The following is a 46666-nucleotide window of genomic DNA, read 5'->3' as shown; positions in this document are numbered from 1 at the left end:
CCGGATGCATCGAAACGGTGCACGTCCGGTTCGGGCCGGGGGCCACTGGAAAAGGACCTGCACCAGCAGGCACCTCGCCAGTGGCCTACCGGTACTCCGCTACGCCCGCCCCGGCATCGCGAAACCCTCCCGTACCAGCACGGACCGACCACGTACCGGCGACACGAACGGGACACTCGCCGCCGGTGCCGACGGTTCTGGAGCCGCTGGCACGGACGGTGCGCGTACCGACGGCGCGGACGCCGCTCGCGTCGAGAACACGCTGGTCCTGCGCTTGTCGACGAACGGCGACCGCCTGCGGGTCGAGGTCACGGACTCGGGCCTCACCGCCATGGGCCCGCGCATCAGGACGGGCCCGGCGTTCCTCCTCACCGAGGGCGGCCGGGGCCTGGCCATCGTCGACCTGCTGTCGGACGGCCGCTGGGACGTCCACACCAACCCGGACGGCCCCGGCCACACCGTGTGGTGCGAAATCGCCACCGAACCGGCCGACACCCCGGCGCCCTGCGCCATCCCCTGACTCCCACCACGCCCGTCCCCCTGCCTCAGCCGCCCGACTCCCCTACCTCAGCCGAGAGCCCTCCCACTCCGGGAGTGGGAGCCCTTCGACCACCCCCGGCGGGACGTCGTGGCGCGCGGATTGTTCCCCGCGCTCCGCCGCCACACCGCTCCACGCCCCCCTTGGAGCGCCCCGCCGGGGGTTCATCACCTCACTTGCGGCTCATCTCACCCACCGCTCACCAGCGCGGATCGACGGCGGCGCGTCACTCGGCACGCAGTCGGGCGAAGAGGCGGTCGGACGCCGGGCGGTTCAGTTCGAGCCGGTGCGGGTCGGACGCGCTGCGGCGTACCGGCACGGTGACGGTGTGGACGGCGGGGACCCCCGCGCGCCGTATGCCGTCGGCTATGGCGAGCATCGTCGCGACGTCCAGACCGGCATCGGTGGTTACCGACTCGGTGACCGTTTTGAGGAACGCGAACATGCGCTCCGGTTCGGTGAGCAGCGTGTCGGCCTTCTTCAGCAGGGCTCCCATGAGGTGCTGCTGGCGCTCGATACGCCCCAGATCGGACCCGTCGTCCAGCGCGTACCGCGTCCGCGCGTACGCCAGCGCCTGCTCGCCGTTGACGAGACTGCGTCCCGCCGGCAGCCGCAGGCCGGATTTCGGGTCGTTCACGGCCTTCGGCAGAGTGACCTCGACCCCGCCGAGCGCGTCCACCAGCTTCTTGAATCCGGAGTAGGGGATCTCCACCGTATGGTCGACGCGGACGTCCGCGGACTCCTCCACCGTCTTCGCCAGACACGGCATGCCGCCCGCCATGAACGCCGAGCCGATCACCCCGGCGTGGGCCTTCACCGTCGTTCCCCGTGAGGCCCGGCAGTCGGGGATGCGCACCAGCAGATCCCTCGGCAGGCTGACCACCGTCACATCTTTGCGGTCGGCGGGCAGGTGGAGCAGGACGACGGCATCGGAGACCGGCCCTGAGCCGGCAGGAGCGCCCCCGCGGTCCCCACGGCTCCCCGCCGTCCGATCGTCTGTGCCCAGCAGCAGGATCGTGAGCGCCCTGACGGGCCTCGGAGTCGGGGACGAGCCGACGTCGGTCATGACATTCTCCGCGTTCATGCGCAGGAGCAGGCTCGGGACGGCCAGGACGACCGCCGTGAGCGCGGCGGCCAGGCCGAGCGCCACCCAGCCCGGCATGCGCCGTCGACGGCGGACGCCCGTGGCCGCGTCGAGGAGGCGGCGTCGCTGGCGGACAAGCGTGGCGGGCGGCTCGTGCTCCAGGTCACGACCGAGGTCGCGAAGCATCGTCAGGTCGTCCATGGTCATTCCTCGTCCCGCATCGGGTTGGTGTGGCCGAGTGCTTCGCGCACCTTGCGCCGAGCCCTGTTCAGGCGGGAGCGCACCGTGCCGATCGGTATGCCGAGCGCCCGCGCCACCTCCTCGTACGAGAGATCGCCCCAGGCGATCAGCAGGAGGACGTCGCGGTCCCCCTTGGAGAGCCCCGCGAGCGCGGCGGCGAGCATCGGGCGGGACGCCGTCGCGGTCACCCCGTCGGCCACCCGGTCGGCCGGGCTCTCGGCGACGACCTCCACCGGGCTTCGCGTCAGCGCCCTGTAGCGAGCCGCCTCGGTGCGGTGGTGGCGGGAGACGAGCTTGGTGACGATCCCGAACAGCCAAGGACGGGCGTCCGGGCAGGTCAAGTCGTATCGGTCACGACGCCGGAAGGCGACCAGGAACGTCTCGCCGACCAGATCCTCGGCGACTTCGGGGCCGAGGCGGCGCGACACGTACCGGTACAGCATCGCCGAATAGCGGTCGAACAACGCCGCGAACGCCTCCGGCTCGGCCCGCGAGCCGGAGATCAGCTCGGCGTCGGAGGCCGGGGTGGCGGGCGGTGCGGTCATCGAAAGCACCATGGCATGAAGGCCGGCCTTCCCGTAGAAGACATGTCGGCCATATCTCGCCACAACACCGGGATCAGGTTCACGCCCCAGATGTCGTGCGCCATCTGACTCTGCTGCAGATCGACCCGACCGCCGCCATCGCGCCCAACGCCGACCTCGTGGCGTGGAGCCGGCTCGGGTCTTCTTACACGCCCGACCAGTGAGAAGCGTTCACTGTGCCGAAAACAGCTTGCCCCGGGTCGCGTGCACAGCAGTAGCGATACCCGGGGCGTACATGGGCCAGCATACCGATTTCCAGCCACAGCGGGAGGTCTCACTGGGCTCCTCGGGCGTGATCGGAGCGCGGAAATTGTCGTACCCGGCTGCGATGCTGAGGGCACGATGCGCGAGGGGGGCGCGGTTTTCCGGTGAGACGTTGGCACCGCCGCCCTCCCCCACGCGGAACGCCTGATCCTCGAAGGCCAGACCCACATGGCCAACCCGAAGGCCCCCCGCCCCGTCCTGGAACGGTTCTTCACACAATGATCACTTCGCCGCAATTGGACGACCTCGACGTACGCGCCCCGCATGGGGCCGAGCGTTGGAGCCTGATGATCTGGGACTGGTCCCGGGAGGCCATCGAGGATCCCTTGATCAGCGACGCCTGCCGCCTGTTGCTCTCGGCGGGAACGTGCCAATCCCCCGAAAACGCCACAATCAGCGGCACAAACCACAGCTCGAAAGACGACCTCTCCGTGAAGTTCGGCGAGGTCATCCTCCCCCAGGAGTGGACGACCGGCCCCGCCCGACCCGACCGCGTTCCCGTGACGTCGTAGAACCACAGCGGAGCCCACATCCTCGCCTGCGGCAAGGCGGACGGCCGGTTCTTGGTCCGGCTCGGTTACTTGCCGACGTCACCAGGGCGATCAGATTCTCTGCGAATCCGAACGGTGACGGAAAGTGAGACAGTATGCTGGCATACGTGAAGCGGACCACGATAAAGCTTTCGGATGATCTTGCCGCACGCGTGCTGCATGAGTCCGTGCGACGCGGCATGACCGTGTCCGAGTGGACGCGAGAGGCGATCGAGGCACATCTACCCGGCAACAGCCAGCGGCGATTGCTCGCGGCCGGGGCAGGCCACAGCGGCGAAGACGACATCTCCGAACGCATTCACGAGATCCTCGACCGGGAATGGGCCCGCCGTCACCGGGAGGCGTCATAGGCGCTCTCGTCGTAGACGCCGGCCCTCTGTACGCGTACGTCGATGCCGATGACAAGCATCACAAAGAGTGCCTGACGCTGCTCGAAGCCCACCCCGGACCACTGATCGTCCCGACGCTGGTGGTTGCGGAGGCCGCGTATCTCATCGCGACGCGTCTCGGCGCCGAGGCAGAGGTCAAGTTCCTCGGAGACTTCGCCCGCGGGGTATTTGCCGTACAACCGGTGCACCCGTCGGATTGGCTACGGATGGCGGAGTTGGTCTCCACATATCGCGATCTGCCTCTCGGGACCGCGGATGCTTCCGTTCTTTCGTGCGCGGAGCGGCTGAACATCACTCACATCGCCACGCTGGATCGTCGCCATTTCACCGTCGTGCGTCCACGTCACGCCGCGGCGATGACCCTTTTGCCCTGAGAAGTTCCTGCCACACACGACCAGCGGTCGGGCCAGGACTCCGGTGAGGGGGCGTCCTGGCCGATCGCTACAGCGTCAAAAGATCGTCCGAGGCGGTCGCGGGTCAGCGGGCGTCGACGATCATGCCGGCGCCTACGGTACCGTTGGTGGATTCGTCGATCAGGATGAAACCGCCGGTCAGGCGGTTTCTGGCGTAGTCGTCGACGAACAGCGGTTGGGTGACGCGCAGGGAGACGCGGCCGATCTCGTTGAGGCCGAGGGACGTTGCGGACTCGTCGCGGTGCAAGGTGTTGACGTCCAGGCGGTAGTGCAGGTCGCGGACCATCGCGCGGGCCGTGCGGGTGGTGTGCTTGATGACGAGCTTGGAGCGCGGGCCGAGCTTGAGCCCGTCGGTCATCCAGCAGACCATGGCCTGGATGTCCTGGGCGACGTGCGGCCGGTTGTTGGGACGGCAGATCATGTCGCCGCGCGAGATGTCGATGTCGTCCTCCAGGCGGAGGGTGACCGACATCGGCGGGAACGCCTCGTCCACGGGCCCGTCGAAGGTCTCGATGGCCGCCACGCGGGTCGTCAGGCCGGACGGGAGGTGCATGACCTCGTCGCCCGGCTTGAGCACGCCGCCCGCGACCTGCCCGGCGTACCCGCGGTAGTCGTGGAAGTCGTGGTCGTTGGCCCGCTGGGGACGGATCACGTACTGGACGGGGAACCGCACGTCGACCAGGTTGCGGTCGGAGGCGATGTGCAGGTTCTCCAGGTGGTGGAGCAGGGAGGTGCCCTGGTACCACGGCATGTTCTCGGACCGGGACACCACGTTGTCGCCGTGCAGCGCCGAGATCGGGATGAAGGTCAGGTCGCCGACGTTGAGCTTCGCCGCGAACGCCGTGAACTCCTCGCGGATCTCTTCGAAGCGGTCGCGCGAGTAGTCGACCAGGTCCATCTTGTTCACGGCGAGCACGAGGTGGGGCACCCGCAGCAGGGTGGTGAGGAACGCGTGGCGGCGGGACTGCTCGATCACGCCCTTGCGCGCGTCGATCAACACGATCGCCAGGTCGGCGGTGGACGCGCCGGTGACCATGTTGCGCGTGTACTGGATGTGGCCGGGGGTGTCGGCGATGATGAACTTCCGCTTCGGCGTGGCGAAGTAGCGGTAGGCCACGTCGATGGTGATGCCCTGCTCGCGCTCGGCCCGCAGGCCGTCGGTGAGCAGGGACAGGTCGGTGTACTCGGTGCCCCGGTCGCGGCTCGTGCGCTCGACGGCCTCGAGCTGGTCCTCGAAGATCGCCTTGGAGTCGAAGAGCAGGCGCCCGATGAGCGTGGACTTACCGTCGTCGACGGAACCCGCCGTGGCGAAACGAAGGATGTCCATCAGAGCTGATCTCCATCGGTAGCGGCGAGGCGAGGAAGCGCGGGGCGAGAGGCGGCAAGGGCATGGGACCGGAGGGAACCAGCGGCCAGGCGCGCGACGCGCGCCTCGGATCGAAGCGCGCCGCCGGGGTGGGCCAAGAAGGGGGAACGCATCAGAAGTAGCCCTCCTTCTTGCGGTCCTCCATGGCGGCCTCGGATGCGCGGTCGTCGGCACGCGTCGCGCCGCGCTCGGTGATGCGGGTGGCGGCGATCTCGGCGATGATCTGCTCGACCGTGGCGGCGGCGGACTGGACGGCTCCGGTGCAGGTCATGTCGCCGACCGTCCGGTAGCGCACGACGGCCTCGAAGGTCGGCTCGTCCTCGCCTCGGTTGACGACGTCGGAGTCGGCGAGCAGCATGCCGTCGCGCTCGAAGACCGTGCGGGTGTGCGAGAAGTAGATGGACGGGATCTCGATGCCCTCGCGCCGGATGTAGTCCCAGATGTCGAGCTCTGTCCAGTTGGACAGGGGGAAGACGCGGATGTGCTCGCCCTTGCGGATGCGCGCGTTGTAGAGGTTCCACAGCTCGGGCCGCTGGTTCTTCGGGTCCCACTGGCCGAAGTCGTCGCGGAAGGAGAACACGCGCTCCTTGGCGCGGGCCTTCTCTTCGTCGCGGCGGGCCCCGCCGAAGACGGCGTCGAACTCGTGCTCCTCGATCGCGTCGAGCAGCGTCGTGGTCTGCAGCCGGTTGCGGCTGGCCCGCCGCCCGGTCTCCTCGACGACCCGCCCGGCGTCGATGGACGCCTGGACGAACGCGACGACGAGGCGGGCGCCCAGCTCGGCGACCCGCCGGTCGCGGAACTCGATCACCTCGGAGAAGTTGTGCCCGGTGTCGACGTGCATGAGCGGGAACGGGATGGGGGCGGGCCAGAACGCCTTCTCCGCGATCCGCAGCATGACGATGGAGTCTTTGCCGCCGGAGAAGAGGAGACACGGACGCTCGAACTCGGCCGCGACCTCACGCATGATGTGGATCGCCTCAGCCTCGAGGACGTCGAGCTGTGATGTCGTGTAGTCCCTTGCAAGCATCTGCTCTTCCTCCGGGCTAGCCCTGACGGTGCGCGTCGCGGATGCCGGCGAGCAACGTTGGCGCCAGATCCGGTAGGGAGACCAGAATATCCGGCAGCGAGGGGTTCTCTTGGTTGTAGACCAAGGGACTCCCGTCGATGCGGCTCGTGTGGGCTCCCGCGGCGCGGGCGACCGCCACGGGGGCGGCCGAGTCCCATTCGTACTGGCCACCCGCGTGGACGTACGCCTCCACCTCGCCGGTGACCACCGCGACGATCTTCGCGCCGGCCGAGCCCATGGGTACGAGATCGGCACCCACGAGATAGGCCAGCTTCTTGACGAACTCGGGCGGCCGCGTGCGGCTGACGGCGATGCGGATTCTGCCCGGGCGGGACCTGGGCAGCTCGGACGGCTCGGCCGTGCTGAGCGTCACGCCCTGGGCGGGCAGCGCGACGGCCCCCGCCACCAGCTCGCCCTGGGCCCCCGCGCTCTGGGCGGCTCCGCGCTGCCACAGGGCGACGTGGACGGCCCAGTCGGCGCGCCCCGACTCGCCGAACTCGCGCGTGCCGTCGAGCGGGTCGATGATCCACACGCGGTCGGCGACCCGGCGGCGCGGGTGCAGCCGCTCTTCGCGGGTGCCCTCCTCGGACAGGACGTAGTCGCTCGGCCGCAACCGCGACAGCGCTTCGTTGAGGTGGACATGGGACTCACGGTCGCCCGCCTGGCGCAGCGCGGCGGGGTCGCCGAAGCCCTGGCCGGCGCGCAGCGCCAGGAGCCTCTCACCCGCCTCGGCGGCGAGATCTCTCGCGAGCGCGTGGTCGTCGCGTATCGTCACGGTGCCCTTCCTCATGCATGCCGCCCCGAGTTCCGAGGCCACGGGGGCGGTACGCACCCGGGCCGCTTGCCGCCTCGGGCTAGTACGCACCCGAGCCGCGCGCCACGGCGGACCACGTCTTCCACAGGATCTGAAGATCCAAAGTGAGAGACCAGTTCTCGACATAACGCAGGTCCAACCGTACCGATTCCTCCCACGAGAGGTCGGACCTGCCGTTCACCTGCCACAGGCCGGTCATGCCGGGGCGGACGACCAGCCGCCGCCGCACGTCGTCCCCGTACCCGGCGACCTCCTCGGGCAGCGGCGGCCGGGGCCCGACCAGCGACATGTGGCCGACCAGCACGTTGACGAGCTGCGGCAGCTCGTCCAGCGAGTGGCGGCGTAACCAGGCGCCGATCGGGGTGACCCTCGGGTCGTCCCTGATCTTGAACAGCAGGCCGTCGCCGTCGCTGACGAGGTCGATCTTGCGGTGTTCGGCGTCCGTGCCCATCGTGCGCAGCTTGAGGATGGTGAACTCGGCGCCGTCCCTGCCCACCCGCGTCTGGCGGAACAGGGCCGGGCCAGGGCTGGTGGCGCGCACGGCGAGCGCCAGGGCGGCCAGGAGGGGGAACAGGACGGCGAGGGCGACGGCGGCGACCGTGCGGTCGAAGAGGTTCTTCAGGAGCCTGCGGGTGCCGGCCAGCTCGGGGTGCTCGACGTGCAGAAGCGGCAGCCCGGCGACCGGCCGGATCGTCGTGCGCGGCCCGGCGACCTCCATGAGCGCCGGGGCGACGACGAGGTCGGTGCGGGTCTTCTCCAGCCGCCAGGCCAGGCGGCGCAGGGCGGTGCCGTCGAGCTCGGGACAGGCGAGGACGGCGACGGTGTCGGCCTCGGCCTGGCAGACCGCCAGGGGGACGTCGGTGAAGTCGCCGAGGACCGGCACGCCCTCGACCTCGCCGAGGGAGTCCTCACGCGGGAGGCACACGCCGACGACGTCCATGCCGTGGTAGGGCTCGGCGCGGAAGCGGCGGATCAGGTCGGCGAGCGCGGCGCGGTGGCCGGCGGCGATCACGCGGCGCATGCACCGCCCCCGGGCCCGCATGGCGTGGAGCCTGCGGCGCAGCCCGTAGCGGCAGCACAGTGTGAGCAATGTCATGAGCGGGAGTGCCAGGACGACGTACCCCCGGGCCAGGTCGGTCTTGGTGACGTAGGCGGAGATCGCGACGCCGGCGGTGAGGAGGAACCCGCACTGCGAGATGCGCCGGAACTCCTCGGACCCGACCCCGACCAGCCGCGACTCGTACGCGCGGTTGAGGCCGAGCAGGCACACCCACAGGACGGGCAGCACGAGGCTGAGCACAAGGTAGGGGGTGACGTACGGCGTGACCTGGCCGAACCGGACGTTGACGGCGGCCGCCCCGGCGAGGAGCCCGCAGACGAGGTCGATCGCCACGGCGCGGACGCGGTAGCGCCGGACCCACCGCGGCAGCCACGGCCGCCCGTACGGCCCCGCGAAGCCCTCGAACGGCGCCGCGGGCCCGCGCGGCGGCTTCCGCACCGAGACCTCAGGCCTCTCGGCCACGCCCACCATGCCTCCCCGCTACCGTCCGGACACTTTCCGTGAGGATGCTAGCGGGCCGGTCCGACAATCTTGACCGATTCATGGAACTCCCCTGACCGCCGACGTGGATTCCTGGCCCACCGACGGCGGTCCAACCGCCGTCCGGCCGGGCCTCTCTCGCTTTGCAAGTGACCCGTAAGAAGCCGTCAAACAATCACACATACCAACATGTCAGGAATCCAGTCATTTACCGGGGAGGTCACCAGATGACCGATTCGACGTCGGGCTCTGTTCGTCCGGGATCGTCGGCCGCACGCCCGCCGAAGGCCGTGGTGCGTCTTCTCGGCCCGCTGGAGGTGCTCGGCCCCGCGGGCCGGGTCCAACTGGTCGGCGTGCGGCAGCGCACGCTGATCGCGCTGCTGGCGTTGCGGGTCGGCGAGATCGTGACCTACGAGCGGCTGGTGGACGGCCTGTGGGGGGAAGATCCGCCCGTGACGGCGCTGGCCAGCCTTCGCAGCCACGTCGCCCGGGTGCGACGGGCCCTGGCCGACGCCGACCTGCCGGACGTGCTCGCCACCAGAGGCCGGGGATATTCGCTCGGCCTCGACCCGAGGTCCGTGGACGCCTGGCGTTTCGCGTGGCATGTCAGTGTGGCGAGGCGTGCATCGGCCCGCGAGGAGCCCGCGCGCGTGGCCGAGGAGCTGAGCCGAGGGCTGGACCTGTGGCGGGCCGACGTACTCGTGGACTGTCAGGTGTGGGGGTGGGCGGACGGGGAGGCCGCGCGGCTGCGCGAGCTGCGCCTGTCGGCGACCGAGGATCGCTGGGCGGCGGGTCTTCGTTCGGCCGACCCGGTGGAGGCGATCGGCGAACTGGAGCGTCTGGTCGGTGCCCATCCCCTGCGGGAGCGGCTGTGGGAACTGCTGCTGGAGGCGCTGCGCCTGGCCGGACGGCTGGGCGAGGCGCTCGCCGTCTACCAGCGGGCGCGGGCCGTGCTCGCGGCCGACCTGGGGGTCGAACCGGGGACGGCGATGCGCAGCCTGCACGCCGGAATCCTCGCCGACAACGCCAGGGAGGTAGGACCCCCGGTCGCTCTGGACGTTCTGCGCCGCCCCCCTACGGCGTCCGGCCTGCCCGTGCCGCTCACCGAGTTGATCGGCCGGGATCCGGAGCTCGACGCCATCATCGACCTCATCGGTTCGCACCGGCTGATCACCCTGACCGGTGCGGGCGGATGCGGAAAGACCCGCCTGGGCATCGCCGTCGCCTCCCACGTGGCCGGCGACCTCGCCGACGGCGCCTGCTTCGTCGACCTTTCTCCCGTCAAGGAACCACACATGGTCGCCGCCACGGTCGCCGCCTCGCTGGGGCTGCGGGAGCGGCCGGGATCGGATCCCGAGCGGACGCTCACCGCCGGTCTTCGAGACCGCGAGCTGCTGCTGGTCCTGGACAATTGTGAACATGTGAGGGAAGGGTGCCGCTCCCTGGTGAGACGGCTGCTGGGCGCGTGTCCGAAGGCCCGTGTGCTCGCCACCACGCGTATCCGGCTCGCCGTCCCCGGCGAACTCGTGCGGCACATCCCGCCGTTACCGGTTCCCGACCCCTCCCGGCACGGCACCCTGGCAGAGGTGATGGCCTTCCCGTCCGCGCAACTGTTCCAGGCCCGCGTGTGGGAGCGTACCGGAGCACGGATCGCCGAAGCGGACGCACGCGCTGGCGCGCGTCTGCGTCGAACTGGACGGCCTGCCCCTCGCCCTCGAACTCGCCGCCGCGCGCAAACCCATGCTGACCATGTCGGAGATCGCCGACCGGCTGGGCGACCGCCTGCACGTGTTCAGCGACAGCGCCACCATGCCCAGTCACCGCAGCTTGAACGCGACATTGGATTGGAATTACGAACTGCTCAGCGCCTCCGAACAGGCGCTGTTCCGTCGCCTGGCCGTCTTCGCCGGGGGCTTCACCCTCGACGCCGCCCAGGCGCTGTGGCCGGAGGAGACGCTCACGGTGCTCGGGGCCCTGGTGGACAAATCGGTGGTCATGGCCGAGCAGTACGGCGCCGGCTCGCGCTACCGCCTTCTGGAGACGGTACGGGCCTATGCCGCGGAGCGGCTCGCCCGCACCGTCCCAGAAGAGGAGGCCCAGGCCCGCGACGCCCACGCCGCATACTTCCTCCGCCTCGTGCGGGCGGGGGATCGGCATGAGGACGGGCCCGAAGATCAGGACCGGTTCGACCGGTTCGCCGGCGAACACGACAACCTGCGGGCGGCGATGTCGTGGGTGTCCGCGCGGCCGTCCGGTGACACCGATCCGAGGTTCGTCCTCGCTCTGCGGAGGTACTTCGATCGGCGCGACCACCATCAGGGGTCGCGCGGCGCCTGAGCGGTCCGCCGGGCGCCGGAGGTGGGCCCCGGCGTCGCGACGCCCGCCGCCACAACGGCATCGACGTCGCCGGGGCCCACCCCGCGGGTCTCAGGGGCCGATGACGACCTGGTGCTTGAGTTCCTGGTACGCCTCGTCGAACTCCGCCACCGCCACGTCCCGCCAGGGATCCGGCAAGGGGCCGCCGTTGGCCTTCTGCAGCGCGGTCAGCCCGTCGGCGATGTCGACACCGGCGGCGCTCAGCCACGGAATGGCGGCGGGCCTGATAACACCGGCGTAAATGTCGATGTACCCGACCTGCGCCACGCTCACGGTCGTGTTCCTCCCGAGCGTCCCGGCGGCGGAGGTGAACGAATTCAGCGCCTCTGCACGAAGCTGCTGCCGAACCGTGGGGTTGGTGGTCAGCGCCGCCTGGTCGAGCGACCTCAGCCCCCTGGTCAGCGCTGTGACGTACTGGATCTTGATCGTCTCGGGAAGCACCGTGTACTCACGGAAGTCGAGCGCGAACTCGGGCGGGCACGTCGGGCACCGGTAGTCCACCAGCACCGGAATCGGGATGCAGTCCACGACCCTTCCGTTCCGGATGATCGGGATGCAGTTCGAATACCCGTCGGCCGAGGCCGGTGTGCTCACCGCCACCTGTCCTAGCAGCACCGAGACGATAAGAGCGAGCAGAGCGGCCGCCCATCGGCTGCGTTTCACTGGTCCTCCTTGGGGGGTGCCGGGTGCGCTGTCACGACGCGCGCCGGCCTGCGGCCAGCCGGCCTCGACCGGAGCATCACCGGTTTATCCCGCCGACCTTGTGGCGGCGTTGTGCCAGCGTTGTGGCGGCATTGCCGCGGCTCCGCGCGGGCTGGAGGAGACGCCCGCGTGCCCGCCACGTCAGCGTGGCGGCTTCGCCGGCTTCAGGTCGCTCGGGTGGAAGGTGTTCTGCGTGGCCTCCAGGCCGCTGGTGATCAGCGACTCGGCGACGTCGGCGGCGCGGTCGACCAGGAAGGGAAGGTCCTTACGCTCGGCGGTGGCGAAGTCACGCAGGACGAAGTCGGCGGCGTCCATGCGGCCCGGCGGGCGGCCCACGCCGAAGCGGACGCGCAGGTAGTCCTTGGTGGCGAGGGACTTGGTGATCGAACGCAGGCCGTTGTGCCCGTTGTCGCCGCCGCCGAGCTTGACGCGCAGCGCGCCGTACGGGATGTCCAGCTCGTCGTGGACGACGATGATGTTCGCCGGGACGACCTTGAAGAAGTCGGCCAGAGACTTGACCGGCCCGCCCGAGAGGTTCATGTACGACCGCGGCTTGGCCAGCACGACGGAGGCGCCCGCGAGACGCCCCTCGACGACCTCGGCGTGCGCCTTGTGCGTCTTGAAGCGGCCGCCGACGCGCGCGGCGAGCTCGTCCAGCACCATGAACCCGGCGTTGTGCCGGTTACCGGCGTACTCGGGGCCGGGATTGCCCAGGCCGACGATCAACCAGCGGTCCACGACATATCTCTCCGTTCACTTGGCGCCCGGCGGATGGCCGCGGACATCGAACAGGGCAGCCCGCCGCGCGTGGCTGCCCTGACGACGATACGGGAGATTACTCCGCGGCGGCCTCGCCGGACGCGGCCTCGGCCTCGCCCTCCGCGGCCTCCTCGGTCGCGGCCGTCGGGAGGACCGCGACCTGCAGCACGACGGTCTCGGCGTCGGCGGCGAGGCTGGAGCCCTGCGGGAGCTTCAGGTCGCCGGCGGTGATGACGGCGCCGACCTCCAGGCCCTCGATGTCGACCTCGACACCGGTCGGGATGTGGGTGGCCTCGGCCTCGACGGCGACGGTGAGGGTCTGGTGGTCGAGCAGGCCGCCCGGGGCGATGTCGCCGATGGTGGTGACCGGGATCTCGACGGTGACCTTCTCGCCGCGCTTCACGAGCAGCAGGTCGACGTGCTCCAGGAAGCCCTTGATCGGGTCGCGCTGGACGCCCTTGGGCAGCGCGATCTCGTTGACGCCGTCACCCTGGAGGCGGATGAGCACGTTCGGCGTGCGCAGGGCGAGCAGCAGCTCGTGGCCGGGCAGTGTGAGGTGCTTGGGCTCGATGCCGTGTCCGTAGAGAACGGCGGGGACCTTGTCGGCGCGGCGGATCTTGCGCGCGGCGCCCTTGCCGAACTCGGTGCGCGGCTCGGCGGCGATACGTACCTCGGACACGGTGATCTCCTAGGGAGTCTGGGATTCCAAGCGCTCACCCTCACCCGCCCTAGCGGTAGGCGTTACGAGCGCGGACAACCCTCTAAGACTACCGTGCCCTGCCTATTGCCTCGCTCCGCTCGGCGGTTCGGGGCGCCCCTTTAGGCGATGTTCTTCCGTCCTCAGGCGCAAGGGATCGTCCCTCACCCTTGCGCCTGAGGACTCCAGAACACCGCCGCGCCCCGAACGGGCTTATGGCCGCGCCTCCGGCACGGCGGGTTCGGGGCGCTTTGGGGTCGGCGCCCCGAACGGGGTCAGGCGTCGCCCTCGAAGAGGCTGGTCACCGAGCCGTCGTTGAAGACCTCGCTGATGGCGCGGGCGATCAGCGGGGCGATCGACAGGACGGTGAGCTTGTCGAAGCGCTTCTCTTCGGGGATGGGCAGTGTGTTGGTGACGACGACCTCGGAGATGCGCGAGTTCTTCAGCCGGTCCACGGCAGGGTTGGAGAAGATCGCGTGGGTGGCGGCGACGATGATGTTGGTGGCGCCCTGCTCGTACAGGGCGTCGGCCGCCTTGGTGATCGAGCCGCCGGTGTCGATCATGTCGTCGATCAGCACACAGGTGCGGTCTCTGACCTGGCCGACGACCTCGTGGACCTTCACCTCGTTGGCGACGTCCAGATCGCGCCGCTTGTGGATGAACGCGACGGCGGTGCCGAGCTGGTCGGCCCAGCGCTCGGCGAGGCGGACGCGGCCGGTGTCGGGCGAGACGATGGTCGTGGTCGCCGGGTCGAGCTTGTCGCTGAGGTAGCGGTGGAGCACGGGCAAGGCGAACAGGTGGTCCACCGGGCCGTCGAAGAAGCCCTGGATCTGCGGGGTGTGCAGGTCGACCGACATGAGCCGGTCGGCGCCCGCGGTCCTGAACAGGTCGGCCATGAGCCGGGCCGTGATCGGCTCGCGGCCGCGGCCCTTCTTGTCCTGCCGGGAGTAGCCGAAGAAGGGCAGGACCACGGTGATGCGCTTGGCCGACGCCCGCTTGAGGGCGTCCACCATGATCAGCTGCTCCATGACCCACTTGTTGATGGGCTCGGTGTGGCTCTGGATGACGAACGCGTCGCTGCCCCGCACGGATTCGAGGTAGCGGGCGTAGATCTCGCCGTTGGCGAAGTCGTGGAGCCTGGTCGGGGTGACGTCGATGCCGAGGTCCTTGGCCACTTCCTCGGCCAGCTCCGGGTAGGCCCGGCCGGAGAAGAACATCAAGTGCTTCTCACCGGTCGTCTTCTTGCCGGTCGTCTTCTTGTCGCTCACGCTGCCCTCCTCTCCTTACGGCCCGCCGGACGTCTCCGCGACGCGACGCCGCAGTTCTCGGCTCGCTCGCCGCGTTGTTTCATTTGGTGCTCTCCCGATGTTGTTCCCCGGCGGGCCCGTCTTGATCACCCGCCGGTCGGGCGGCTTCGGCCGGTTGCGTGGCCGAGCCGTCCAGGGCGCGCTGCGCCGCCTCGGCCGAAGCCGTGCCGGCGCGCCGGCGCGCGACCCACCCTTCGATGGTGCGCTGACGCGCGCGGCCCACCGCCATCGCCCCCGGCGGAACGTCGTTGGTGATGACGGAGCCGGCCGCGGTGTAGGAGCCGTCGCCGATGGTGACCGGGGCGACGAGCATGTTGTCGCTGCCGACCCGGACGTGGTCGCCGACGGTCGTGTGATGCTTCCGCACGCCGTCGTAGTTCACGAAGACGCTGGACGCGCCGATGTTGGAGCCCTCGCCGATGGTGGCGTCGCCGACGTAGGTGAGGTGCGGGACCTTGGACCTGGCGCCGACGCGGGCGTTCTTCATCTCGACGTAGGTGCCGGCCTTGGAGCCCGGGCCAAGGATCGTTCCGGGCCGCAGGTAGGCGTACGGGCCGACCGACGCGCCGGGGCCGATCTCGGCGCCCTCGCAGACGGCGTTGCGCACGACGGCGCCCTCGCCGACGGTGGTGTCGGTGAGGGTGGTGGCGGGCCCGACCTCGGCGCCGGAGGCGACGGCCGTGCGGCCGTGGAGCTGGGTGCCGGGGTGGACGACGACGTCCCGGTCGATCGCGACGTCCACGTCCACCCAGGTGGAGGCGGGGTCGACGATGGTGACGCCGGCGCGCATGTGGGCGTGGAGGATGCGGGTGTTGAGCACCCCGCGGGCGAAGGAGAGCTGGACGCGGTCGTTGACGCCCTCGACCTCGATGTGGTCGGCCGCGACGTACGCGCCGACGCGGTGCCCGTCCTCGCGGAGGATCGACAGCACGTCGGTGAGGTACTCCTCGCCCTGGGAGTTGGCCGTGGAGACGCGTTTGACGGCGTCGGCGAGCAGCAGCCCGTCGAAGGCGTACACGCCGGAGTTCATCTCGCGGATGACCCGCTGCTCGGGGGTGGCGTCGCGCTCCTCGATGATCTCCAGCACGGCGCCGGTCGCGTCGCGGATGATGCGCCCGTAGCCGGTGGGGTCGGGGACCTCGGCGGTCAGGACGGTGACGGCGTTGCCGTCGGCGGCGTGGGTGACGAGGAGTTCGGCCATGGTCTCGGTGCGCAGCAAGGGCGTGTCGCCGTAGGTGACCAGGACCGTTCCGTTGATGGTGCCGACCGCCTCCAGGACGGTGCGCACGGCGTGACCGGTGCCGTTCTGCTCGGCCTGGACGACGGCGCGGGCGTCCGGGCCGGAGGCGGCGAGATGGGCCTGGACCTGCTCGCGGGCGTGGCCGACCACGACGATGAGGCGCTCGGGGGCTAGGCCTCGCGCGGCGGCCAGCACGTGGTCGACCAGGGGACGACCGCACAGTTCGTGCAGGACCTTGGGGGTGGAGGACTTCATGCGGGTGCCCTCGCCCGCGGCGAGGACGATGACGGCTGCCGGGCGCGGCACACTCACGGAACGAGGCTCCCTCGGCGTCGCGGCTGAGACATGACAGAGCGGGACGACGCGCGGTAACCCCCTGGGCACCGCACCGCCACCCACCCGACACCGCGAGCTTACCCGCCGCCCGCCGGGCGGGTCGCGGGCCCCTCCGTGAAGGGCCCGGCCCTGCCAGGACATCGCCGCGTGGCGCCCGCGACGGATGAGGAGAAGAAAAGTTCCGGCGCCTGGACTCGAACCAGGACAACCCTGCTCCAAAGGCAGGTGGGCTGCCAATTACCCTACGCCGGACCGATTCGCGACCTTCCCAAACCGCGGTGACAAGGATACCCATCCAACGCCCTTGCCGCCCAACGCATTGCCGCCCGGCTCCGGGGCAGGGGGGCTCTGAGGCGTGGATACCGCGCGGGCGGCAAGGGAGCGGAAGTCGTGGAATGCGCAGCCTTCGCGCCGGGCACGCGGGAGCACGGGAGCGCGGACCAGGTCATTGGCATATGCGGATGTGTCCCTTTACCAGGTTTGGGGATGAATGCGCAAGACGTGGATCCGCCACCGGATGGCGCGCGAACCTTCATCTTCCCCACATTCCAGGCTTAGGGATTCCTAACTTACGATGCCGTAGGTTACGGTTACGTAGCTCCAGATCGTCCGCTCTACCGAACACGTGAGGTAGCCCATGACCGTCGTCGCAGACCGCGCGACCCCGCCGCCGCGTCCCGATCTCGAACCGGAGCCGAAGTCGAACTTCGAGCGCGTCCTGCTCGTCGTCTTCGTCTCGGTGCCGTTCCTCGCGCTGCTGGCGGCCATCCCGCTGATGTGGGGGAGCTTCCTGAGCTGGACGGACGTCGCGATCACCGCGGTGTTCTACGCCATCAGCGGGTTCGGCGTCACCGTCGGATTCCACCGCTACTTCACCCACGGCTCGTTCAAGGCCAACCGGCCCCTGAAGATCGTCCTCGCCATCGCGGGCAGCCTCTCGCTGGAGATGGGCGTCATCGACTGGGTGGCCACCCACCGCCGCCACCACAAGTACTCCGACAAGGAGGGCGACCCGCACTCGCCGTGGCGCTTCGGCAGCGACTGGAAGGCCCTGACCAAGGGGCTGCTGTTCGCCCACGTCGGCTGGATGTTCTCCTCCGAGCGCACCAACCGCGAGCGCTTCGCCAAGGACCTGATCAACGACAAGGACGTCAACCGCATCCACAACGCGTTCCCCTGGCTCGTCGCCGCCTCGCTGATCCTGCCCGGGGTCATCGGCGGCCTGGTGACCTGGTCGTTCATGGGCGCGGTGACCGCGTTCTTCTGGGGCAGCCTGGTGCGCATCGGCCTGCTCCACCACGTCACCTGGTCGATCAACTCGGTCTGCCACGTGTTCGGCGACGAGGCGTTCGAGGTGCGTGACAAGTCCCGCAACGTCTGGTGGCTCGCGATCCCGTCCTTTGGCGAGTCCTGGCACAACCTGCACCACTGCGACCCGACCTCGGCCCGTCACGGCGCGCTCAAGGGGCAGATCGACTCGAGCGCCCGCGTGATCCGCTGGTTCGAGCAGGCAGGCTGGGCGACCGACGTCCGGTGGCCCACTCCCGAGCGTCTGGCGGCCAAACGGCGTGTCTGATCTGCCCTCTCGGTCGGGCCGCCCCCTGGCGGCCCGAACGTCCGGCAATCTCCCGGCCCGCCTCCCAGATTCGGGTACAACCCCTCAAACCACCACTATTGCGGTTGCCTCACCCGCAGGGCCCAGCATTATTAGACCCATGACCGAGTCCTCCACCCCCCGTGGACGCGTCCGCATGACGGGTAAGGAGCGCAGGGAGCAACTGATCCGGGTCAGCCGCACCCTCTTCGCCGAGAAGGGCTTCGACGGCACGTCCATCGAAGAGATCGCGGCCAGCGCCCAGGTGTCCAAGCCGGTCGTCTACGAGCACTTCGGCGGCAAAGAGGGCATCTACGCCGTCGTGGTGGACCGCGAGATGCAGCGGCTTCTCAGCCTCACGGCCGTGGCGCTGCAGGCGGGCCACCCGAGGATCCGGCTGGAACGTGCCGCGCTCGCGCTTCTGCAGTACGTCGAGGAGTCCAGCGAGGGCTTCCGCATCCTCGTGCGCGACTCCCACGCCGCCTCCGGGACCGGCACGTTCGCGAGCCTCATCAGCGACATCGCCGGCCAGGTCGAGGACGTCCTCGCCGACGAGTTCGCCGACCGCGGATACCTGCCCACCCTCGCCCCGATGTACGCGCAGATGCTCGTCGGCATGGTGGCGCTCACCGGCCAGTGGTGGCTGGACGCCCGCAGGCCCGACCGCGAGGAGGTGGCCGCGCACCTGGTCAACCTCGCGTGGAACGGCCTCACCCGGCTGGAGCCGCAGCCCCGGCTGACCGCCGCCTCCACGCGCGCCAGGCCCGTCCCGCAGCCCGCCATCGAGCTCAACGGCGCCTTCGCGCTCACCGGCAAGGAGCTCAAGGGCCTGGAGAAGGCCCGCGAGAAGGACCTCAAAGAGCTCGAACGCGCGCGCGAGAAGGACCTCAAGGAGCAGGAGCGCGCACGCGAGCGCGAGGCCAAGGAGCAGGAGAAGATCCGCGCGCGCGAGCAGCGCGAGCAGGAGAAGCTGGCGCGCGAGCAGGAGAAGGCGCTCGCCCGGGAGCGGCGCGAGCAGGAACGGCTGCGGGCCCGCGAGCAGCGCGAGCGCGAGAAGCTGCTGCGCGAGCGTGAGAAGCAGCGCGCCCAGGAGGCCAAGCAATCCGATCGGGACACCACCCGCAGCCCCCACGCCGCCGGGCACGGCGAGCGTGTGGAACTCGTCGAGAGGGTAGACCTGGTCGAACGGGTGCAGATACCCCGGCGCCCGGAGCTCGGCCCGGCGGGTGAGCACGGCGAGGACGGCCAACCGTGATCAAATCCCCCGGCAAGTAAAACCGTCGTTGCTGAAAAGTTAACGTGTCGTTCAATTATATAGGGCATTTTGGACATATGTCCGTCGAGATCGTGCCGCCCACCCCTGCAGGACACGACCTGCCCCTCCCTCAGGACCGTTTCCTCAACCGCGAGGAGAGCTGGCTCCACTTCAACGAGCGAGTGCTGGAGCTGGCCGAAGATCCTGATGTTCCCCTGCTGGAACGGGTCCGTTTCCTCGCCATTTTCGCCAGCAACCTGGACGAGTTCTTCCGGGTGCGCGTGGCGGGGCTCAAACGCCGCATGGCCACCGGCCTGCTGCTGCGCACGAAGAGCGGGATGAAGCCCCGCGAGGAGCTCGTCAAGATCGCCAAGATCGCGGACGACCTCGCGCGGCGCCACGCGGCGGTCTACCACAAGCAGATCTGCCCGCAGCTCACCGGCGTGGGCATCGACATCGTGCGCTGGGACGACCTCAGCCGGGACGAGCGCACCGCGATGCGCAAGCTCTTCCGCGAGCGCATCCGGCCCGTGCTCACCCCCCTCGCGGTCGACCCCGCCCACCCGTTCCCGTACATCTCGGGCCTCTCGCTCAACCTCGCCGTCACCGTGCGCAACCCGAGCACGGGCAACACCGTGTTCGCCCGGGTCAAGGTCCCCTCGCAGCTCCCCCGCTTCGTCGCCGTCGCCAAGGACCGCTTCGTCCCGATGGAGGACGTGATCGCGGCCCACCTCGGCCAGCTCTTCAAAGGCATGGAGATCGTCGAGCACCACGTCTTCCGGGTGACCCGCAACGAGGACCTGGAAGTCGACGAGGACGTCACCGAGAACCTCATGAAGGCGCTGGAGAAGGAGCTGCTCATGCGCCGCTTCGGCCTCCCCGTCCGCCTGGAGGTCGAGGACACGATCACCCCCGAGGTGCTGGAGCTCCTGGTCGACGAGCTCGACGTCAACGACTACGAGATCTACCGGCTCCCCGGCCCGCTCGACCTGTCCGGCCTGCACGCCATCGCCGACCTGGAGCGCGGCGAGCTGAGCTTCCCGCCGTTCGTCCCCGCCGAGACCCTGCACGCCGAGGACGACCTGTTCACGACGCTGCGCGAACGCGACATCCTGCTGCACCACCCCTACGACTCGTTCGCCACCAGCGTCCAGCGGTTCATCGAGGACGCGGCGGCCGACCCGAACGTCATCGCCATCAAGCAGACGTTGTACCGCACCAGCGGCGAATCGCCGATCGTGGACGCGCTGATCGACGCCGCCGAGGCCGGCAAGCAGGTCGTGGTCGTCGTGGAGATCAAGGCGCGGTTCGACGAGCACGCCAACATCAAGTGGGCGCGCAAGCTGGAGAAGGCCGGCTGCCACGTGGTCTACGGCGTGCTCGGGCTGAAGACGCACGCCAAGATCGCGCTGGTCGTCCGGCAGGAGGCCTCCGGCGAGCTGCGCCAGTACTGCCACATCGGCACGGGCAACTACAACCCCAAGACCGCGCGCCAGTACGAGGACTTCGGCCTGCTCACGGCCGACCCGCTGCTCGGCGAGGACCTCACCGACCTGTTCATCCACCTCACCGGCTACAGCCTGCACTCGGCCTACCGGCGGCTGCTGGTCGCCCCGCACGCCCTGCGCGACGGCCTGCTGACCCGCATCGACCGCGAGATCGCCCACCACCGCGCCGGCCGCCCCGCGCGGATCCGGATCAAGGCCAACTCGCTGGTGGACGAGCCGCTGATCGACGCGCTGTACAAGGCGTCCAACGCGGGCGTCCCCGTGGACCTCATCGTCCGGGGCGTGTGCACGCTGCGGCCCGGCATCCCGGGCCTGTCGGAGACCATCCGCGTGCGCAGCATCCTCGGGCGGTTCCTGGAGCACTCGCGCATCTACGAGTTCGGCGGCGGACGCAGGCCCGAGATCTGGATCGGCAGCGCCGACCTGATGCGCCGCAACTTCGAGCGCCGGGTGGAGGCGCTGGTCAAGGTGAGCAGCGCCCGGCAGCGCGCGTACCTGTCGGAGATGCTCGACCTCGCCATGACCGACACCACGAGCAGCTGGTGGCTCGACGGCGACGGCACCTGGGTTCGCCACCACACGGGCGAGAACGGCGAGCCTCTCCTTGATCTGCAGTCCCACCTGATAGGAAGCAGGCGGTGGAGGAGCATCGATGACTGACGCGCCCCCCCGAACACGCCGAGCGGAGCGAGGCCATGGACACTGACACGCTGATCCGGGCCGCCGGGGCCGTGGTGTGGCGCGGGGCGAGCGACGATCCCGAGATCGCCGTCATCCACAGGCCGCGGCGCGACGACTGGTCGCTGCCCAAGGGCAAGCTGCTGCCCGGCGAGCACATGATCGCGGGGGCGCTGCGCGAGGTGGCCGAGGAGACGGGCCTCGGCATCGTCCTCGGCCGCCGCCTGCCGACCATCCACTACCTGAAGGACGGGCGGCCCAAGCGCGTGGACTACTGGACGGCGCGCGCCGTCGCGCAGGTCGCCGAGTTGCCCTCCGACGAGGTGGACGGCCTGGAATGGCTGCCGCTGGACCAGGCGCGGGCCCGCATGTCGTACGAGGTGGACGCCGGGATGCTGGCGAGCCTGCTGGACGCGCCGCTGGAGACGACGCCGCTGGTGCTGGTCCGGCACGCCAGCGCCGGCGAGCGCGAGGAATGGACCGGCGACGACGACCTGCGGCCGATCGACAAGGAGGGCGAGGAGCAGTCCCGCTGCCTGGCCGAGGTGCTGTACGGCTACCGTCCCGCCACGCTGCTCAGCTCGCCGAGCAAGCGGTGCGTCCAGACGCTGGTGCCGTACGCGGCCAGGGAACTGCTGCGGATCGGCACCGACCACCTGCTGACCGAGACCGACTACGACGCGCCCGCGACGCTCGCCCTCACGTCCAAGCTGGTCGACGCGGGCGAGCCCGCGCTGGTGTGCAGCCACGGCAAGGTGCTGCCCGAGCTGATCGAGGGACTGCTCGGACAACGCTCGGGCCCGCACCTGGACGACACGCACCTGGGCAAGGGCGGCCTCGCGGTGCTGCACCACACGGACGGGCGGATCGTGGCGGCGGAGCGCTACCGTACCTGAGACCATCCAGGTCCCGGCCGGTCACGTGGGCCTGCCCGGGCCCCGGCACATGAGCCTGCCCCGCCGCCAGGACCCCCGGCCACCTCGCCGGTCAGGCCACCCGCGCCCGTGCGCGCGCGTAGAGGTGTCGCGAAAGTCCCGAAAAACCTCAACGCGGTCAACGACCAGGTGATGGGGAGTGTAGGCGTGTCGGAAAACCTCCGCCTGCCCGCCTAGGTAGGTAGATAGGTGGTTGTGTAGGCAAGCACCTAGGTGCCTGCGCGGGTCACCAGGCGGGAATCTGCTGCGGCCGCGGACCGGAGGCGGGGCGTCGAACAGGTCGAGCTGCCCCTGGTCGACGTCGTCCCGCCCCTGGAGCTTGAGGCAGCGGCGGCAGGTGACGGGCCCGTGGTCGGGGTGGGCGGCGCCGGGGTCCCAGCCGTTGACGCCGACCATGCACGCCGGGCCGGGCATCAGGTGGCCGCCGAGCCAGCGGGTCATGGCGACCTGATGGACGATGCCCGAGGAGCGCACCCGCAACCGTAGGTGCGCCCCGCCAGCGTAGGCCGCGCGGGCGGTGGCGGCGATGTCGGCCAGCGCCTCGTAGGCTTGCCTGCTCACGCTCTGCCCCACCTTCTACAGCCCGACGACGGGGTTGTCGGTCCAGCGATCGTCCTTTTCCAGGTAGCCGAACAGGGCGGCCGAGCCGTCCGCCCACCCGCCGTGGCGGCCGATGCACTCCAGGGTCTTGCCGTCGCGGCGGGCGGCGGTGGCGTGCCGCCGCCGGAGACCAAGGCCGCGCGCAAGGTGCTGGACGGCTACCGAGCGCGGTCACGGGTGTGCCTCCGGATGCTGACTCCTGAGAAGGAACATCATGAGGAGCAAAACGCGCGTCCGGACGTCCAGCGCGGATCCGCACCCGGCTTCCTGCCCATTGCGTGACCCGCTACTAATAGCGTGTGGAGCATCTCTACTGGGACCTCGGATCTCGCGCCAGCGGCGCCTGCTTCGAGGTGGAGCTGCGCGGCTCGCCCGCGAGGGTATGCCTCATGGACATCGACCACTACCAGGCATATCTCGACGGCGGCGAGTACGAGTATTATGGCGGCTTCTATGACGTTAGCCCCGTCGTCCTGGAGGTGCCCTACGACGACTATTGGTATCTCGTCGTCGACAGTAATGGCCAGCGGGTCAGGGTCCAGGTCACCGAGGTCTTCGACTGACCGCGTCCGCAGGCATCATGGTCGTGCCTGGCGAGGTATCCCGGGCGGTCTACGAGCCGGACACAGATCTGGGCGTCTGGGTCCGTCGGGCCCTGATGGGCTGACGGCCAGAAGTTTCGGCAACGTGCTCCAGAAGGCGGGCGGCGGCCCCGGTCGGTCGGCGGGAGAGCGCCGGGTGGCGCCGGCCCGGGACCGGCCCGAAATGCCGCATGCCCGGGTCCGGCAGGCCGCCGGGCGCGCGGTCCGGCCACGCGGCGGGTGCGGCCGCCGCCCTTGATCCCCACAAAGACCAATTCGGCTCTCGGCGCTCTGCTGGCGATGCTCGTTCTTGTCGGCACTGGAGTGCGCCCGCTGAGCGAAGCCGGTGCGGTCAGTGAGGTTGCCCGGGTTCTTGTCCTTGGAGGACTGGATCCGGGCCGAGTCCGCCTTCGTCATCTTGGCCATATTCCTGACGTACCCCGAGACCGGCGGGCTCGCCAGCTCTTTCAGCAACGCGCCCGGTTCTACCGCTTCGGCTCGTCGTAGGGGTTGATCTCGGCGTAACGGTCATCGGCCTCGGTGAGGTCGAACCTTCCTCCCACTGGTCGATGCCCGGCCAGTTGACCGGCGGTCCGGCCCGTAGTTGGTCCTATTGCCAGCGTGGCTCGGCTTCACTGGAAGCGTGCAGCCACAGCTGATCGTCGTCGTGGCGGCGGATGAACTGGTCGTCGTACACCAGGAATTGGCCGCGGTCGTCGCGGTCCTGGCGGATCTTCTCCGGGAGGGTGACCACCCGCAGCACCTGGTCGTGCTCGTAGTCCACCTCGACCATGACCGGCATTACGTACCGGACCCACGCGGTCGTCTTGTTGTCTGCCATGAGGCCCGATGATGCTGGTCGGGTTCACCTGGCCGGATGCCCAGTGACGACATCGTGACCGACCGCCCGTTCGCCACGCTCAGCGCATCGGCGAACGTGGTGCATACGTCTTTCGGCAACGGCCCTCCGCTTCGCGCGCGGGCCCCGTGTTCACAGTTCCGGAGCCCGCGGCGACGGACTCTCCCGGAGGCGCCCTCGCATTCTTTTCGGCAACCGCAAGGGCGGCCAACGGCCGCCCTTGAACACGCAAAGGATTTTCAGCGGATCATGGCGGTAGATCTTGGAGCCGCACACTGATCTGGTGAGCGCCTACGGGCCCGATGTGCAGGCTGAGATGGCCCTCGCTCAGGCGAGGCAGCATTGCCGTCGCGCACGCAAAGAACTCGAGCGCGCTGCTATCGCCTACGACGACGAACGCGAACACGGCCGCCCGGAGGCCGTAGCACGCGCCCGGGCGGCGTGGTCTGATGCCTTGATGGAGCGGGCCTGCGCCCTGGTGGATCAAGAACGCGCACGCGATCAAGCGCGAGATCAACGCCGGGAAGCCGGGGAATCGGACGCGATGCGGGTTGATCCGACCGTGGAAGGGACCAGACCGTCAATAGCAGGCCGCCGCGACCGTCTCTGGCCTAGGAACTCGCCCCGTCGGCCCTCGTACTGTCAAAGGCCGTGCCCCTTGTCCCGGCCGAAGGGGTTCCGCCGTACGGCGGCCAGCCGGGATCTGAGCGGCGGCCGCGGCGCCTGCGAGGGGGCGCCGACGGAGCGTTGCAGGGCGGCCAAGGCGCGAGAACCCGGCACGCGAGATCAGTGTTCGGTCAGGAAGTGGGCGGGAGAGATCTACACTTCCCTCATCCGCTCGATGCAGCAGCCGTCGGTCTGGTCCCGCCCCCGGGGATCAACCGACCATCGGGGTGGTCGACCCGCGTCTCGTCCGTGCTGGACGAGGACGGGGAAGCCATGGCTGCCAATCGTCGGCGGAGTCGCCGGCCTGACTGGAACGAGTGGGGACCGCTTATCTTCCGAGCGATCCTCACCGCGCTGGAGATGACGGCGAGGTGGTGGATCGGCGGGCCCAGGTAGACCCGGGCCCGCCGCCGCGAGTCGTCCCCGTCAGGTTGGCGCCAGGGCGGGGGCGACCTCGTGATCTGCCCACTGTAGACAGCTGACGTGCGGCTCCATAACCCGTTACAGGAAAGTCCAACCCCGGAGGAAGGAATCCTCTATTGCCTGCCGGGCTGCCCCAACCCCGAACGTAACCGGTACCTGATCCACCTGGCCCACCGTTACAACATCCCGGTCTGCCAGAGCCTCGGCCACACGGTGACGGCGGCGCTCGCCATCGTCGACGCCACAATCACCTGCTCATGCTGATGTCCGGGACTGAGGTAAGCAGCCCTGGACACCGGCACTGATCCCACCACGTCGAGACAGTCCCTCGCACCAATCCGGTGCGGGGGCCTGTCCGCGTTCTATCCTGCGTTCACATGGTCAGGTCGTGCGTGACCACTTTGATCGACACGCCGCAGCAGACGCAGATGATTCTTCATGGAGCGACATGTCTCGTGTGTTCGTGTGGTGCTTTACATCTCCAATCCGCCACGGTAGTAGACGGCGAGGTAGTAGCTGTGGGCCCAGTCCTTGCAATGGGACCGTAGGGTCCACGTGACGCGCGGGATGGGCTTGTCGGAGTAGGCATTGCAGACATAGTCGCGCAGGGTGGTGTAGAAGACGGCGTCCGCCGCGTATTTCTTGGATTTAACCCAGTAGCTGTCGGTCTTGCTGTAGTAGATGATGCCGTAGCCGTAGTCGTGCATGTCGCAGGCCCGGACGAAGTTGAAGTTGCTGGGGTAGCTGCCGACCGGCGAGGTGCAGTGGTCGTTGATGACGCCCTTGACCCACTTGCCGCCTACAGTCCTGACGCTGACCACCGGGAGTTTCGCCTTGCCGTACATCATCGGAACACCGTCCGGTACAACGCACCCATTTTGGCCCCAGAGAAACTGGGACATGTACGGGCACTTGGACGGGGACGGGATGGCCAAGGGAGTAACCACCTGGGTGTAGCCGGTGAGCTTGCCGGCCGATGCATAGGTCAGGGTCCACTGGCCGGCCTCTGGGCTGGACAGGGCGGTGATGTTGCCCGTGGCGTCGTAGGTGTAGGTGGTGGTTTTGACGGGTTCGCCATCCACCTGGCGGGCGTCGGTGATCTGCCGCAACTTCTTGGTGTTGTCGTAGGCGTAGCTGGCCGCCACGACGGGGGCGGGGGTGCCGACCGCGTCGTAGGTAACGCTCTTGAGTTGACCGGCGATGTCACCGAGAGCTGTCGTTGTAGCAGTGGTGGTGGCGGCGTAGGCGAATTGCGCGACGGAGCATGTAGCCACATTCAAGACGCGACAGTCCGTTCCTGCAGTCATAGGAGTCGCCAGCGTGGCGAACCGGCCTGCGCTGTCGTAGGTGATGGCGGTCATGCCATTCTCGCTGGAACCGTCAGCGGTGATCAGGTAGGTGGCGCCGACCTTGGTCCACACGTCGATCAAGTCTGTGCTGATCGGCTGGCCGGTCGTCTCGTCCGTGCTGGTGAGGACATGTGTGTGGGTGAAGGTGCCATTGGCGTTGCGCACAATCGTCCCGGCACCGTCGGGAGCGACGAACTTGTTAGGGTCTGCGGGATCGACGAGGAACCGGTCGGAACTGACCCCGCTGGACTGCTTGATCTGCAGGTAGCCGTTGGCGCTGTAGTCCTGGAGCCGGTCCCCGAGTCGCCCGCCGAGCGGTTCGAACCGCCAGTTGGGCCCCAGCACCGCTTCGTTCGGCTGAGTGGCGTCGACGCGCTGGCCTGCGCTGTGGCTGCGTGTGGTGATCAGGCCATCATCGGCCAGGTCGATGGCGTCGGTGATCCACACGCCTGTCTCGGGTTCGACCCTGCCCGGCTTGTACGGTTCCGGGCCCGGGTCTGCGGGGTCGTAGCCCTCGCCGGGGGTGATGATTTCATCGGAGGTGATCTCCAGGGCCGGGGGCTCCAGGCCGTCGATGTTCTCCGCGGAGGCGAAGATACGGTGGTTGGCGCTGGCGGTCTCTGTGGGGGACTGCAACACCAGGCCGTGGTTGGGGGTCCCGGCGGCCCACTTGGCCACGATCGGGGTGATGTTCCAGGTCATGGTGCCACTGCCGCAGAAGCCGAGTTGAGAGCCCTCGGTGGAGGTGACGGCGTCCTCGGTGGTGTTGGTCGGCTGCGGGGTCCAGGTCTGTTGGTCGGCGGCCCAGAAGCCGGTGACTCGCCGTACCTGGATGCCGGCTCCGACGTTCGTACCGCAGGAGGGGGCGTCGAGGTTGGTCAGCTTGAGAACCGCGCTGGTGGGGGTCTTCAGGCCCTGGGTGTTGAACCGCAGGTAGGCGCGAGCCTTCTCTCCGTCGGCCTCGGTGCCCGCCTTCAAGTACTCTCCGGTGACGTTGTTGCCGTCGAAGACGCTGTTGACGTCGGTGTCGCCGTTCAGTGGCAGCACGACCGAGGGGTCGACGGTGACCGGGTAGGCCGTGGGCCGGGTCGGCCAGGAACTCACTCGAGGGCTTGAGGACCAGCGTCTTGCCCCTGCTGCTGTCGGCCACTTCAGTGGTGATGGCACCGACCCGTCCCTGGCCGCCCTGCATCGTGCGGGCCTGCTGGCCCTTTCTGCTGTGGGCGGCGAGTGGGGAGTTTGCGTCGTACATCACCGGGGCTGAGGAGGCGGCGACGACCTTGTCGGCCTCCTTGACCGTCAACCGGCCGCCCTTGTCCTGGCTGACCTGCAGCCCCTTGCCAATCACAGGGACCTTGATCTCGACCGGCCCGGTTGGGCGGCGGTTGAGGACGACGTCGAAGCGCAGACCGGTGGGCAGCGCGGTGGACACCAGGTCGCCGGCGCCATCGGCGACCACGCCGCGGTAGATGGCCCTGCTGCCGTCGATGTCCGGCTTGGGCAGCCAGCCCGCCCAGCCGAGCTCCAACACCGCACCGGTAGCCTGCTCCACCTTCGCGAACGGGCCCGACCCGCCTGTGGAGAAGCGCACGTCGCTCTTGGCCACCTTGGGCCGCAGGGTGGCGCCGTCGGCGATGAGGTGGGTGTCGATGTCGGCCCAGCTGCCATCGGCCTGCTTGACGCGGATCGGTCCGGCGTGCAATTCGGTGAGGATTTTGCCGTTCGGCAACTTGTAGGCGGTGGAGGTCTCCGTACGGTCGACGACCGTACGCTCAGCACCGGCCGATGCCACGGACGAGGAGTGCTGAGGGGTGGGCGAGGCGTAGGCCGCCGTGGTGGCAACCAAAACAGCCCCAGCGCTAAAAGCGCAAGCTAACGCCAGCCTTCGAGAATGGGTCATTGACTTCCCTAAATGAGGGGAGATAAGGGCAGTATCAAGTTATACAGAAAATCTTCAGCTTGACTAGCATGATCGCGTGAGAAATTACGGCCCCGGGATCCATGCAGCGCCTCAGCGGTCAGTATACAGAAACATCGAACGTTTGATCAGGCAAGATCACCGTATGCAGTGACACGAGAACAGCATTTATGTGTCCTAGATCACAGCGACCTCAAACCCTCGAAACCCCTACTCGAAGGCCGATTCCACAGGTTTTATCGAGGGACAGAAAGGGGAAAGTGAAAAGATTCATGGCTCTTTATCACAAGCAACCGAGCTCGGCCATCGTGGAAACCACGTACATCGCACTTCTGCTTGACTACGTCAGATATGTGCGGGCACGGTACTACCGGGGCGTCAAGGCAACGTCAAGGCCAGGTACGCATTACGCCCCGTCTGCGGCAACACCCGTGACTGGCCTCCGCACGACGCCCGACCAAAACGACAGGACTCAAACCGGCGTTCCGGCTGGCATGTAAAGCACGCCCAATCCGGGGTGGAGAAATAGGGCTGAAAGAGGCAACACCCTGGTCAGAGGGATGCTCGACGAGAACGGCGATGTATCGCGAGGCCATCTGTCCCACCTGGCTGCAGCCAGCGAGAGAGGAAGATCTGTGCAGGACTGAACGCTAAGGCGGGATATGCTGCAAACTTAGGTCCATGCGCTTTATTCAAGCTGTTGGCCGCTACGTCTCCCGATACGACCGGGGCGCCTTCGCCCTGGCCACCGCTGGCTCTTATGCACTGGTCGTCATCGCCGCGACCCTCTACGTCGAAATCAGTACCCGCCAACCAGGCAGCCAAGGCCTGGAGGCCATAGTGATGTTCGCGGTCACCTTGCCGGCCTCGCAGCTCCTCATGCTCCTGCCACTCACCGCGCTCCCTCAAGTGACCTATTGGCTGTTCCCGGCCGCCGGGCTGTTCCAAGCCTGGCTCCTCTGGTTGATCGCACGCGGACGCAGAACGAGTGCGGCTGCAACGCACCAGGAAGAGCCCGCCTCGAACTGACGGCCGCAAAGGGGACACCGCGATGTAGCGACAAGTCCTGCCATCCCGCACATCGGTGGCGGCCGGTTTACGCCAATCACTGCCGCCCCACACATGTCAACGACGGCCGTGGGCCGCTTGCGTTCGTGGTCCTCCGGCGGCGGGCCGACGAGCACCAGGTGACAGCTGGCCTGGTCGTGGAGCGAGCCGGGGGACCCGTTCTGGTAGCCGTGGAAGGGTAGCGGAACAGCCGGATGCGTCCGGCCTTGTGCAGCTCGGCCAGGGCCCACCGGGTCGACTCGGCGGGCAGGTGCATCCCTTTGGCCAGAGAGGCGATTGTGGTGAGTAGCGGCCCGCTGAACATGCCGGAGGCGCTGTCCCAGATCTCCTTGGCTGTATAGCCGGTGACGTCGGCGGGCGCCTCGGCGGGCGGGGTGACCTCGAGGTCGGCGAGCATCGTCGAGACCTCCGCCAGCGCGGTGGCCAGCCGCCCGCGGGCGGCCAGGAGCACGGTGTTGTTTCCCTGGGCAAGGCTGGCGGCGGCGATGATGGCCTGCAGTTGCTCGACCCGCTGGATCCATCCATGCCAGTCCAGGGCCTCGCCCTGCCCAAGGTGCCGGACATCAGCCCGGGTGAGCTCGGCGACCCGAGCCTCGATGTCGCGGGCGAACGCCCGCCAGGGCTTCTCCTCCTGGCTCAGCCGGTTGACCTCCTGCAGGTATCCGGCCTGCCGGTGCTCATACACGGGGTACTGGTAGTCCTGGCCGAAAATCAACGGATATCGCTGACCTGCAGTGGTGCTGGGGTCAGCGTCGGGCGTTCTGATCACTACCGCTACCGTTCGTACCGCTTGCCTGATACGTCGTGGAGGTGGTCGGTGTCGACGCGGTTGTTCTCTGACGATCAGTTGGAGCAGCTGCGGTCGTTCCCCGACATCGGCCGCGACGATCTGATCCGGTTCTTCACGCTGACGCCGGCTGATGTCGCGTTCGTCGACCCGGGCTGTGAGAGGGGCCCAGCGGACCGCCTGGGGCATTCTGTTCACCTGTGTACGTTGCCGTGGCTTGGGTTCGTGCCGGATGAGGTTAGCTCGGCACCGCCGGTGGCGGTGGCCCGGCTGGCGGAGCGGCTGGATGTGGACCCGGCGGTGCTGGAGGAGTACGGCGGGCGGGAGCAGACCCGGACCGATCATCTTCGGTCGGAGGCGAAGTATCTGGAAGCAGGCCTCACCGGGCAGCGCGGAGTTCATGGAGCTGGAGCAGTTCCTGCTGGACCGAGCGATGGGGCACGACTCGCCGACGCTGTTGTTCCATCTCGCGCGTGAATATCTGATCGCGGCGAAGGTGATCCGGCCGGGTGTGGTCACTTTGATGGAGATGGTCGGGACGGCTCTGCCCCCTTGATCACCAAGCCGTCGGTGACAAGGCCTACGCCGAGGCGACCTCCGCGCAGGCCTCGTCCACGGGGTCAATCCCAGCGATGGCTACTGCGTCACGGTAGTCGTCGACCCGGCGGCGATGCTCGCGGGTCGTGGCGGCAACGGTGCCGGCCAAGCGTGATGCTCGCCGGGCGAGACCCTCCAGTTCGTCCTCTCACCCCGTGCCTGGTTCGGCGCCGTCGGCAGAGGCAGATCGGCGGCCGCGCGGGCCACGGCTGCGAGCTGGTCGACGGCGAGGGCCAGGCGCTCAGCCTCCACGACCAGACGGTGCCGTGTGGACAGCGCGTCGATGCTGGTACGTCCGGCGCTAGACCGGGCACGGTGAGCGGCCTGGCGACAGGGCGTGCCGCAGAACTTGGCGGGGTGGCCAGTGCGCGCCACAGTGATGGGCCCGGCGCAGATGGGGCAGGTCGGCGGGGTGCTCATCGATGCGCCTCCGATCCGGTCGCGGGGTCGTTGCAGGGCAGCGGGGCACTGGGGTCGATGCCTCGCTCAGCGAGCTCACGCTGGAAAGCATCCTCCGATTCAGTCCACCAGGCAGACCGCGGGAGGTCATGCCGCTGCAGGACCTCGCGGCGGAAGCCGTCTTCGCGCTCAGTGAAGGCCTGCAACGCCTGCTACGGCGCGTTCGCAGTGCGGCCGGGGCGGAGGCCGGGCAAGGCGAGACGGGACACTGGCGCCGCTTGGGGGCGTGGTTCAGGCCGATGCCGCGCTCGGCGAGCAGCGCCCGGGCCTAGGTGATCGCCAGGTGGGCGGCCATGGCCCTACCGCCTCTGGCGTGTCGCAATGAGGTTTCACAAGCCAGTGAGCGGGAACCGCTCTGGCTCCCGCTCACCGACTGCTACAGCTAGCTCACAGCGCCGTGACCTGGCCCTTCATGACAGGGCAGGTTGACGGGGCGTGATCGGTCGCCTCAGCGATATCCGACGGACTGTGATCGACTTGTGACTCGGCTCCGGTCGCGCAGAAGTCAGGACGCGCCCGTCACCTCGGCCCACACGGCGGGGAACTGCTCGTACGAGCGCTCGGCGGTGGCGCGCTCGATCCCGGCGAGCAGGCCGTAGGTGAAGGTGTCCTCACCGGCCTGACGCGCCCGCTCGGCCTCCTCCAGAAGGATCTTCTGGGCGACCATGCCGTCCTGGTGCAGCCCGAGGACCGTCTGCACGGCCTTGGCGCGCTTGGCCAGCGCGTCCGCCTCGTCGCCGAGCAGGGGGCGCAGCGCCTCGGCGGTGTACCGGGCGCGCTTGGCCGCCTTGCGCACGTCGTGCATGGCGATCTCGCGCTGCTCGGCGTCCTCGATGGCCTGCGCCGTCTCGTACCGCTTCACGACGCGCCTCCAGCTCTTGTCCGCGACCCGCGCCAGCGTGACGTCGGCGCTCTTGACGGCGAGCGGGGTGAGCGGGGGGTTCACGACCAGCGCGTCCAGCCGGTCGAGCAGGGCGAAGTACCGCTCCCCGCTCATCGCCTCGACCGCGCGTCCCAGCGCCTCCCGCTCGCGCTCGGCGAGGTCGTCGCCGAGCCGGGTGCGGACCGGGCCGGACACGACCTCGGGCTCCAGCTCGTCCAGGTGGGCGGCGAAGCGCTCGCGGATCACCTCCAGGTCGCGGGCCTCCCCCAGCACGTTGGAGATCCACCGCAGCTCGTCCTGGATTCCGGTGGTCTCGGTGATCACGGCGGAGAACGACTTCAGCGCGCTGCGCAGGCGGCGGCCGGCCACCCGCATCTGGTGGACGGCGTCCTCCTCCGACCTGCGGACCCGCGGGTCCTGGGCCGTCAGGGCCGCCACCTGCGAGGCCACGTAGGCGACGACCACGCCGCCCGCCGAGTCCGGGTCCAGGGCGGCGGTCGCCTGGACGGGGCCGACGGGGATACGGTCGCCGAGGAGGCGGGCCAGCTTGCTCTCGGTGTCCGCCGGGGTGGCGCCGGCCTTGCGCAGGCGCTTGCCGACCTTCTTCAGCACGCCCTCGTCGCCGTCGATCAGCTCGGCCTCGACCTCGCGCCAGCGCTCGACGTGCTGGTCCTCGCCGAACACGGTGCCCTTGACGTGGTCGTCGGCGATCTCCACCAGGCGCGTGCCATCGGCGCCGCACAGGCTGGTGACCTTGCGCAGCGTCTCCAGCTCGGCGACCTGGACGAGCTTCTCGCCCCGGGTCTGCGCCATCACCAGCTCGGCCAGCTCAGGGGGCACGATCTTGGCACTGCGGGTGAGCGGCCGGGTGATCTCGTTGCGCACCCCCTTGGCCTTCGGCAACTTCAGGTGCCAGCCGGCGTCGTCGCCTCCGCGCCGCCGCCGCAGGGTGATGCCGCGGGCGGCCAGGCGCAGGTCCGGCGTGTCGAAGTAGACGGCCACCAGGCGGTGGCTCACCATGTCGACGGGCTCCTCGCACCCCGGGACCCCGGCGAAGTCGGGCATCGCGAAGTCCACCGGCACGTCGAACTTGTCCTCGATCTCGATCGCCATGACCCACCCCTAAGTAGCCGAATCCCGGCCATAATGCCACCTTTAGGTTAACAATCAGCGATCAGTAGGCGACTTATACTTCCACATCGAAAGAGTTCGCTTACGAAGCCTTTATACAGCCTCGTCGAGCGGCCCCTCCGGCTCCAGGAACTCGAGGCGATTTCCCGCTCACGCCGACGTCCCGGCGGGCGTGTGGGCGACGGCGAAGACGCGGCGGAAGGGGAAGGGCGTGCCATACGGGCGCGGCGGGTAGGCCTTGTCCAGTTCGCGCGCGCAGTCGGCGAGGAACGTCTCGCACGCCGGCTCGTCGCCCGCGAGCCGGTCGAGCATCGGGCGCAGGGCCGTCCCGGAGATCCACGAGAGCACGGCGTCCTCGCCGGGGAGCACGTGGACGTAGGTCGTCTCCCAGGCGTCGACCTCGCAGCCCAGGCCGGCGAGCAGCGCCAGGTAGCCCTCGGGGCCGTCCACCGGGTCGGGGCGGACCAGGTCGCCGAGGCGGTCGCTCCACGCGGGCGACGCGCAGATCCGCCGGACGGCCGCGTGGCTCGGCGCGTCGAAATTACCCGGCACCTGGAACGCCAGCCATCCGCCCGGCGTGAGGTCGTCCACCCAGCGCGCGAGCAGCTCGCGGTGCTCGGGCACCCACTGGAGGAGCGCGTTGGAGAAGATCACGTCCACCGGGCGGTCCGGGCGCCAGTCGCGGACGTCCGCCACGCTGAAAGACGGCCCCGGCGGCGCCTTGGCTATCATCGCGGGCGAGGAGTCGATCCCGTGGACGGCGGCCGCGGGCCAGCGGCGGCCGAGCTCGACGGTCAGCTCGCCGGGCCCGCAGCCGAGGTCGACGACGAAATCCGGGCGCTCGGCGCGGACGCGGGAGAGCAGCTCGAAGAACGGGCGGGCACGCTCGTCGGCGTGCCTGCTGTACACGGCGGGATCCCACATATCTCTTGACATCAAGATAGTTCATATCGGCAGAGATGTCTCGACGTCAAGAGAGATAGACTCGGGCGCATGACGACGCGCCACAGCGACGGGGTCGCCGATATGCCCGAAGGCACGAAGGATGTCGTGGAGTCCCTCCGGGACCCCTCCCAGGACACCGCCCGGGACGAGGTCGATCAGCTTGTCGCGTCCTGGCGCAAGGAACGTCCCGATCTCGACGTCTCCCCGCTGCAGGTGCTCAGCCGCGTCTCCCGGCTCGCCCGCCACCTCGACCGCGCCCGCCGGGCGTCCTTCGCCGAGCACGGCCTGGAGTCCTGGGAGTTCGACGTCCTCACCACCCTGCGCCGGGCCGGCGAGCCGTACGAGCTCAGCCCCGGGGCGCTGCTGCGCGCCACGCTCGTCACATCCGGCACGATGACCAACCGCATCGACCGCCTGGCCGCCGCCCGCCTGGTGCGCCGGCGCCCCGACCCCGAGGACCGGCGCGGCGTCCTCGTCACCCTCACCGACCAGGGCCGCGAGCGGGTGGACGAGGCCTTCGCCGACCTGCTGCGCCGCGAACGCGTCCTGCTCGCGGGCCTCGACCCCGACGCCCAGCACGCCCTGGCCGGGCTGCTGCGGACGATCCTCGTCCCGTTCGACGCCGGCGAGAACGCCTCCTGACGTCCCGGCCGCTCGTGTGACCCCGGGCGGGCCCGGTCACTCGCCCAGCTTGTCGGCGACCTCCAGCCATTCGAGCTCGACCGACTCCTTGCGTCCCCGCAGGTCCTTGAGCTCGGCGTCGAGGGTGGCCAGACGGCCGTAGTCGGCGGCGGCGTCGGCCATCTCGGCGTGCAGCGTGGCCTCGCGCTCACCCAGCTTGTCGAGCTGGCGCTCCAGCCGGGACAGCTCCTTGCGCAGCTCCCGCTCCTCCTTGGCCGAGAGCCCCGCGGGCGCCGCCGGCTGCTCGCTCCGGACGTCCTCCGGCGCGGACGCCGCCCGCGCGGTCACGGCCGCGCCCGAGGACCGGCGCTGGAGGTACTCGTCGACGCCGCCGGGCAGCAGCGACAGCCGCCCGTCCCCCAGCAGGGCGACCGAACGGTCGGTAACCCGCTCCAGGAAGTAGCGGTCGTGGCTGACGAGGATCAGCGTGCCCGGCCAGCCGTCGAGCAGGTCCTCCAGCTCGTTCAGCGTCTCGATGTCCAGGTCGTTGGTCGGCTCGTCCAGCAGCAGGACGTTCGGGTCGTCCATCAGCAGGCGCAGCAGCTGGAGCCGCCGCCGCTCGCCGCCCGACAGGTCGCCGACCACCTTCCACTGCGCCTCGCCCCGGAACCCGAGGCGCTCCAGCAACTGGGAGGCCGTCCACTCGCGCTTGCCGACCTGCACGAACTTGCGGATCTCCTCGACCGTCTCCAGCACGCGCCGCGCCGGGTCCAGCTCGGCGATCTCCTGCGAGAGGTACGCCAGGCGCACCGTCTTGCCTTGGACGACCCCGCCCGAATCCAGGCGCACGGTGCCCGCGAGCAGCCGCAGCACCGACGACTTGCCCGAGCCGTTCACGCCGATCAGCCCGATGCGGTCGCCGGGGCCGAACTGCCAGGTGCAGCGCTCCAGCACCAGCGGGCCCTCGCCGGGGCCGCCGGCGTGCAGGGTGACGTCCTCCAGGTCGTAGACGGTCCTGCCGAGCCGCGCCGAGGCGAACTTCACCAGCTCGACCGTGTTACGCGCGGGCGGCTCGTCGGCGATCAGCGCCTGCGCCGCCTCGATGCGGAACTTCGGCTTGGACGTGCGCGCGGGCGGGCCGCGGCGCAGCCACGCGATCTCTTTGCGCATCAGGTTCTGCCGGCGCTCCTCGGCCGCCTGCGCGATGCGCGCCCGCTCGGCCTTGGCCAGGACGTACGCGGCGTACCCGCCCTCGTACCGCTGGACGGTGCCGTCCACGACCTCCCACGTGCGGGTGGAGACCGCGTCCAGGAACCACCGGTCGTGGGTGACCACGAGCAGGGCGGACCGGCGCGCCGACAGGTGGCCGGCCAGCCAGGCGATGGCCTCGATGTCGAGGTGGTTCGTCGGCTCGTCCAGAAGCACCAGGTCATGCTCGTCGATCAGCAGGCGGGCGAGGGCCGTGCGCCGCCGCTCGCCACCGGACAGCTCCCCCACCTTGGCGGTGAGCTCGATGTCGCCGAGAAGGTTGGCCAGGATCTCTCTGACCGTCTGGTCGGCCGCCCATTCGTGCTCGGCGCGGTCGCCGAGGACGACCCGCCGCACCTCCAGCGCGGGGTCGAGATCGTCGCGCTGGGACAGGACGCCGATGCGCAGGCCGCGGTTGTGCGTCACCCGGCCGCCGTCGGGCTTCAGCGTGCCGGCGATCACCGAGATGAGCGTCGTCTTGCCGTCGCCGTTGCGCCCCACGACACCGATGCGATCACCGGCCTCGACACCGAGGGACACCTTGTCGAGCAGCGGCTTGGGCCCGTAGGCATGGGACACCGATTCGAGGTTGACCAGATTCATCGCGTGGACAGCCTATAGGGAGGAGGAGGGAATTCCGGATTCGTGGGCGTCTTTCCCCAGGCCCTAGACGATCTCGGCGCCCGGGACGGGGCCGGAGGCGGTGACGGCCGTGCGGCATACACCGGCGGCCTCCAGGGCGGTCGCCAGGGTCGTGGCGTGGTCCTCGGACTCGGCGAGGAAGGCGCACGTGGGGCCGGAGCCGGAGACGAGGGCGCCGAGGGCGCCGTGCTCGCGGCCGGCCGTGAGCGTGCGGGCCAGGGGACGGCACAGGAGCAGCGCGGCGGGTTGCAGGTCGTTGGACAGGACGGCGCCGAGCGCCTTCGCGTCCCCGACCGCGAGCGCGGCCAGGAGCTCGTCGGACGCGCTGGGCCACGCGACCTGCTCGCCGGTCGCCTCGCGCAGCCGGTCGCACTCGCCGTAGACCTCGGCGGTGGACAGGCCGCCCTCGGCGAGCGCGAAGGCCCAGTGGAAGCGGCCGGCGACGGGGACGCGGGTCAGCTTCTCGCCGCGCCCGGTGCCGACGGCCGTGCCGCCGAAGAGGGCGAAGGGGACGTCGCTGCCGAGATCACCGGCGATCTCCATGAGCTCCTCACGGGGCAGGCCGAGCCCCCACAGCGCGTCGCAGGCCACCAGCGTCGCGGCGGCGTCGGCGCTGCCGCCGGCCATGCCGCCCGCGACGGGGATCGCCTTGCGGATGCGCAGCCGGACGTCCGGCCGCCGCCCGGCGCGCTCGGCGAGGGCCAGAGCGGCCTTCACCGCGAGGTTGGTGCCGTCGAGGGGCACCAGGTCGGCGGACTCGCCTTCGACGGTGACCGTCACGGAGGCGCCCGGCGGGTCGTCCGCCCCGGACGCCGCGATCCCGGGCTCGATCGCCGCGCCCCCGGACCCGGTGGCGGCGGGCCCTGGGTTCCGCCAGGCGGTGACCTCGTCGAAGAGGGACACGGCGTGGAAGACGTTGACCAGGTCGTGGTAGCCGTCGTCGCGCCTCGGGCCCACGGAGAGCTGCAGGTTCACCTTGGCGGGCACGCGGACGGTCACGGAAGTCACGGAACACGATCGTAACGCTCCGTCGCCACCCCGCAAACGACCGAACCCCGCCACGGCGCCAGGGGCGGGATGTCCGGACGTCAGGGTGCCGGCGTCGGAGGTCAGGGGCGGTGCTCGGCGATCCTCGCGAAGTCCTCGACGGCGAGCTGCTCGCCCCGCAGCGACGGGTCGACGCCCGCGGCGCGCAGCGCCGTCTCCGCGGCGGCCGGCGTGCCCGCCCAGGACGCCAGCGCGGCCCTGAGCGTCTTGCGGCGCTGGGCGAACGCCGCGTCCACGACCGCGAAGACCTCCTCGCGGGAGGCGGTGGTGGGCGGCGGCTCGCGGCGGGTCAGCGCGACCAGCCCGGAATCGACGTTCGGCACCGGCCAGAACACCGTGCGCCCCACCGGCCCGGCACGACGCACGTCCGCGTACCAGGCGGCCTTGACGGACGGCACGCCGTACACCTTGGACCCCGGACCCGCCGCCATGCGGTCGGCCACCTCGGACTGCACCATGACCAGCCCGCGGCGCAGCGAGGGCAGCACCTCCAGCAGGTGGAGCACGACCGGGACCGCCACGTTGTACGGAAGGTTCGCCACCAGCGCCGTGGGCTCGCCGCCGAGCTGCTCGGGGCGCACGCGCATCGCGTCTGCCTGGACGACCGTGAGCCGGCCGGCCAGGGACGGGGCCCGCTCGGCGACCGTCAGCGGGAGCTGCCCGGCGAGCACCGGGTCGATCTCGACCGCCACCAGCCGCGACACCTCCGGGAGCAGCGCGAGGGTGAGCGAGCCGAGGCCGGGCCCCACCTCGATCACGACGTCGCCGGACGACAGCTCGGCCACCCGGGCGATGCGCCGGACCGTGCCGCCGTCGATGACGAAGTTCTGTCCGAGCCGTTTCGTCGGACGCAGATCGAGCTTGTCCGCCAAGTTACGAATCTCCGCCGGGCCGAGCAGGTCCACAATCGAGCTCCCCATCCCCCCAGTGTCCCGCACCGGAGAAGTGCGCAGAGGGCCTCGTGCGATCCCCGGCCGGGAGGAACGCGGCCTCGTGGCCCGCGCCGGGCGCGGGTACCACTGGGATCAGCGGCTGAACAGGCGCGCCCCGCAGTTGGGCCACTGGCCGTGCCACCGGCCGGCCACCCGCTGGTAGAGGAGCTGGGCGCGGTAGGTCTGCTCGCCCGCCGGCCAGTCCAGCGGCGTCCGCGTGCCGCCGACGGCCCGCCACATCGGCAGGCTGAACTGGTACATGCCGTAGTACGGCCCGCGGGGGTTGAACGACTTCGGGTTGGCGTACGTCTCGCAGCGCGCCAGCGCCGTCCAGTTCAGCGCGGTCACCGACGGGTTGACCGGCGAGGCGTGGACGGGGGGCGGCGGCGGGGCCGGGATGATGCGGATCACCTGGCTGTCCTCGGGGAACGTGCCCAGCGGCGGGCGCACCCGCTCGCCCTTCGCCAGGGTGATCTTGTGCTGGGCCAGCACGGCGCGCACCGTTCGCCCGGTCGTGATCGTGTCCAGCCGTACCCCGCCGCGCACGACGGTGACCCGGCGCTGGGTGCGGACGCTCAGCGCGAAGCCGGACACCGGGATCTGCCGCATGCGGGACGCCGAGAGCGTCGCCGGGCGGTCGTCCAGATCGAGCTGCTCCAGTACCTCACCCACGTTGAGCGCGGTGACCGTGTGCCTGCTCCTGCGGCCGTCCACGGTGAGCACCAGCGGACGGGCGTGCCGCACGAGGATGGACGTGCCGTCGCGGACCTCGTGCCCGGGCGCGGGCTCGACGCGGTCATGCGGGCCGATCCGGATCTTCAGGCCGCCGAGGACCTCCCCGACGGTGCCGCCGAAGCTGAGGATCGTGGTCTCACCACCGTCGACCGCGAGCCGGACCTCCTTGGCGAGCACCTCGCCGGTGAGCACGCCGGCCGTGACGCCCGCCGCCGTGGCGCAGAGCAGTGCCGTCCATGGCGAGCGGACGGCCGCGGTGAGGCGGCGCCGCAGGCGTGAGGGGCGGCGCGGGGCGCGGCGTGACCCAGCACGCCGAGTGGCCGGCGCCGGGGCCGGTGGTGGTTGCACAGCGCGTCCTTCGGATAGACCGGGCGTGTAGACCGGCGAGTAGACCGGCTGCCGACGCTAGCGCCGCCCTCGGGGGCCCTCAACCGGATCAACGAAACCGGTCCGTGACATTGTCGTCGCTTGGAGTCACCGATCCGGCCCGCGCGCGGGTGCCCGGGACCCGTTCCAGGGCCCCGGCGACAGGGCCCGCGGCCCTCACCAGGCGCCGAAGACGCGCTCCCCGTTCTCGTTGATGACGCGGGCCAGCTCGTCGGCGTCCATGCCCTTGACCTCGGCGAGGCAGCGCAGCGTCAGCGGGATGAGGTAGGGGGCGTTGGGCTTGCCGCGGTGCGGGGTGGGCGGCAGGTAGGGCGCGTCCGTCTCGACGAGCATGAGCTCCGGCGGGGCGACCTGGGCGGCCTCGCGCAGGTAACCGGCGTTCTTGTAGGTGACCGGGCCGGAGAATGACATGAAATATCCGGCATCGACGCACCGCCGGGCCATGTCCGCGTCCCCCGAGTAACTGTGGAACACCACGACGTCCGGCGCGCCCGCGTCGGCGAGGACGCGCAGCACCTCGTCGTGCGCGTCGCGGTCGTGGATGACCAGCGCCTTGCCCGTCCGCTTGGCGATCTCGATGTGCGCCCGGAACGAGGCCTCCTGGTCCTCGTGCGAGGCCCAGTCGCGGAAGTGGTCCAGCCCGGTCTCGCCCACGGCCCGCACCCGCGTCTCGCCCGCGAGGCGCTCGATCTCGGCCAGCGTCTCGGGCGTGGCCGCGTGCGCCTCGTTGGGGTGGATCGCCACGCCCGCGTACACGTCGTCGTGCTCGCGCGCGACCCGCGCGCCCCACTGGGAGGAGCGCAGGTCGTACCCGATGGTGACGAGCCGGGTGACGCCCACCGCGCGCGCCTCGGCGAGGATCTTCCCGACGCCCGTCCCCGACGCCTGCGCCGCGAGCGCGACCTGGTCGCCGGAGGACGCCTTGCGCTCGCCCACCATGATGTCCAGGTGGCAGTGGCTGTCGAAGACCTCCGTTGCCAGCGGCTCGGGAGCCGCCGGGAGGGAGGGAGAGGTCATCACGTCATGGCCTCCATCGTGCGAGGTGCGTGCGAGGTGCGCGCGAAGTACGGGTCGGGGCGGTCACTCGCCGAGGCGGGCGAGTTCCTCGTCGACCACCTTGGGGTCGAGCTTGACGAACAGCGGGGTCGGCGGGGCCAGCGGCGTGCCCGGCCGGATCGGTGTGGACTCCCACGTGGCCTGGCCGTCGTATGAGCCGGTGATCACCGGGTACGAGCCCCGGCCGCCCTCGTCGACCTCCTGCATCTGGGGCATCCCCGACCAGACGCCCTCGCCGCCCAGCATGGAGAACACCTTGTTGGACGACCCTGGCAGGAAGGGGGTGAGCAGCGTCTTGGCGTCGTCGACGACCTGGAGCGCGACGTGCAGGATCGACTTCACGCGCTCCGGGTCGTCCTTGAGCTTCCAGGGCTCCTGCTCGGCGAGGTAGCGGTTGGCGTCGCGGACGACGTCGAACGCCTCGGTGACCGCGTTCTTGAACCGGGACCTGCCGAGCTCCGCCCCGACCGCCGGGAACGCCGCGCGGCTGCGCTCCAGCAGCGCGCGGTCGGCGTCGGTGAGGTCACCGGCCTCGGGGACCTGGCCGAAGTTCTTGGCCGCCATGGAGATCGACCGGTTCACCAGGTTGCCCCAGGCGGCGACCAGCTCGCCGTTGTTGCGGTTGACGAACTCCGACCAGGTGAAGTCGGTGTCCTGGTTCTCTGGGCCGGCGACCGCGATGTAGTAGCGCAGGGCGTCGGCGTCGTACCGGGACAGGAAGTCACGGACGTAGATGACGACCTGGCGGCTGGAGGAGAACTTGCGGCCCTCCATGGTCAGGAACTCGCTGGACACGACCTCCGACGGCAGCGCCAGCTTGCCCAGCGACCCGGGCGAGCCGCCGCGGGCGCCCTCGCCGTTGTAGCCGAGCAGCATCGCGGGCCAGATCTCGGAGTGGAAGACGATGTTGTCCTTGCCCATGAAGTAGTAGCCGCGGGCGTCCGGGTTCTGCCACCACTGCCGCCAGGCGTCCGGGTCGCCCGACCGGCGGGCCCACTCGATCGAGGCGCTGAGGTAGCCGATGACCGCGTCGAACCAGACGTACAGCCGCTTGTCCTCGCGGTCGCGCCAGCCGTCCAGCGGGATCGGCACGCCCCAGTCGAGGTCGCGGCTGATCGCGCGCGGCTGCAGGTCACCGAGCAGGTTGAGCGAGAACTTCAGGACGTTCGGCCGCCACTCGCCCTGCTTGGACTGCAGCCAGGTGCCGAGCGTCTCGGCGAACGCCGGGAGGTCGAGCATGAAGTGCTCGGTCTCGATGAACTTGGGCGTCTCGCCGTTGATGCGGCTCTTGGGGTTGATCAGGTCGATCGGGTCGAGCTGGTTGCCGCAGTTGTCGCACTGGTCACCGCGCGCGCCGTCGTACCCGCAGATGGGGCAGGTGCCCTCGATGTAGCGGTCGGGCAGCGTGCGGCCCGTGGACGGCGAGACCGCGCCCATCGTGGTCTTCGGGAAGATGTAGCCGTTCTCGTGCAGGCCCTTGAAGATCTCCTGCGCGACGGCGTAGTGGTTGGCCGTCGTGGTGCGGGTGAACAGGTCGTACGACAGGCCGAGGGCGGTCAGGTCCTCGGCGATCACCCGGTTGTAGCGGTCGGCGAGCTCGCGGGCGGTGACGCCCTCGCGGTCGGCCTGCACCTGGATGGGCGTGCCGTGCTCGTCGGTGCCGCTGACCATCAGCACCTTGTTGCCCGCCATCCGCTGGTAGCGGCTGAAGACGTCGGACGGCACGCCGAACCCGGAGACGTGCCCGATGTGCCGAGGACCGTTGGCGTAGGGCCACGCGACGGCGGTCAAGATGTGCTGGGACATGCCCCCAAGCCTAAAGGTCCCGGGGGATGCTCATCGCGCTCCGCCGCCACCGGAACGCCGTTCAGAGGGCGTTCTCGCGCTCCGCGTCCGCGGGCGGCGCCATGCGCACGGCCTCCGCCGCTTCCTCGGCGGCCGAGGCGGCGACGTCGACCGGGGTCTCCTTGGTGCGGCGGATGCCCAGGATGCTGATGAACAGCGCCGCGAAGATCGTCTGGAAGCTGATCACGAGGGCGGTCGCGGACGGGACGACCAGGCGCAGGGACACGGCCGGGATCAGCTCGCCGAAGTCGCGCGTCTGCCAGTGGGCGAGCGAGGCGACCATGCCCGCGAGGCCGGCGAGGGCAAGCAGGCCGCCGGCGATCAGGCCCCGTTCAAGGGTGACGACGTCGACCAGGCGCCGGATGCGGCGGTCTTCCGGCAGGAAGCCCTCCTCGGCGGCGTACACCTTGGTGAACAGGGCGAACAGCACCGCCTGGAAACCGATCACGACCATCGCCGAGGCGCCGACGAGGGTGTCGACGTCGAAGGCGAGCTTGCCGATGCGCACCGTGCCGAAGGTCAGCGCCGTGCCCGCGGCGAGGCCGAGGACCATCAGCGCAATACCGGGGATCAGGAACAGCCAGCGGGGGCTGTAGAGCAGCAGGAACCGCAGGTGGCGCCAGCCGTCCCGCCAAGAGCGCAGGTGGGGCGGACGGGACCGGCCGTCGGGCTTGAGGGTGGTGGGCACCTCGCGGACGTCCAGGCCCTGGATCGTCGCCTTGACGACCATCTCGCTGGCGAACTCCATGCCGCCGGTCTGGAGGCCGAGGGTGAGGATGCTGTCGCGGCGGAACCCACGCAGGCCGCAGTGGAAGTCGCGAATGGCGCTCGGGAAGAACAGCCGTCCGATGAACGACAGCACGGGGTTGCCGAGGTAGCGGTGCAGCGGGGGCATGGCGCCGGGGGCGATGCCGCCGCGGAAGCGGTTGCCCATGACCAGGTCGGCGCCGCCGCGCAGCTCTTCGACGAAGGGCATCAGCGCCGTGAAGTCGTAGGAGTCGTCGGCGTCGCCCATGATCACGTAGCGGCCGCGCGCGGCGCGGATGCCGCCCATCAGGGCGTTGCCGTACCCCTTCTCGTCGACGTGCACGACCCTGGCGCCGGCGTCACGGGCGAGCTGCTGGGACCCGTCGGTGCTGCCGTTGTCGGCGATCACGACCTCGCCCTCGATGCCGTGCTCGGCCATGCACGCCAGTGCCTTGCGCACACACGTTTCGACGGTCTCCGCCTCGTTCAGGCATGGCATGACCACGGTCAGTTCCACGTCGAAACCCCTCGTTCCGCGCCTCGATCATCCGTGCGTAGTTCCACCATGATGCCCTCTGCCCCCAGGTGCTCGGGTCAACTCGGCGAAAGGGCTGGCATCCTGTAAACCATGGTGACCGTTGCCGAACCGGCGCAGGCGGAAGCGCCGTCACGGAGCAAGCGCGCGCGCCTGGTCGCGTTCCTCAGGTCGCGCCGCCTTTTCGTGATCGCCTTCACGCTGGGCGCGGCGCTGCGGATCATCGCCATGCTGGGCTACCGACCGGCGATGTGGTTCAACGACTCCTACGAGTACGTCTCGGTCGCGCTGCACCCCCGCCCGCATCCGATCCGTCCCGACGGGTACGGGTTCTGGCTGCTGGCGCTCAAGCCTTTCCACAGCTTCGCGCTGGTGGTCTTTACCCAGCACCTCATGGGCCTGGCCACGGCGGTGCTGATCTATGTGCTTCTCAGACGCAAATTTGGCCTGCCCGACTGGGGCGCGACGCTCGCCGCCGTGCCGGTGCTGTTCGACGCGTACCAGATCCAGCTCGAATCGCTGATCATGTCCGACACCATGTTCACGCTGCTCATCGTGGGTCTGGTGACGCTGGTCCTGTGGCATCGCCGCATGTCGTGGCGGGTGGGCGTCGCGGTGGGCCTGCTGCTGGCGCTCACCGCGCTGACGCGCAGCATCGGCCTGCCCATCCTGGCCGTCGTGGTGGTGTTCCTGCTGATCAAACGCACCGGCTGGCGGACGATCCTGGCGATGGTCACGGCCTGCGCGGTGCCGGTGGTCGCGTACATGGGCTGGTTCGCCTCCGCGCAGGGGCAGTTCGCGCTGACCCAGAGCGACGGGCTCATCCTCTACATGCGCACGGCCAAGTTCGCCGACTGCAAGAAGATCAAGCCGGACCTGCGGCGCGAGCAGGAGCTGATCCCGCTGTGCATCAACCCGGCCATCGCCCGCAGCCAGTTCTCGCAGCTCTACCTCTGGTACAACGGCGAGGGCGAGGTGCTGCACCGCTGGGGCGGCAACAAGTTCGACCGCGCGCTGAACGACGCGGCGGGCGCGTTCGCCAGGCGGGCCATCCTCGCCCAGCCGGGCGACTACCTCGCCGCCGTCGCGGGCGACCTGCTGCGCAGCTTCCGCTGGGACCGCCCGGTGTTCCCCGACGCCCTCACCTACGCGCAGTACCAGTTCGACAGCAAGGGCGTCAGCGCCAAGGACCCGGACCTTCTGCAGAAGTCGCCGCCGACGTGGAACAGCTACCAGGGGACGGTCGACCGCGACATGGTGGCGTACGAGCAGGGACGGGCGAGTACACACGCGTACTGGCCCTGGGCGACGATCATGGAACGCTACCAGCGGGTGGTCTACATGCCGGGGCTGGTGCTGGGCCTGGCGCTGCTCGTGGGCGCGGCAGGGGCGATCGCGCGGTGGCGCAAGCTCGGCGGGCCCGAGCTGCTGCCCTGGGTGGCGTCGGCCGCCCTGGTGGTCGCGCCGGCGGCCACGGCCGAGTTCGACTACCGCTACCTGCTGCCCGCGCTGCCGCTGGCGTTCCTGTCGGCCGCCATCGCCTTCCACCAGGGGGTGCGGTGGCCGCGGCGCGCGGCGGCCGGGCCCACGTCCGAACCTGTGTCCGAGCCGGTGTCCTAGGTGGCCTAGATCCAGCTCGGGAAGAGCATGCGCCGGTACCAGTCGTCTTGGGTGATGGTCTCGGCGGTGAGGATGGGGTGCAGCCACCAGAAGTTGATCAGTGCCAGCAGCGTGAACGCGCCGACGACGGCCGCGCCGACGGCTCTGCGGTTCGTCCCGGCGCTGACGGGGCCGATGAGCAGTCCGGCTGCCAGGGCGATGGCGATGGCCATGAAGGGCAGCATGGGGGCCATGTAGAACAGGTACATCGTGCGCTTGTCGGATATCGCGTAGTAGAACCACGGCAGCCAGCCGACGCCGTAGGCCAGCAGGACGGCCCCGGCCCGCCAGTCACGGGTGGCGACGTACCAGGCGATCAGCGCGATGAGCGCGATCAGCGCGCCGTACCAGACCACGGGGGTGCCGACTCCCAGCACGGCCTGCGAGCAGTTCGAGGCGCCGCATCCCCGCACGTCGCCGGGGTAGTAGAACGCGACCGGGCGGATCAGCAGCGGCCACTGCCAGGGCCAGGACTGGTAGGAGTGGGGCGTGGTCAGACCGGTGTGGAAGCCGAGCACCTCGGTCTGGTAGCCGACCCACGAGCGGAACGAGCTGAACACCCAGTACGCCCACCCGCTGCTCGTCGCCTGCTCCCAGTTGCGCCCCCATCCGTACGGGCTGGCGAACCAGCCGGTCCAGCTCGCCAGGTACACCACGACCGGGACCAGCCCCAGCCCGGCCAAAGCAGCCGGCACATCACGGCGCACAGC

The 46666-nt window shown here is 69.8% G+C and carries 40 protein-coding genes, 1 tRNA gene and 3 pseudogenes; 18 read left to right on the top strand and 26 right to left on the bottom strand.

The features are described 5' to 3' along the window. Positions 1–520: ATP-binding protein (locus AB0M95_RS34175; protein ID WP_363773731.1), on the top strand; the 520-nt coding region annotated here is incomplete at its 5' end. Between the two features lie 244 nt (positions 521–764). On the opposite strand, the gene AB0M95_RS34170 is transcribed toward AB0M95_RS34175, so the two are convergent. Then, positions 765–1823, bottom strand: a complete 1059-nt coding sequence (locus AB0M95_RS34170) for an LCP family protein (protein WP_363773728.1) — start codon at positions 1821–1823, stop codon at positions 765–767. 2 nt (positions 1824–1825) lie between these two features. Further along, on the bottom strand, positions 1826–2407 hold the full coding sequence (locus tag AB0M95_RS34165; RefSeq protein WP_363773725.1) for a sigma-70 family RNA polymerase sigma factor: 582 nt from the start codon (positions 2405–2407) through the stop codon (positions 1826–1828). A gap of 539 nt (positions 2408–2946) precedes the next feature. Here AB0M95_RS34165 and AB0M95_RS34160 point away from each other — a divergent pair. The 3 genes from AB0M95_RS34160 (at position 2947) to AB0M95_RS34150 (ending at position 4024) form a co-directional block, all read left to right on the top strand. Then, on the top strand, positions 2947–3222 hold the full coding sequence (locus AB0M95_RS34160) for a hypothetical protein (protein WP_363773722.1): 276 nt from the start codon (positions 2947–2949) through the stop codon (positions 3220–3222). Between the two features lie 146 nt (positions 3223–3368). Beyond that, a complete protein-coding gene (locus tag AB0M95_RS34155; protein WP_363773719.1) occupies positions 3369–3611 on the top strand; it encodes a CopG family transcriptional regulator in 243 nt (80 codons plus the stop codon). Further along, positions 3581–4024, top strand: coding sequence for a PIN domain-containing protein (locus AB0M95_RS34150; protein WP_363773716.1), 444 nt, complete (start codon positions 3581–3583; stop codon positions 4022–4024). Before AB0M95_RS34155 ends, AB0M95_RS34150 begins: the two co-directional genes overlap by 31 nt. Positions 4025–4127: 103 nt before the next feature. Here the strand turns inward: AB0M95_RS34150 and cysN are convergent, their stop codons facing one another. The 4 genes from cysN to AB0M95_RS34130 all read right to left on the bottom strand — a co-directional run bounded on the left by cysN (position 4128) and on the right by AB0M95_RS34130 (position 8702). Then, positions 4128–5390: a sulfate adenylyltransferase subunit CysN gene (gene cysN / locus AB0M95_RS34145; RefSeq protein WP_358526930.1), complete on the bottom strand. Its 1263-nt coding sequence runs from the start codon at positions 5388–5390 to the stop codon at positions 4128–4130. Positions 5391–5541: 151 nt separating this feature from the next. After that, entirely contained in the window at positions 5542–6456 is a 915-nt protein-coding gene (gene cysD, locus AB0M95_RS34140) for a sulfate adenylyltransferase subunit CysD (protein ID WP_363773713.1), read from the bottom strand. Positions 6457–6472: 16 nt separating this feature from the next. Then, positions 6473–7270 (bottom strand): 3'(2'),5'-bisphosphate nucleotidase CysQ, encoded by a 798-nt coding sequence (locus tag AB0M95_RS34135; RefSeq protein ID WP_358526933.1) that lies wholly within the window; start codon positions 7268–7270, stop codon positions 6473–6475. 79 nt (positions 7271–7349) lie between these two features. Then, positions 7350–8702 carry a sugar transferase gene (locus tag AB0M95_RS34130; protein ID WP_358526994.1) on the bottom strand — a complete coding sequence of 451 codons (1353 nt, stop codon included), beginning with the start codon at positions 8700–8702 and terminating at the stop codon, positions 7350–7352. Positions 8703–9076: 374 nt separating this feature from the next. Here AB0M95_RS34130 and AB0M95_RS34125 point away from each other — a divergent pair. Further along, a pseudogene (locus AB0M95_RS34125) lies at positions 9077–9805 on the top strand (AfsR/SARP family transcriptional regulator); the annotation flags it as partial. Between the two features lie 793 nt (positions 9806–10598). Further along, positions 10599–11186 (top strand): hypothetical protein, encoded by a 588-nt coding sequence (locus AB0M95_RS34120; protein ID WP_363773743.1) that lies wholly within the window; start codon positions 10599–10601, stop codon positions 11184–11186. A gap of 90 nt (positions 11187–11276) precedes the next feature. On the opposite strand, the gene AB0M95_RS34115 is transcribed toward AB0M95_RS34120, so the two are convergent. The 6 genes from AB0M95_RS34115 to AB0M95_RS34090 form a co-directional block, all read right to left on the bottom strand. Then, entirely contained in the window at positions 11277–11888 is a 612-nt protein-coding gene (locus tag AB0M95_RS34115) for a hypothetical protein (RefSeq protein WP_363773710.1), read from the bottom strand. 180 nt (positions 11889–12068) lie between these two features. Continuing rightward, entirely contained in the window at positions 12069–12665 is a 597-nt protein-coding gene (pth, locus tag AB0M95_RS34110) for an aminoacyl-tRNA hydrolase (RefSeq protein WP_363773707.1), read from the bottom strand. A 97-nt stretch (positions 12666–12762) separates the two neighbouring features. After that, positions 12763–13365 (bottom strand): 50S ribosomal protein L25/general stress protein Ctc, encoded by a 603-nt coding sequence (locus tag AB0M95_RS34105; protein WP_363773704.1) that lies wholly within the window; start codon positions 13363–13365, stop codon positions 12763–12765. Between the two features lie 293 nt (positions 13366–13658). Next, the gene (locus AB0M95_RS34100) at positions 13659–14651 is read right to left on the bottom strand and encodes a ribose-phosphate diphosphokinase (protein ID WP_363773701.1); all 993 of its coding nucleotides are present in this window, start codon (positions 14649–14651) and stop codon (positions 13659–13661) included. A 79-nt stretch (positions 14652–14730) separates the two neighbouring features. Further along, complete coding sequence (gene glmU, locus AB0M95_RS34095; protein WP_363773698.1) at positions 14731–16242, bottom strand: bifunctional UDP-N-acetylglucosamine diphosphorylase/glucosamine-1-phosphate N-acetyltransferase GlmU; 1512 nt, start codon at positions 16240–16242, stop codon at positions 14731–14733. 203 nt (positions 16243–16445) lie between these two features. After that, a tRNA-Gln gene (locus tag AB0M95_RS34090) sits at positions 16446–16518 on the bottom strand. 385 nt (positions 16519–16903) lie between these two features. Here AB0M95_RS34090 and AB0M95_RS34085 point away from each other — a divergent pair. The 4 genes from AB0M95_RS34085 to AB0M95_RS34070 all read left to right on the top strand — a co-directional run bounded on the left by AB0M95_RS34085 (position 16904) and on the right by AB0M95_RS34070 (position 22197). Then, a complete protein-coding gene (locus AB0M95_RS34085; RefSeq protein WP_363773695.1) occupies positions 16904–17842 on the top strand; it encodes an acyl-CoA desaturase in 939 nt (312 codons plus the stop codon). Positions 17843–17981: 139 nt separating this feature from the next. Then, positions 17982–19115 carry a TetR family transcriptional regulator gene (locus tag AB0M95_RS34080; protein ID WP_363773692.1) on the top strand — a complete coding sequence of 378 codons (1134 nt, stop codon included), beginning with the start codon at positions 17982–17984 and terminating at the stop codon, positions 19113–19115. A gap of 77 nt (positions 19116–19192) precedes the next feature. After that, a complete protein-coding gene (locus tag AB0M95_RS34075; RefSeq protein WP_363773689.1) occupies positions 19193–21283 on the top strand; it encodes an RNA degradosome polyphosphate kinase in 2091 nt (696 codons plus the stop codon). A 35-nt stretch (positions 21284–21318) separates the two neighbouring features. Next, on the top strand, positions 21319–22197 hold the full coding sequence (locus AB0M95_RS34070) for an NUDIX hydrolase (RefSeq protein WP_363773686.1): 879 nt from the start codon (positions 21319–21321) through the stop codon (positions 22195–22197). 21 nt (positions 22198–22218) lie between these two features. Here the strand turns inward: AB0M95_RS34070 and AB0M95_RS34065 are convergent, their stop codons facing one another. Further along, positions 22219–22797, bottom strand: a complete 579-nt coding sequence (locus AB0M95_RS34065) for a hypothetical protein (RefSeq protein WP_363773683.1) — start codon at positions 22795–22797, stop codon at positions 22219–22221. Between the two features lie 102 nt (positions 22798–22899). Here AB0M95_RS34065 and AB0M95_RS34060 point away from each other — a divergent pair, with 102 nt between their 5' ends. Together AB0M95_RS34060 and AB0M95_RS34055 are read left to right on the top strand one after the other, a co-directional pair. Beyond that, a complete protein-coding gene (locus AB0M95_RS34060; RefSeq protein WP_363773680.1) occupies positions 22900–23118 on the top strand; it encodes a hypothetical protein in 219 nt (72 codons plus the stop codon). A 17-nt stretch (positions 23119–23135) separates the two neighbouring features. After that, complete coding sequence (locus tag AB0M95_RS34055) at positions 23136–23399, top strand: DUF1883 domain-containing protein (RefSeq protein ID WP_363773677.1); 264 nt, start codon at positions 23136–23138, stop codon at positions 23397–23399. 628 nt (positions 23400–24027) lie between these two features. Here the strand turns inward: AB0M95_RS34055 and AB0M95_RS34050 are convergent. After that, positions 24028–24258 (bottom strand): hypothetical protein, encoded by a 231-nt coding sequence (locus AB0M95_RS34050; RefSeq protein WP_363773674.1) that lies wholly within the window; start codon positions 24256–24258, stop codon positions 24028–24030. A 1167-nt stretch (positions 24259–25425) separates the two neighbouring features. On the opposite strand from AB0M95_RS34050, the gene AB0M95_RS34045 reads away from it, so the two are divergent. Continuing rightward, entirely contained in the window at positions 25426–25629 is a 204-nt protein-coding gene (locus AB0M95_RS34045) for a hypothetical protein (RefSeq protein WP_363773671.1), read from the top strand. Between the two features lie 209 nt (positions 25630–25838). Here the strand turns inward: AB0M95_RS34045 and AB0M95_RS34040 are convergent, their stop codons facing one another. After that, entirely contained in the window at positions 25839–27818 is a 1980-nt protein-coding gene (locus tag AB0M95_RS34040; RefSeq protein WP_363773668.1) for a DNRLRE domain-containing protein, read from the bottom strand. Positions 27819–29313: 1495 nt separating this feature from the next. Between AB0M95_RS34040 and AB0M95_RS34035 the strand changes: the two genes are divergently transcribed. After that, on the top strand, positions 29314–29661 hold the full coding sequence (locus AB0M95_RS34035) for a hypothetical protein (protein ID WP_363773665.1): 348 nt from the start codon (positions 29314–29316) through the stop codon (positions 29659–29661). 76 nt (positions 29662–29737) lie between these two features. On the opposite strand, the gene AB0M95_RS34030 is transcribed toward AB0M95_RS34035, so the two are convergent. Further along, entirely contained in the window at positions 29738–30469 is a 732-nt protein-coding gene (locus AB0M95_RS34030; protein WP_363773740.1) for a hypothetical protein, read from the bottom strand. Between AB0M95_RS34030 and AB0M95_RS34025 the strand changes: the two are divergent. Beyond that, positions 30374–30844: pseudogene (locus AB0M95_RS34025) on the top strand (DUF4158 domain-containing protein); the annotation flags it as partial. The gene AB0M95_RS34030 and the pseudogene AB0M95_RS34025 sit on opposite strands and share 96 nt — an antisense overlap. Then, positions 30774–31043 (top strand): DUF4158 domain-containing protein, encoded by a 270-nt coding sequence (locus AB0M95_RS34020; RefSeq protein ID WP_363773662.1) that lies wholly within the window; start codon positions 30774–30776, stop codon positions 31041–31043. The pseudogene AB0M95_RS34025 and the gene AB0M95_RS34020, both read left to right, overlap by 71 nt. Positions 31044–32048: 1005 nt before the next feature. On the opposite strand, the gene AB0M95_RS34015 is transcribed toward AB0M95_RS34020, so the two are convergent. Then, positions 32049–33539 (bottom strand): CYTH and CHAD domain-containing protein, encoded by a 1491-nt coding sequence (locus tag AB0M95_RS34015; protein ID WP_363773659.1) that lies wholly within the window; start codon positions 33537–33539, stop codon positions 32049–32051. 168 nt (positions 33540–33707) lie between these two features. Continuing rightward, the gene (locus AB0M95_RS34010; protein WP_363773656.1) at positions 33708–34493 is read right to left on the bottom strand and encodes a trans-aconitate 2-methyltransferase; all 786 of its coding nucleotides are present in this window, start codon (positions 34491–34493) and stop codon (positions 33708–33710) included. Positions 34494–34583: 90 nt separating this feature from the next. Between AB0M95_RS34010 and AB0M95_RS34005 the strand changes: the two genes are divergently transcribed. After that, the gene (locus AB0M95_RS34005; RefSeq protein WP_363773737.1) at positions 34584–35144 is read left to right on the top strand and encodes a MarR family transcriptional regulator; all 561 of its coding nucleotides are present in this window, start codon (positions 34584–34586) and stop codon (positions 35142–35144) included. A gap of 36 nt (positions 35145–35180) precedes the next feature. On the opposite strand, the gene AB0M95_RS34000 is transcribed toward AB0M95_RS34005, so the two are convergent. The 7 genes from AB0M95_RS34000 to AB0M95_RS33970 form a co-directional block, all read right to left on the bottom strand. Next, a complete protein-coding gene (locus AB0M95_RS34000) occupies positions 35181–36974 on the bottom strand; it encodes an ABC-F family ATP-binding cassette domain-containing protein (RefSeq protein WP_363773653.1) in 1794 nt (597 codons plus the stop codon). A 63-nt stretch (positions 36975–37037) separates the two neighbouring features. Continuing rightward, positions 37038–38012: a 4-(cytidine 5'-diphospho)-2-C-methyl-D-erythritol kinase gene (locus tag AB0M95_RS33995; RefSeq protein ID WP_363773734.1), complete on the bottom strand. Its 975-nt coding sequence runs from the start codon at positions 38010–38012 to the stop codon at positions 37038–37040. A 110-nt stretch (positions 38013–38122) separates the two neighbouring features. Continuing rightward, complete coding sequence (gene rsmA / locus AB0M95_RS33990) at positions 38123–38980, bottom strand: 16S rRNA (adenine(1518)-N(6)/adenine(1519)-N(6))-dimethyltransferase RsmA (RefSeq protein ID WP_363773650.1); 858 nt, start codon at positions 38978–38980, stop codon at positions 38123–38125. Between the two features lie 105 nt (positions 38981–39085). After that, positions 39086–40075, bottom strand: coding sequence for a ubiquitin-like domain-containing protein (locus AB0M95_RS33985; RefSeq protein ID WP_363773647.1), 990 nt, complete (start codon positions 40073–40075; stop codon positions 39086–39088). Between the two features lie 195 nt (positions 40076–40270). Beyond that, positions 40271–41131, bottom strand: a complete 861-nt coding sequence (locus AB0M95_RS33980; RefSeq protein ID WP_363773644.1) for a TatD family hydrolase — start codon at positions 41129–41131, stop codon at positions 40271–40273. Between the two features lie 63 nt (positions 41132–41194). Further along, complete coding sequence (metG, locus tag AB0M95_RS33975; RefSeq protein WP_363773641.1) at positions 41195–42976, bottom strand: methionine--tRNA ligase; 1782 nt, start codon at positions 42974–42976, stop codon at positions 41195–41197. Between the two features lie 61 nt (positions 42977–43037). After that, complete coding sequence (locus tag AB0M95_RS33970) at positions 43038–44279, bottom strand: glycosyltransferase family 2 protein (protein ID WP_363773638.1); 1242 nt, start codon at positions 44277–44279, stop codon at positions 43038–43040. A 111-nt stretch (positions 44280–44390) separates the two neighbouring features. Here AB0M95_RS33970 and AB0M95_RS33965 point away from each other — a divergent pair, with 111 nt between their 5' ends. After that, positions 44391–45917, top strand: coding sequence for a hypothetical protein (locus tag AB0M95_RS33965; protein ID WP_363773635.1), 1527 nt, complete (start codon positions 44391–44393; stop codon positions 45915–45917). Between the two features lie 5 nt (positions 45918–45922). Here the strand turns inward: AB0M95_RS33965 and AB0M95_RS33960 are convergent. After that, a pseudogene (locus AB0M95_RS33960) lies at positions 45923–46666 on the bottom strand (phospholipid carrier-dependent glycosyltransferase); the annotation flags it as partial.

The organism is Sphaerisporangium sp. NPDC051017 (assembly GCF_040683095.1).
Lineage (GTDB): Bacteria > Actinomycetota > Actinomycetes > Streptosporangiales > Streptosporangiaceae > Sphaerisporangium.
The sequence above is the reverse complement of the archived record's forward strand: the minus strand, read 5'-3'. Positions and strand labels throughout refer to the sequence as shown.

Excerpts from the sequence above, each read along its gene's own strand:
- AB0M95_RS34170 (WP_363773728.1), bottom strand. The coding sequence starts at position 1,823 with ATGGACGACCTGACGATGCTTCGCGACCTCGGTCGTGACCTGGAGCAC.
- AB0M95_RS34165 (WP_363773725.1), bottom strand. The coding sequence starts at position 2,407 with ATGACCGCACCGCCCGCCACCCCGGCCTCCGACGCCGAGCTGATCTCC.
- AB0M95_RS34150 (WP_363773716.1), top strand. The coding sequence starts at position 3,581 with ATGGGCCCGCCGTCACCGGGAGGCGTCATAGGCGCTCTCGTCGTAGAC.
- cysN (WP_358526930.1), bottom strand. The coding sequence starts at position 5,390 with ATGGACATCCTTCGTTTCGCCACGGCGGGTTCCGTCGACGACGGTAAG.
- cysD (WP_363773713.1), bottom strand. The coding sequence starts at position 6,456 with ATGCTTGCAAGGGACTACACGACATCACAGCTCGACGTCCTCGAGGCT.
- AB0M95_RS34120 (WP_363773743.1), top strand. The coding sequence starts at position 10,599 with ATGTCGGAGATCGCCGACCGGCTGGGCGACCGCCTGCACGTGTTCAGC.
- AB0M95_RS34085 (WP_363773695.1), top strand. The coding sequence starts at position 16,904 with ATGACCGTCGTCGCAGACCGCGCGACCCCGCCGCCGCGTCCCGATCTC.
- AB0M95_RS34080 (WP_363773692.1), top strand. The coding sequence starts at position 17,982 with ATGACCGAGTCCTCCACCCCCCGTGGACGCGTCCGCATGACGGGTAAG.
- AB0M95_RS34075 (WP_363773689.1), top strand. The coding sequence starts at position 19,193 with ATGTCCGTCGAGATCGTGCCGCCCACCCCTGCAGGACACGACCTGCCC.
- AB0M95_RS34070 (WP_363773686.1), top strand. The coding sequence starts at position 21,319 with ATGGACACTGACACGCTGATCCGGGCCGCCGGGGCCGTGGTGTGGCGC.
- AB0M95_RS34050 (WP_363773674.1), bottom strand. The coding sequence starts at position 24,258 with ATGGCAGACAACAAGACGACCGCGTGGGTCCGGTACGTAATGCCGGTC.
- AB0M95_RS34035 (WP_363773665.1), top strand. The coding sequence starts at position 29,314 with ATGCGCTTTATTCAAGCTGTTGGCCGCTACGTCTCCCGATACGACCGG.
- AB0M95_RS34020 (WP_363773662.1), top strand. The coding sequence starts at position 30,774 with ATGTGGACCCGGCGGTGCTGGAGGAGTACGGCGGGCGGGAGCAGACCC.
- AB0M95_RS34015 (WP_363773659.1), bottom strand. The coding sequence starts at position 33,539 with ATGGCGATCGAGATCGAGGACAAGTTCGACGTGCCGGTGGACTTCGCG.
- AB0M95_RS34010 (WP_363773656.1), bottom strand. The coding sequence starts at position 34,493 with ATGTCAAGAGATATGTGGGATCCCGCCGTGTACAGCAGGCACGCCGAC.
- AB0M95_RS34005 (WP_363773737.1), top strand. The coding sequence starts at position 34,584 with ATGCCCGAAGGCACGAAGGATGTCGTGGAGTCCCTCCGGGACCCCTCC.
- AB0M95_RS34000 (WP_363773653.1), bottom strand. The coding sequence starts at position 36,974 with ATGAATCTGGTCAACCTCGAATCGGTGTCCCATGCCTACGGGCCCAAG.
- rsmA (WP_363773650.1), bottom strand. The coding sequence starts at position 38,980 with ATGGGGAGCTCGATTGTGGACCTGCTCGGCCCGGCGGAGATTCGTAAC.
- AB0M95_RS33980 (WP_363773644.1), bottom strand. The coding sequence starts at position 41,131 with ATGACCTCTCCCTCCCTCCCGGCGGCTCCCGAGCCGCTGGCAACGGAG.
- metG (WP_363773641.1), bottom strand. The coding sequence starts at position 42,976 with ATGTCCCAGCACATCTTGACCGCCGTCGCGTGGCCCTACGCCAACGGT.
- AB0M95_RS33965 (WP_363773635.1), top strand. The coding sequence starts at position 44,391 with ATGGTGACCGTTGCCGAACCGGCGCAGGCGGAAGCGCCGTCACGGAGC.